Annotated in this window: 50 protein-coding genes and 5 tRNA genes (2 of these 55 cut by a window edge); 28 read left to right on the forward strand and 27 right to left on the reverse strand. The window is 36.6% G+C overall.

What is annotated here, in order from left to right; genetic code table 11:
* Positions 1-742, reverse strand: partial view of a cupin-like domain-containing protein gene (locus tag FN817_RS08195; protein ID WP_142717504.1) — the 5' portion only. It extends 140 nt beyond the left edge of the window; the window shows 742 of its 882 coding nt (coding positions 1-742); the start codon lies at positions 740-742; the stop codon falls past the left edge of the window.
* Positions 743-1306: 564 nt separating this feature from the next.
* Here FN817_RS08195 and FN817_RS08200 point away from each other — a divergent pair.
* A complete protein-coding gene (locus FN817_RS08200) occupies positions 1307-4009 on the forward strand; it encodes a Plug and carboxypeptidase regulatory-like domain-containing protein (RefSeq protein ID WP_142717505.1) in 2703 nt (900 codons plus the stop codon).
* A 56-nt stretch (positions 4010-4065) separates the two neighbouring features.
* Here the strand turns inward: FN817_RS08200 and FN817_RS08205 are convergent, their stop codons facing one another.
* Positions 4066-4563, reverse strand: coding sequence for a DinB family protein (locus FN817_RS08205; RefSeq protein ID WP_047421998.1), 498 nt, complete (start codon positions 4561-4563; stop codon positions 4066-4068).
* Positions 4564-4710: 147 nt separating this feature from the next.
* Here FN817_RS08205 and FN817_RS08210 point away from each other — a divergent pair, with 147 nt between their 5' ends.
* From FN817_RS08210 to FN817_RS08245, 8 genes are all read left to right on the forward strand, one after another.
* The gene (locus FN817_RS08210) at positions 4711-5610 is read left to right on the forward strand and encodes a GLPGLI family protein (RefSeq protein ID WP_142717506.1); all 900 of its coding nucleotides are present in this window, start codon (positions 4711-4713) and stop codon (positions 5608-5610) included.
* A 482-nt stretch (positions 5611-6092) separates the two neighbouring features.
* Entirely contained in the window at positions 6093-6347 is a 255-nt protein-coding gene (locus tag FN817_RS08215) for a FeoA family protein (RefSeq protein WP_047421995.1), read from the forward strand.
* Positions 6347-8380, forward strand: coding sequence for a ferrous iron transport protein B (gene feoB / locus FN817_RS08220; protein ID WP_142717507.1), 2034 nt, complete (start codon positions 6347-6349; stop codon positions 8378-8380). The genes FN817_RS08215 and feoB overlap by 1 nt, the downstream gene beginning before the upstream one ends.
* A gap of 217 nt (positions 8381-8597) precedes the next feature.
* Positions 8598-9614, forward strand: a complete 1017-nt coding sequence (locus FN817_RS08225; protein ID WP_142717508.1) for a DUF4421 family protein — start codon at positions 8598-8600, stop codon at positions 9612-9614.
* Positions 9615-9682: 68 nt separating this feature from the next.
* On the forward strand, positions 9683-11065 hold the full coding sequence (glmM, locus tag FN817_RS08230) for a phosphoglucosamine mutase (protein WP_142717509.1): 1383 nt from the start codon (positions 9683-9685) through the stop codon (positions 11063-11065).
* 46 nt (positions 11066-11111) lie between these two features.
* On the forward strand, positions 11112-11693 hold the full coding sequence (locus FN817_RS08235; protein ID WP_142717510.1) for a Crp/Fnr family transcriptional regulator: 582 nt from the start codon (positions 11112-11114) through the stop codon (positions 11691-11693).
* Positions 11694-12189: 496 nt separating this feature from the next.
* A complete protein-coding gene (locus FN817_RS08240) occupies positions 12190-13161 on the forward strand; it encodes a quinone oxidoreductase family protein (RefSeq protein WP_142717511.1) in 972 nt (323 codons plus the stop codon).
* Between the two features lie 207 nt (positions 13162-13368).
* Positions 13369-14751 (forward strand): tetratricopeptide repeat protein, encoded by a 1383-nt coding sequence (locus FN817_RS08245; protein ID WP_142717512.1) that lies wholly within the window; start codon positions 13369-13371, stop codon positions 14749-14751.
* A gap of 46 nt (positions 14752-14797) precedes the next feature.
* On the opposite strand, the gene FN817_RS08250 is transcribed toward FN817_RS08245, so the two are convergent.
* Genes FN817_RS08250 through FN817_RS08265 form a run of 4 tightly spaced genes read right to left on the reverse strand, consistent with a single transcriptional unit; the run spans position 14798 to position 17668 of the window.
* Positions 14798-15664 (reverse strand): hypothetical protein, encoded by an 867-nt coding sequence (locus FN817_RS08250; RefSeq protein ID WP_142717513.1) that lies wholly within the window; start codon positions 15662-15664, stop codon positions 14798-14800.
* Positions 15665-15711: 47 nt separating this feature from the next.
* Entirely contained in the window at positions 15712-16590 is an 879-nt protein-coding gene (locus FN817_RS08255) for a DMT family transporter (RefSeq protein WP_142717514.1), read from the reverse strand.
* Entirely contained in the window at positions 16577-17230 is a 654-nt protein-coding gene (gene aat, locus FN817_RS08260) for a leucyl/phenylalanyl-tRNA--protein transferase (RefSeq protein ID WP_142717515.1), read from the reverse strand. The genes FN817_RS08255 and aat overlap by 14 nt, the downstream gene beginning before the upstream one ends.
* Positions 17231-17290: 60 nt before the next feature.
* The gene (locus FN817_RS08265; protein WP_047380715.1) at positions 17291-17668 is read right to left on the reverse strand and encodes a DUF3127 domain-containing protein; all 378 of its coding nucleotides are present in this window, start codon (positions 17666-17668) and stop codon (positions 17291-17293) included.
* 179 nt (positions 17669-17847) lie between these two features.
* Between FN817_RS08265 and FN817_RS08270 the strand changes: the two genes are divergently transcribed.
* The 6 genes from FN817_RS08270 (at position 17848) to FN817_RS08295 (ending at position 19380) form a co-directional block, all read left to right on the forward strand.
* A tRNA-Leu gene (locus FN817_RS08270) sits at positions 17848-17929 on the forward strand.
* 4 nt (positions 17930-17933) lie between these two features.
* Positions 17934-18009, forward strand: a tRNA-Gly gene (locus FN817_RS08275).
* A gap of 6 nt (positions 18010-18015) precedes the next feature.
* Positions 18016-18099 (forward strand) — tRNA-Leu (locus tag FN817_RS08280).
* A 120-nt stretch (positions 18100-18219) separates the two neighbouring features.
* Positions 18220-18301, forward strand: a tRNA-Leu gene (locus FN817_RS08285).
* Between the two features lie 76 nt (positions 18302-18377).
* Positions 18378-18461: transfer RNA gene (locus tag FN817_RS08290), tRNA-Leu, on the forward strand.
* A gap of 214 nt (positions 18462-18675) precedes the next feature.
* Positions 18676-19380, forward strand: a complete 705-nt coding sequence (locus tag FN817_RS08295) for a hypothetical protein (RefSeq protein WP_142717516.1) — start codon at positions 18676-18678, stop codon at positions 19378-19380.
* A 72-nt stretch (positions 19381-19452) separates the two neighbouring features.
* Here the strand turns inward: FN817_RS08295 and FN817_RS08300 are convergent, their stop codons facing one another.
* Together FN817_RS08300 and FN817_RS23455 are read right to left on the reverse strand one after the other, a co-directional pair.
* A complete protein-coding gene (locus tag FN817_RS08300) occupies positions 19453-20073 on the reverse strand; it encodes a helix-turn-helix domain-containing protein (RefSeq protein ID WP_142717517.1) in 621 nt (206 codons plus the stop codon).
* A gap of 195 nt (positions 20074-20268) precedes the next feature.
* Entirely contained in the window at positions 20269-20391 is a 123-nt protein-coding gene (locus FN817_RS23455) for a hypothetical protein (RefSeq protein ID WP_262712099.1), read from the reverse strand.
* A gap of 26 nt (positions 20392-20417) precedes the next feature.
* On the opposite strand from FN817_RS23455, the gene FN817_RS08305 reads away from it, so the two are divergent.
* Genes FN817_RS08305 through FN817_RS08315 form a run of 3 tightly spaced genes read left to right on the forward strand, consistent with a single transcriptional unit; the run spans position 20418 to position 22742 of the window.
* On the forward strand, positions 20418-20786 hold the full coding sequence (locus FN817_RS08305; protein ID WP_142717518.1) for a hypothetical protein: 369 nt from the start codon (positions 20418-20420) through the stop codon (positions 20784-20786).
* A 41-nt stretch (positions 20787-20827) separates the two neighbouring features.
* Positions 20828-22243: an aminotransferase-like domain-containing protein gene (locus tag FN817_RS08310; RefSeq protein ID WP_142717519.1), complete on the forward strand. Its 1416-nt coding sequence runs from the start codon at positions 20828-20830 to the stop codon at positions 22241-22243.
* A gap of 13 nt (positions 22244-22256) precedes the next feature.
* Positions 22257-22742 carry a GNAT family N-acetyltransferase gene (locus FN817_RS08315; protein ID WP_142717520.1) on the forward strand — a complete coding sequence of 162 codons (486 nt, stop codon included), beginning with the start codon at positions 22257-22259 and terminating at the stop codon, positions 22740-22742.
* A gap of 73 nt (positions 22743-22815) precedes the next feature.
* Here FN817_RS08315 and FN817_RS08320 read toward each other — a convergent pair whose 3' ends face one another.
* The 6 genes from FN817_RS08320 to FN817_RS08345 form a co-directional block, all read right to left on the reverse strand.
* Entirely contained in the window at positions 22816-24669 is a 1854-nt protein-coding gene (locus tag FN817_RS08320) for an alkaline phosphatase family protein (RefSeq protein ID WP_142717521.1), read from the reverse strand.
* Positions 24670-25066: 397 nt separating this feature from the next.
* Positions 25067-25735 (reverse strand): HAD-IA family hydrolase, encoded by a 669-nt coding sequence (locus tag FN817_RS08325; protein ID WP_142717522.1) that lies wholly within the window; start codon positions 25733-25735, stop codon positions 25067-25069.
* A 7-nt stretch (positions 25736-25742) separates the two neighbouring features.
* Positions 25743-26897: a TIGR03364 family FAD-dependent oxidoreductase gene (locus tag FN817_RS08330; RefSeq protein WP_142717523.1), complete on the reverse strand. Its 1155-nt coding sequence runs from the start codon at positions 26895-26897 to the stop codon at positions 25743-25745.
* An 11-nt stretch (positions 26898-26908) separates the two neighbouring features.
* A complete protein-coding gene (locus tag FN817_RS08335) occupies positions 26909-28219 on the reverse strand; it encodes a DUF5690 family protein (protein ID WP_142717524.1) in 1311 nt (436 codons plus the stop codon).
* Between the two features lie 9 nt (positions 28220-28228).
* Entirely contained in the window at positions 28229-31054 is a 2826-nt protein-coding gene (locus FN817_RS08340; RefSeq protein WP_142717525.1) for a TonB-dependent receptor, read from the reverse strand.
* A gap of 596 nt (positions 31055-31650) precedes the next feature.
* Positions 31651-32220, reverse strand: coding sequence for a helix-turn-helix domain-containing protein (locus tag FN817_RS08345; protein WP_142717526.1), 570 nt, complete (start codon positions 32218-32220; stop codon positions 31651-31653).
* 193 nt (positions 32221-32413) lie between these two features.
* On the opposite strand from FN817_RS08345, the gene FN817_RS08350 reads away from it, so the two are divergent.
* From FN817_RS08350 to FN817_RS08395, 10 genes are all read left to right on the forward strand, one after another.
* A complete protein-coding gene (locus tag FN817_RS08350) occupies positions 32414-33121 on the forward strand; it encodes a response regulator transcription factor (protein WP_047377977.1) in 708 nt (235 codons plus the stop codon).
* A 3-nt stretch (positions 33122-33124) separates the two neighbouring features.
* A complete protein-coding gene (locus FN817_RS08355) occupies positions 33125-34543 on the forward strand; it encodes a sensor histidine kinase (RefSeq protein WP_047421967.1) in 1419 nt (472 codons plus the stop codon).
* A gap of 230 nt (positions 34544-34773) precedes the next feature.
* Entirely contained in the window at positions 34774-35268 is a 495-nt protein-coding gene (locus tag FN817_RS08360; protein WP_142717527.1) for a hypothetical protein, read from the forward strand.
* A gap of 27 nt (positions 35269-35295) precedes the next feature.
* Entirely contained in the window at positions 35296-36123 is an 828-nt protein-coding gene (locus FN817_RS08365) for a YoaK family protein (protein WP_142717528.1), read from the forward strand.
* 314 nt (positions 36124-36437) lie between these two features.
* Entirely contained in the window at positions 36438-38228 is a 1791-nt protein-coding gene (gene mutL, locus FN817_RS08370) for a DNA mismatch repair endonuclease MutL (RefSeq protein WP_142717529.1), read from the forward strand.
* Between the two features lie 5 nt (positions 38229-38233).
* Positions 38234-38962, forward strand: a complete 729-nt coding sequence (locus tag FN817_RS08375; protein ID WP_142717530.1) for a rhomboid family intramembrane serine protease — start codon at positions 38234-38236, stop codon at positions 38960-38962.
* A 9-nt stretch (positions 38963-38971) separates the two neighbouring features.
* On the forward strand, positions 38972-39961 hold the full coding sequence (locus FN817_RS08380) for an endonuclease/exonuclease/phosphatase family protein (RefSeq protein WP_167498828.1): 990 nt from the start codon (positions 38972-38974) through the stop codon (positions 39959-39961).
* A 73-nt stretch (positions 39962-40034) separates the two neighbouring features.
* Positions 40035-41006, forward strand: a complete 972-nt coding sequence (locus FN817_RS08385; RefSeq protein WP_167498829.1) for an endonuclease/exonuclease/phosphatase family protein — start codon at positions 40035-40037, stop codon at positions 41004-41006.
* Positions 41007-41010: 4 nt separating this feature from the next.
* Positions 41011-41373: a hypothetical protein gene (locus FN817_RS08390; RefSeq protein ID WP_142717532.1), complete on the forward strand. Its 363-nt coding sequence runs from the start codon at positions 41011-41013 to the stop codon at positions 41371-41373.
* Between the two features lie 28 nt (positions 41374-41401).
* Positions 41402-41812 carry a hypothetical protein gene (locus FN817_RS08395; RefSeq protein ID WP_142717533.1) on the forward strand — a complete coding sequence of 137 codons (411 nt, stop codon included), beginning with the start codon at positions 41402-41404 and terminating at the stop codon, positions 41810-41812.
* A 55-nt stretch (positions 41813-41867) separates the two neighbouring features.
* Here FN817_RS08395 and FN817_RS08400 read toward each other — a convergent pair whose 3' ends face one another.
* The 13 genes from FN817_RS08400 to FN817_RS08460 all read right to left on the reverse strand — a co-directional run.
* The gene (locus tag FN817_RS08400; RefSeq protein ID WP_142717534.1) at positions 41868-43385 is read right to left on the reverse strand and encodes a GH3 auxin-responsive promoter family protein; all 1518 of its coding nucleotides are present in this window, start codon (positions 43383-43385) and stop codon (positions 41868-41870) included.
* A gap of 105 nt (positions 43386-43490) precedes the next feature.
* Positions 43491-43901 carry a BrxA/BrxB family bacilliredoxin gene (locus FN817_RS08405; RefSeq protein WP_115929805.1) on the reverse strand — a complete coding sequence of 137 codons (411 nt, stop codon included), beginning with the start codon at positions 43899-43901 and terminating at the stop codon, positions 43491-43493.
* A gap of 459 nt (positions 43902-44360) precedes the next feature.
* On the reverse strand, positions 44361-44807 hold the full coding sequence (locus FN817_RS08410) for a GatB/YqeY domain-containing protein (RefSeq protein WP_047379989.1): 447 nt from the start codon (positions 44805-44807) through the stop codon (positions 44361-44363).
* An 87-nt stretch (positions 44808-44894) separates the two neighbouring features.
* A complete protein-coding gene (gene ftsZ, locus FN817_RS08415) occupies positions 44895-46808 on the reverse strand; it encodes a cell division protein FtsZ (RefSeq protein WP_142717535.1) in 1914 nt (637 codons plus the stop codon).
* Positions 46809-46898: 90 nt separating this feature from the next.
* Complete coding sequence (gene ftsA, locus FN817_RS08420; protein ID WP_142717536.1) at positions 46899-48284, reverse strand: cell division protein FtsA; 1386 nt, start codon at positions 48282-48284, stop codon at positions 46899-46901.
* Between the two features lie 87 nt (positions 48285-48371).
* Positions 48372-49337: a cell division protein FtsQ gene (locus tag FN817_RS08425; protein ID WP_185149902.1), complete on the reverse strand. Its 966-nt coding sequence runs from the start codon at positions 49335-49337 to the stop codon at positions 48372-48374.
* A gap of 65 nt (positions 49338-49402) precedes the next feature.
* Entirely contained in the window at positions 49403-50761 is a 1359-nt protein-coding gene (murC, locus tag FN817_RS08430; RefSeq protein WP_142717537.1) for a UDP-N-acetylmuramate--L-alanine ligase, read from the reverse strand.
* 141 nt (positions 50762-50902) lie between these two features.
* Entirely contained in the window at positions 50903-51076 is a 174-nt protein-coding gene (locus FN817_RS23585) for a GIY-YIG nuclease family protein (protein ID WP_394345037.1), read from the reverse strand.
* Positions 51077-51192: 116 nt separating this feature from the next.
* On the reverse strand, positions 51193-52287 hold the full coding sequence (gene murG, locus FN817_RS08440; protein ID WP_142717538.1) for an undecaprenyldiphospho-muramoylpentapeptide beta-N-acetylglucosaminyltransferase: 1095 nt from the start codon (positions 52285-52287) through the stop codon (positions 51193-51195).
* 1 nt (position 52288) lies between these two features.
* On the reverse strand, positions 52289-53527 hold the full coding sequence (locus FN817_RS08445) for an FtsW/RodA/SpoVE family cell cycle protein (protein ID WP_034694212.1): 1239 nt from the start codon (positions 53525-53527) through the stop codon (positions 52289-52291).
* A gap of 17 nt (positions 53528-53544) precedes the next feature.
* Positions 53545-54882: a UDP-N-acetylmuramoyl-L-alanine--D-glutamate ligase gene (gene murD / locus FN817_RS08450; protein ID WP_142717539.1), complete on the reverse strand. Its 1338-nt coding sequence runs from the start codon at positions 54880-54882 to the stop codon at positions 53545-53547.
* A gap of 60 nt (positions 54883-54942) precedes the next feature.
* On the reverse strand, positions 54943-56184 hold the full coding sequence (gene mraY / locus FN817_RS08455; RefSeq protein WP_034693896.1) for a phospho-N-acetylmuramoyl-pentapeptide-transferase: 1242 nt from the start codon (positions 56182-56184) through the stop codon (positions 54943-54945).
* 79 nt (positions 56185-56263) lie between these two features.
* Positions 56264-57671, reverse strand: the 3' portion of a protein-coding gene (locus tag FN817_RS08460; RefSeq protein WP_142717540.1) for a UDP-N-acetylmuramoyl-L-alanyl-D-glutamate--2,6-diaminopimelate ligase. 53 nt of this gene lie beyond the right edge of the window; 1408 of the gene's 1461 nt are visible here — the last part of the coding sequence; the start codon falls outside the window, past its right edge — the gene reads right to left on this strand; the stop codon is at positions 56264-56266.

Genomic DNA, 57671 nt, shown 5'->3' on the forward strand with positions numbered 1-57671 from the left:
GAGCTTTTACTGCCCATGATTTGTCCCAGGCTCTTAAAGAAATAGAGAAGCTTCCATCCAGATATTTCATCCAGTGCCACCATCCCGTAGGCATAAATAAAGTATCTCCGTGCTCAAGGTAACATTCAATTCCTTCTACACCATCCAGCGCCGGAAACTTTGTGAAGTCTGGATTTTCAATATCATAGTCTTCTAATGCATAGGTTGCGTAAGGAATCTGATAAAGTCTTTCTCTCCATTTATAATCGAAAAGAAGAATATGTTTTCTTCCGTTGAAATGAGTATGGAAAATATGCGCCATATCAATATCAAAATGAAGGAATGTTTCAGATCCTTTTCCACCGAAGAACATATTGGGATATTTATCAAGAAACCCTCCCATGAGTTCTTTGGGCGAAATATAATCTTCCAAAAGTTTTGGTGCGAATTTTATAGGGTCAAAAAGGAATATTCTGAGATCAGTAGGTTCCCGCTGAATGAGATCTATATAATCTCCGAATTTCATTTTTGCAGCAGAAGAATTGATGGGAGCTGAAGGATCTGCTTTTGAGCTGTCATATAAAGGAACCTCTACATCTCCTACTACCTCCTTCATGTATTCCATCGTCCATTTTTGGTAAGCAGGCCACTTTTTTGCCATATTTTTGATGACAACGGGCCTTCTTGGCTTCAGATATTTTTCGTAGAATTCCTCTTTGGAAATTTCATCTACAACATCTATAGGCTTTAAAATAATTCCCATTTTAGTAAATTTATGTGACAAAATTATTAAATAAATGTTAACGATCCTCCTGTTTAATTTTTTTTTAATCTATGATTCAAATCAGATTTTACTATTTGGAATAGTTAAAAATATTATTTTTTTAGTTAATTGATTAAATTGTTCTTTTTTATTGCCAAAATAGAGTCGATCTGACCTTATATTACATCAATGATCTAAAATAGGGCAAGGTTTGAATAACAATTTTATTATTGCTTAATATAGAATATTTATTTAATGTATTGTTTTTTTTAACAAATCATAAAATCGTAAATTTTAAAAAAGAAATTATGAAATAAATAAAAGTAATTTTTAATATAATTTATCTATAATGTTTTTATTTAAATACAAAGAAATCAAGGATTATTTTTGTTAATTATAGTTAATAATTTAAAAGAAACTACAATTAGTTTTTTGATAGTTGTAAAAAACAAAATTATAACTATGTTTGTAGTGATAAAAGATTTAACTTTTAGATATAAAAGCCATCTTTATAAAAGTGTAACAAAAAACTACAATGATTAACTAATTGAGCAAATAATAAGTATGAAAAAAAATATTTCCTTATTTCTGATGCTTTTCTTTACGGTGCTCACTTTTGCACAGAAGACCGTTTCGGGAAAGATTACTGATGATGACGGGGTAGCAATACCAAGTGCCAGTGTTACTGTAGAAGAACCAGGTAAAGATGCTATTTTGGCTTATGGAATTACCAATTCTAAAGGGGAATACAAGGTGACCTTCACTTCTGGTGAGGCCAATGTGGATCTAAAAGTAAAAGCATTCAATCAGAAACCTCTCACAAAGCAAATCAGTAACAGCGATCAGACGTTGAATTTTAAAATGCAGTCTGAAGCTACAGAAATTAAAGAAGTCCAGCTGAAAACAAAAATGATTACAGCCAGAGGCGATACCATTTCATATGACCTTAAAGCGTTCAATTCCAAAAATGATAGAACTCTTGCTGATGTTATGAAAAAAATTCCCGGAATTGAAGTAAACAATGATGGAACAATTCTATATCAGGGAAATGCTATTAATAAATTCTATGTCAACGGGAAAGACCTGATGGAAGGCGGTTATGGAACAATTAATAATTCCCTTCCCAAAGATGCTGTACAGAAAGTAGAAGTACTGGAAAATCACCAACCGGTAAAAATCCTGCAGGATAAAGTTCCTTCAGATCAGGCAGCCATCAATATTAAACTGAAAAACTCCGTAACCATGACAGGTAGAGGAGAAGTAGGAACCGGTTTCGGAGATTCCTGGCTTTGGAATGTAAAACTGACCCCTATGTTCTTTGGGCAGAAAAGCCAATGGGTAGTCAATTACAAAACCAATAACATGGGCGAGCAGGTGGAAAATGAGGGAAATATTCTGGCATTTGGAAATAGATTTGAAGGAAAAAGAATCAATGCCTCTCAAAATGACTGGCTGAATGTAGAAAATGCAAGCACACCTAATCTTCCGGTGAAAAGATATCTGATGAATAATGTCCATTATTTATCAGCCAACTACCTTACCAATATTGATAAGAAAAAAGAATGGGAACTTAAAGCTAACGCAAACTATACCAATAATGCTGTAGATAGAGAATCTTATAGCCAAACTGATTATTTTGCAACATCTAATCAGCCCGCTTCAAGAGTTACTCAGAATATTTTCAATAATTTTTATACTGATAAAGCAAAAGGGGAATTGATTTTCACTAAAAATGCAAAGAAAGGATTCTTTAAAAATACCACAAGCTTCTCTCAATATTGGAATGCAGATCGTGGTATTGTAGATAGAACAGATGGAAACAACAGCCGACATGGGGAGGAGGCTATAGAATCTCCCACTACTTCATTTCAGAACTCTTTGAGTACCATTATACCATGGAAAGAAAAAATGGTGAATGTTCAGTCTTATATTAATTATCAGACAGATAGACAGACATTGGAGGTTTCACCCGCTTCTTATTTGCAGATCCCTGGCTTCAATACAACAGTGGCAACAGATATTGTAAGACAAAATATGAGACTTAAAACTTTTGAAGCTAATCATTCTGCCAATTTAGGTTTTTCAGCTAAAGGATGGACTTTTACTCCAGAAGTAGGATTTAATTTTAAAACTACAGATTTGACAACAGACCTTTCAAATCTTCAGAATAGTAGTTTTCCAAGACCAAATGAAGCTTATAATAATGATTTGAAATACACTACGGCAACTCCATATGGAAGCTTAGGAGTAAATTATAAAAGTGAATCATGGATGATCTATGCCAATCTTCCAGTGAACTCAAACAATATTAAAGCCGAAGATCCATTAAGACTTGTTTCAAAATCAGTAAATAAGCTAACTTTTGAACCTAATATTTTTGCTCAATATTCATTTGCTTCATTCTGGAAAGCTTCATTAACAGGAAATATCAGTAATAATTTTGGGGAAGTAAACACGGCATATTCAGGATTTTTAATGACTTCACCTAATGGGATTAATGCAATGGATGCTTCTAACCCAATTCCTCAAAACAATACAAAATCTGGAGGAACACGAATAGAATATAGAAACCCCTTAAACAACTTGTTCTTTAATCTTAATTACAGATTATCTGATGTTAAAAGAAACCTTATTTCTTCTCCGATAAGAAATGAAGCAGGATATACAACAGTGAAATATCTGGAACAGGATAATCACACAAAAAATAATGGATTTAGTGGAGAAGTAGGAAAGTATTTCCCAAAATTTAAAACAAATGCTTCAGTAAGCTATAGTAACAATACTTCAACATCAGATGCTTATCAGAATGATAAATCTTATGAAAGCAAAAATAATTCTCAATCAGTAGGATTTAAATTCAATAATACTTATTTCAGTTGGATGAGTGTTGATTATAATTTTACTATTTCAAGAACAAAACAAACCAATACAAGTGCAACACCTGAATTGAATAATATAAACTCAAGAAATGGATTTAATCATAACTTAGGTGTATTTTTCTATCCATTGGAAAATCATACCATCGGATTCAATTGGGATCAGGTAAACAGTAGTGCCGGAACTCAGAAATATAATAATGGATTCTATGATTTGTCTTATCAGTTCACCTGGGCAAAGAAGAAGATAGATTTCGAATTAAAATGGATGAATATCGCGAACAAAAAAGTTTTTGAAACGTATGATATCAATGCACAAAGTATTTCTTACACAAGAATTCAGCTCCGTCCTAGCCAAGTCATGTTTACTGTAAAATTCAATTTTAAATAATAAGAAAACCAATCCGTCAGGATTGGTTTTTTTGTTGAGATATAATGATATTAAAATTAAAAGCTTTGCTGGTCAGCCGAAGGCCCATAGCTTCCCGGCAAAGGAATGTTGTTCAGTCTGTAATACACACCCAATTGTGCTCTGTGATGGGTAATCTGATTTAAAGCATGTCGGATCGCCCCATACTTACTCCAGCTTGCCAGTTCATGGCCGTCATTTTTAATAGTCCAGCTGGGATTCAGGTCATCTTCAGTACTGTTTTCCAATGCAGTTTTTGCTGACTGATAATCATCCTCCAGTTTTTTCATAAGATCTTCTTTTGTAGAAAGAACTGTCGGTTTGTAATCGCCTTTACCAAAATCCAGTTCAGAAGTTTTCAAAATAGTGTTCGGCCATTCAAAAACTTCTACGAGATGGGTGGCAAGAGGCATCATTTTCATGCTTTTTTCATGGGGAGCAAAATCATTTTTCCCTTCAGGAAACAATTCAATAAACTTTTTTGTGGTTTTAAATTCTCCTTCCAGTTCGGATTTTAATTGAGATAATGTGTCCATAATATTTTGTTTTTTAGAAACTTAAAGGTAAGCGTTTTAAAAATGAAACTGTTTTAAGAGAATCATAAATCTTTTCCTAAAAAATAAAATTCAAAAAAACTGTAACAAAAGAAGATATGTGATTACTAATTATATAAACTTGCTACAATGAAAAAGTTATTCTCCATATTTCTTATTGCTCTTTTTGCGTTTGCAGGAGCTCAGGAATCAAAGGAAACGGCTAACCGTTTCTTTTATGAACTGACTTTTAAACCGAAGAAAGATTCGGCAAAACTTGATAAGATTATTACCATTCTTGATATTACTCCAAAGAAATCTATCTATCAGGATTATACAATGCCAGCTCAGGATTCTATCATTAAAATTAAGATAGAAGAAATGGAGAAAACCAAGTCTTTCAAGGATATGACCAAACTGATAAAATGGCCTAAATTCTCCTATAAAATTATTAAAAGCTATCCGGACATGAAGGTTCAGTATGTAGACAGAATCAGCAGAAATCTGTTCTCATACGAAGACGAACCGAAACTGCAGTGGAGTATTTTACCTGATAAAGAAAAGGTAGGTGCATACAATGCCCAGAAAGCAACTACAGAATTCGGAGGAAGAAAATGGACGGCATGGTTCAGTTCAGACATCCCTTTTCAGGATGGACCGTATAAATTTAAAGGACTTCCTGGTCTGATTGTAAAGATTGAAGACGCGGATAAAAACTATTCATGGCAGTTGAGCGGAAATAAGAAAATCGAAAACTATGATGAATTATCATATGCAGATAAAATCAATGCTAAGATGGGAATGATGAGCAATACAATAACACCTACATCCAAAGATAAATTCTTGAAATCCTATGAAGGATATAAAGCAGATCCGTTTGCAGAATCAAGACCTTATATGACGGCAGAGAACATGAGCAGACCTATGCCGGGAACAGATGGAACAGTAGGAGACTTCATGAAAAGATTGGAAAAACAGGTGAAAGATTTTTTCGGATCCAATGATAACCCCATAGAAAAAGAACAAACTTCTGATAAGAAGAAAAAATAAGCATTCATATCAACTAAATTATATTTTGAATCAACCCAGATACAGCAATGTGTTTGGGTTGATTTCTTTTTGTTGAAAATGTTCTATGCTTTGTAGAAAATTATTGAAAATAAGCTCTATTTTGAACTGATACTTTAGAAAATATACTTGTTTTTAAAATTTAATAAACAAAAATTTGATTTTATTATTTTTCATTATATGTTTGTTTCACAACAAATTGAAATATTTTAATAATGAAAAAATCATTTTCATGTTGTTATTAACAAATCTGCAATGTCATTTGCAAAAGCTGAAGAACCAAAAGATAGGGTATTGCTTGGAGACATATTCTAGGTAAGTAAAAAAATAAGCATTCATATCAACTAATTTATATTTTGACCCACCCCAGATACAGCAATGTATTTGGGGTGGTTTCTTTTATGCCAAAACGTTATTTAGATTAAATTTAAATAGCGTATATTTGCAGGACTAAAAATTAGGCTTTGAAAGAGAAAGGATTACATAAATTAAGTGGATTCCCTAAAAACAAAATGGGGAAGATATTGGGGTATGATAATGACCATCTTAAAATGCCCAATAAGATCATTGAAATGGGGCTTCTTCCGGAAACCGCTTTCAGGATTTTGTATCAGGCTCCGTTCAATGGGCCCATGTATGTAGAATTTGGAGCAGAAAAAAGCCGGATTGCTCTTCGAGAGGAAGAAGGAGATTACATCATTGTTGAAGAATTGAATTAATGCAGGAAAACAAGAAAAAACAGATACTTTTAGTCGGAAACCCTAATGTAGGAAAGTCAACGGTTTTCAATACGCTTTGCAACAAAAAGCAGAAGACCGGAAACTATGCCGGCGTTACCGTTGCAAGCCATTCGGGGAACTATACCTATAAAGATCAGGATGTTGAGGTTATTGACCTTCCGGGTTCTTACAGTGTATATCCGAGTTCAGAGGATGAAGCTATTTTTTCCAAATATCTTATTGACGAGCAGAAAAACTATGCAGGAGTTGTTTATATTCTTGAAGCATTAAGTTTAAAAAGAGGGCTGCTTCTGTTTCAGCAGATTCAGGACCTTGGTATTCCAATGATTCTGATTGTCAATCAGATTGATCAGGCGGAAAGAAGAGGGATCACCATTGATATTCAAAAGTTTTCCGAAGCATTAGGCATTAAAATCATCCAGACCAATGCCAAAGAGCAGATTGGGATTGAGGAAGTAAGAGAAGCTGTTTATAACAATGAATTTGTAAAAACAGATAAGGTTTCTTTTGAAACACCGAAAGAGCATAGAGATTTTATTCAGAAACTGGCAGCACATAAAGGTTTCGATAATGAATATAAAGCTTGGATGAGCCTTTCACTGGGTACAGACCTGGGTAGAATAAGCTCCGTAATGGAACAGCTGAATGAGGCAGATACAAAAAGCCTGGTTCCAAAAAGATTACAGGTTCAGGAAACAGTAAGAAGATATCAGAATGTAGACAGAATACTGGAAGATGTAATTTCTAAAAAAGCTCAGTTCAAAGAATTATTAACCGAAAAACTGGATAAAGTTTTAGTACATAAATTCTGGGGTTATGTAGTCTTTTTAGCCATTTTGCTGATTATTTTCCAAAGCGTTTTCTTCCTGGCTGAATATCCGATGAACTGGATTGAAGAGACATTCTCGTGGCTGGCAGCATTTACAAGCGAACACCTTCCGGAAGGACCCGTTAATTCACTTGTTTCCAACGGAATTGTTCCCGGTATTGGAGGAATTGTTGTTTTTGCACCACAGATTGGAATTCTGCTGTATTTTCTTTATCTGCTGGAAGACTCAGGATATATGGCAAGAGTTGTATTTCTGATGGACAGATTGCTTCGCCCCTTCGGACTTAACGGAAAAAGTATTGTCCCTCTTGTATCAGGAACGGCCTGTGCTATTCCCGCAGTAATCTCTACCAGAAACATTGAAAACGTGAAAGAAAGATTGCTGACGATATTGGTAACACCATTTATGACCTGTTCTGCAAGACTTCCGGTGTATAGTATTATTATCGGACTGATTATCTCAGAAGGAACATTTTTAGGAATAAAATATAAGGCGCTGGTTCTGATGGGCATGTATCTTCTGGGGTTCCTGGTTGCTTTATTCTCAGCAGCAATCCTTAAAAGATTTATTAAAAGTAAAGGGAAAACATATCTGGTAATGGACCTTCCTGCCTATAAGAAACCCCTTTTCGGCTATGACTTTAAAATGGTTTTAGGAAAAGTATGGGATTTCATTACTGGAGCAGGAAAAATCATTTTCATTGTAAGTGTCATCATCTGGTTCCTGAGCTATTTCGGACCAAGCCAGAAAACAAATGAACTGGTCGCTACAGACGTTCATCTGGATCATTCTTACCTTGCCAAAATGGGTAAAGGAATAGAGCCTGTTATCGTTCCTCTGGGCTACGACTGGAAAATGGGAGTGGGAATTCTTACCAGTTTCGTGGCAAGAGAAGTGTTCGTGGGAACAATGTCTACACTTTACAGCCTGGAGGATGATGCTCCGGAAGTAAAAGTAATTGATAAAATGAGAAGAGATGTGAAACCAAACGGAGAAAAAGTCTTCAGTTTTGCAACCGGAATCTCGGTTCTTCTTTTCTATGCATTTGCAATGCAGTGTGTTTCTACACTTGCAGTAGTCTACAGAGAAACCAAAAGCTGGAAATGGACCGGCTTTCAGGTGGTTATGATGACAGGTTTGGCATATTTTGTGTCGATGATAGTATATCAGATTTTAAAGTAATGGACTCATCATTAATTTTTCAGTACGTACTTATCCTATTAATTGTAGCATTCGCCTGCTACTCTTTATTTAAAGTACTTAAAAAGAATTTTGCCCCTAAGAAATTCAGCTCCAAAAGAACAAACTGCGATAAAGATTGTGGCTGTTCTTAATATTAGGTTCATCAGACAATTGAAAAAAATGTAGTAAATTCATCTTTCTAATGTAAATTATTAATTTGAATTTCTTAAAAACAGGTTATCTAGTCTTATTTTCTTTATTCGGGGCTCAGGGTAAAGCACAATCCGATACCACAAATACCAAGTCCTATGCAGACCAGGTAATGATTCGTGTGAATCTTGATACCAATATCGAGAACTATGTTTTTTCATCAGGAGAAGGAAAGAGTGCCTTCAAAATGGACCTGTCAATCAACAATAAAACCAAAACATCATTTTCAGTTGATTATAGAATAATAAGTGCGACAGTATCATTTGCTCCCAGATTTTTAGACGGAAATAATGATGATGAAATGAAGGGAGAAAGTTCTTATACCGATTTTAGTTTCAGGTTTTTTCCCGGAAGATTTATCCAGAATGTTTATTATAAAAATGTAAGTGGTTTTTATGTGGAAAACATGAAAGACCTATCTCCGGAATGGCAGGAAGGAAGAGATCCTTATATTCAGTTTCCTGATTTAAGAGTACAAACCTTTGGAGGATCTACCTCTTATATTCTCAATAAAAACTTTTCAGCAAGAAGTATCTACACGCAGGGAGAATGGCAGTATAAAAGCAGCGGAAGCTGGGTTCCTTTTGTGGATTATGACCTTACTGTTTTCAGAAATAAAATTGATGGTGTAAAAAGCAAAGAGACGCAATATAATATCGGAGGGAATATCGGATATTTTTATAATTGGGTAATTGGCAGGAAGGTCAATATTTCGCCTTATCTGGCTGCTGGAATAGGAGGAAAATTCTCAAGTTACAGAGATCTTGATAACGGAGGATCCAAAGAAAATGCCCAGTATGCAACGATAAGAATACAGGGAGGGCTTCATATTGGTTATAATACAGACAGGTTTTTATTTGGAGGTAAAATGAATTTTAATACACATGCCTACGATCAGAAAAATAACCAGACGATAGAAAATAATAACCTTTATGGTTTGTTATACATAGGCTATCGTTTTGCACCACCGAAAGTTGTAAAAAATACCTATGATAAAATCCAAAAAAAGATTCCCGTTCTATAAGTTGAAAGGTCTTTTAAGTATCTTTGCGTTGGAAAATTTAGAAAGAACAAAATAAAAGTAAAAACATCATGTCATTAATAAAATCTATTTCCGGAATTCGCGGAACCATTGGCGGTAAAGTAAATGATAACTTAACACCGCTGGATGTAGTAAAATTCGCTTCCGCATTCGGAACCTGGCTTCAGAATAATAAAAATAAAAAAGATCTTACCCTTGTCATCGGAAGAGATGCCAGAATTTCTGGTCAGATGGTTTCCTCTTTGGTAACTGCTACATTGCAGGGATTGGGAATTAATGTGATAGACCTTGGACTTTCTACCACACCTACAGTAGAAATAATGGTTCCTGAACTTAATGCTGACGGAGGAATCATCCTTACCGCTTCCCACAACCCAAAACAGTGGAATGCACTTAAGTTATTAAACGAAAAAGGAGAATTCATCACCGGGGAAAACGGAGCTGAAGTACTGGCCTTGGCAGAGAGTGAAGACTTCAACTATGCGGAAGTGGATGATCTTGGAAAATATGAAACAAGAGACGATGCTTTCGATATCCATATCCAGCAGATCCTGGATTTACCAATGGTAGATGTGGAAGCAATCAAAGCTAAAAACTTTAAAGTAGCCCTGGATGCGGTAAACTCTACAGGAGGTATTGCTATTCCTATGCTTTTGGACAAATTAGGTTGTGAAACCATCAAATTATACTGTGAACCTACAGGTCACTTCCCGCACAATCCTGAACCTTTGAAAGAACATTTGGGAGACATCTGCGAATTGATGAAAAAAGAAAATGCAGACGTAGGAATTGTGGTAGATCCGGATGTAGACAGATTAGCCCTGATTGATGAAAAAGGTGAAATGTTTGGTGAAGAGTATACATTGGTTGCAGTTGCTGATTACTTATTGAAACACAAAAAAGGAGCGGCTATTTCCAATCTTTCTTCCAGCCGTGCTTTGAGAGATGTGGCGCGTTCGCATGACTCAGAATATTTTGCCAGTGCCGTGGGAGAAGTAAACGTTGTTACTTTGATGAAAGAGAAAAATGCAGTCATTGGAGGAGAAGGAAACGGAGGAATTATCTATCCTGATTTACATTACGGAAGAGACTCTTTAGTAGGAGTAGCTTTATTTTTGACTCATTTGGCCAAAGAAAACAAAACCGTTTCTGAGCTAAGAGCAAGATATCCAAGCTATTTTATGGGTAAAAAGAAAATAGAACTGACTCCGGAAATTGATGTAGACGCTATCTTAAGCAAAATGGAGCAGGAATATCAGAATGAAGACGTTTCTACTGTAGACGGCGTTAAAATAGACTTTGAAAACAACTGGGTTCACCTTAGAAAATCTAATACAGAACCGATTATCAGAATTTATACAGAAGCTCAGTCTCAGGAAGAAGCAGATCAGTTAGGTGATGATATCATTGCTAAAATTAAAAGTTTAATCTAAAACATAATAAGAACGGACATTTGTTCCGTTCTTTTTTATATCAGGTATGTTTGAGCATATTAAAAACAGGTTTCCTTTCCCTAAAGAAAAATGGAGAAAATTTCTGGGAAGCTTCGAACGTATGGAAGTTCCTGCCAAAACTCTGCTTCTAAAAGAAGATGAGGTTTCCTGCAATGCCTATTATATTGAAAAAGGAATGGTAAGAGCCTGGTATAATAATGACGGAAAAGATGTCACTTTCCAGTTTTTTCTTGAAAATACAATGTTTTCTTCCCTTGAAAGTTTCAAAAAAGGCTTGCCGAGTATGGTGTCATTCGAAACCATAGAACCCTGCGTCTTATACAAAATTAATAAACCCGATGTAGAGGCCTTCCTGGACGACGTCTATGAAAACCCTGAGCTCAGAAACCTGTTTATGGATGCTCTTTTTGAAAGGGTGTTCGATTATATGAAACATTTCTTTTCCTTTATTAAAGATACCCCCCGGCAGCGGTATATTAATCTGACCAAAACCAAACCGGAAATTATTAAAAGAGTTCCCCAGCATTATATTGCTTCCTATCTGGGAATTACAACGGTGCATCTCAGCAGGATCAAAAGCAAAATATTAAAGGAGAGGCTGGAATAGGGTGGAAGATGGAAGACAGAAGTTTAAAAAAGAAACTGTATAAAATCTGACTCATCTTAAACGCAACGTTCGCAAAGAATAATATGTATTGTTGAAAATGTTCGCAAAGGCGTTTCACTCAGCGAGGTTGATTGTTGTTTGCTGAACGAAGTGCCCTTGCGAACAAATAATAGCAATATTATGTTTTCCTAGCGTCCTCTGCGTTTCAATCTCTAAATGTCATATATTCTTTTTTAACGCGATGTTCGCAAAGATTAATATATATTGTTGAATACGATCGCAAAGGCGTTTCACTCAGGGAGGTTGATTGTTGTTGTTTGCTGAACGAAATGCCCTTGCGAACAAATAATAGCAATATTATGCTATCCTAGCGTCCTCTGCGTTTTTAATTCTATTATCAGGGTTATAAACTTTCTTTCCCAAAACCCAAATCTCATAACAAATGTTATCGTTCCACAGCATTCATCCTCAATAATTTTGTATAAAAATTAAAAGAATGAAAGCAGCAGTAGTATTTGAAAAAGGAAGTATTCCTCAATATGCAGATTTCCCGGAACCGGAAACAATACAGGAAAATGAAATTTTAGTATCTGTAAAAGCAGCGTCTATTAAAAATCTTGACAAAGCCAGGGCAGGGGGAAATCATTATTCAACAGAAAATAAGGAACATCAGCCTACAATTATAGGGACTGATGGAACAGGATATCTGGAGAATGGAAATAAAGTCTATTTTTTCAGTAAGAAAGGAACCGTAGCTGAAAAAGCGGTGGCTGATAAAAAAATGATTGTCTCAATTCCCGAAGAACTGGATTTTTCTATCGCAGCAGCATTACCCAACGCGGTTATGGGATCAGCAATGGCTTTAAAATTCAAGGCGGGATTACAGCCTGGAAATGTAGTATTGATCAATGGAGCAACAGGAATTACGGGAAGAATAGCCGTTCAGATAGCCAAATTATACGGCGCCCGAAAAGTCATCGTTACCGGGAGAAATGAAGAATCCTTGCAGGCTTTGCGTGAACTGGGAGCTGATGAGGTGGTTTCTCTCAAACAAGAGGATCATGACTTTAAAAAAAAAATAAAAGAAATTCACCAGCAAACTCCTATAGATGTTGTTTTGGATTATATCTGGGGCCATTCCGTAGAAATGATATTGTCAGCTTTCAAAGGAGACGGCACGTTTTCCCACAAAACAAAACTGGTAACAATAGGAGGAATGAGCGGTGATACCATTCAGCTGTCTTCACAGATTCTCAGAGGAACTGATATTCAGATTTCAGGATCAGGATTGGGCAGCTGGACGAAAGAAGAATCTGCACGACTTTTCACGGAAATCATTCCGGAAATGTACCAGGCAGCCGTAGAAGGAAAAATTAAAATGGATACAGAAGACGTTGATATTAAAAATATCGAAACCGTGTGGAATGCTGAGATACAAAGCGGAAAACGTCTGGTCATAAGAATTTAACCCCAATTTCCATTTTTTTATCCACAATCCTTTTATCGGTTTTCTTTTTTTACTATTTTTATAATAGAAATTTATGAACTGGAAAATTCAAAAAAAAGTTGCAACTTTGCATAAATATTTGAATATCAGTTTCAGATGTATTATTAACTAACCGTTTGCCGAGGTTTGTAAGCAAATTCAGACATCAGGCCGACAAAGAGGACACTATTGGAAGAGTATTTTGGAAATGAACTTGTAAAAAAGTTCGAGGAAATGATGGAAAACAATGACGAATTCTACTTTGATACAGAAGAGTTGGAAGACATTATTGTTTATTATTTGGAGCTTGGTGATTTTAATTACGCTGATATGGCGGTTAATTATGGACTTAAGCTTCATCCCAATTCATTGGATATCAAGATCAAAAGACTTGAGATCCTTTTGGAGTGGGAAGACTATAATATGGCGAAAGAACTTATCAATGAGCTGAAAGGTGCTTCTATGGAGAACACAGACTTTTTGGTTTGTTACGCCAAATATTATTCGAGCTTAGGAAATCCCAGAAAATCCATTGAAATTTGTAAAAAAGCTTTGACATTAGAGGAAGAAGAAAACTTTCTCCACAACTTTATTGCGGATGAATATGTGAATCTCGGAGATCCTTTTAACGCACTTAAACATTACAGAAAAGCACTGAAAGAAGATCCTACGGATGAATATTCGCTGGAAAACTGTATGGTGTGCTTCAGTGACCTGAATAAGAGCGAGGAGGCTATAGCCTTTCTTAATGAATATTTAGATGAATTCCCTTATTCTGAAACCGCCTGGTTTGAATACGGACAATTCTATTTCAACAGAAAAAATTATGATGAAGCCATAAGAGGCTATGATTATTTGTTGGCAATCAACTCAAACTCTGTAGGAGTATATGCCAATAAATCAGCCTGTTATGAAGCTATGGGACAATACCAGAAAGCTATCGAAACTTATGAGGAAATGCTGGAGCTGGAATACACCAAAGCATTTACTTTTTATAAGATCGGACTGTGCAATAAGGCATTAAAACAGCCTATTTTAGCTTTAAATGCATTCCAGAAATCATTGAGAGAAGACCCTCAGTTTTATCTTGCAATGATGGAGCAGTCTTATCTTTACGAAGAAATGGGCGGAATGTCTGAAGCATTGCATTATGCCAAAGAAGCTACCCAGCTGAATGAAAATAACCTTGACTACCAAAAAAGGCTAGCGTTTCTTTTCATCGACTCAGGGAAGTTTGAAGAAAGCCTTTCCTGTCTTAAAAAGCTGGTGGATGCAGAGCCTACAAGGTTTTACAACTGGTATGCCTACTCAGAAGTTTTGATGTTGGTAGGAGAGTACGAAGATGCAGTAACTGTTTTGAACAGTGCTATAAAAAAGCATCACAGAGCTGAGCTGTTTTATCAGTTGAGTAACTGTTTTTTCAATTTGAAAGATCAGGATAAAGGAACAGAATCACTTCAGAAAGCGTTAGATCTTGATCCGTCTTTAGTTAAGGATATGCAGAAAAAATATCCTTTCATTAAAGATGAAGTGAAAAAGGTTAAAGCTACCAAAGTGAGGAAAAAGAACTAGATTAATCTAAAAAATAATATGAAAACCTGCACTTCTGCAGGTTTTTTTATTGATAATTGTACTCATAGATGAATTTATCAGGAGTACTTGTATTGGGGTTCCCATTGGTGTCAAGAGATTGCCTGTCTTCTACAGACGGATAACCTGCGGTATTAAAAGTAGTGGTATATTTATGAGAAGTTGTTCCGGTTGCGGTTCCGCCGCCTGTTGTGGTACTGGTAAACTGTCCTTTATAAGTGCTTAAGCTGTTCTTTATATTTGAAAACAGCATGCTTACCCCATCGCTTTCATTTCCATTAAATATAATTTTATCAAAGCCTTTTACATTCTTAAAAGGATAGTTTTTATCCGTATAAGTGTAAGTTTCCGTTTCAGTATAGTTGACAGTGTTTCCATTCACGGTTCCCGTTCCTGAGCCTACGTTGCTTACCATATTTCCATTGCTGTATGTAAAAACACTGTTTATCACAGAAGATCCTGCAGCCCCGGAATTCGTTTGTTTTTTTACGTTAATTTCTGTAGTACTTGTGTAAGTATAAGTAAATGTAACCGTGTTTTGTACTGTACCGGTAAGAGAATATTCTTTGGTAATGGCAGAAGCCATACGGCCATTAGAATATCCGTATTCAACCGTACTTTCAAGAACGTTGTTTTCGTAATGTTTAATCCCGGTAATGTAGTCGTCTGTGTAAGTGAATTCAATTCTCTGCCCATGATTAATGTTGTTAATCATGCTGATGATTTTGGTTCCGTTGTAATTGATTTTCATTACAATACCGTCCATAGTCATTTTTGTAGGAAGAATTACGTTTTGAGTGGAAGGATCACTGTTGTCAAAAGGAGCATCATCACGCGAAGAAGAACACGAAAGTGTTAATAAGGCTATTGAGCCATAAAGTAGAATTTTTTTCATAGTTATAAGTTAAATCAGTCAAATATAATTTAATTTATAATATGATTTTATTTTTTTGGATTTGTTCTTAAAAATATAAGCCCTCCAATGATGATTCCGGCCCCAATAAATTGTAAATAAGTCAGCTTTTCACCATCTAAAATTCCCCAGATAATAGCAACAATTGGCATTATTAAGGTAACCGTGGAGGCAAAAAGGGGAGAAGAAACTTTCAGCAAACGATAATTCATTGTCATCGCCAGACCCGTTCCGAAGACAGATAAAAGACTTACAAACATAAGGCCGAGCAGATTGTCTTTGGAAAAGGTGAACTCCGAGAAGAATCCAGTGCTGGTTAATGCAATAATGGAAGGAAACAATAAAACAAATGAAAAAACAAAGGCAGATAAAATAGTGGAAGAAACTTCCATAAGCTTTGATTTGACAGTTGTTGTACTCATAGCATAACACAAAGTAGCCAATAGCAGCAGTAAAATCGGAATCATTTTCAATTCTCCGCTGTCACCCCCTCCGAATGCAAGAATACAAACTCCGGTAAAGCTTATCAATGTCCCTATGATCTGTTTCTTGGTTGTTTCAAACTTCCATACCAATGCTCCTACAATAATTACAAAAATAGGCATCATAGAGTTGATGATTCCAGCAATACTGCTGCTCACTTCGGTTTCCGCTATAGGGAAAAGGAACATAGGGATAAAATTTCCGGTAAAAGCTGCCAGAATCAACCATTTCAGATGTTTTTTAGGGAAAAGCTTATAATTGGAAATAGCAACCGGAAGTAAAATAATCCCGGCAATCAGAACTCTTAAAGATCCTACCTGAAAAGGATTAAAATGCTCCAGAGATTTTTTGATTAAAATAAAGGATGATCCCCAGATAATACTCAGGATAATCAGAAGAACCCATTTTTCTTTATCCGCGTTCATTATTTTCGTGTAAGATTTTTAGAAATTCTTTTTTAGGAATCATTTTAGCACCCAAGCTTTCGAGATGCTCTGTATGAGATTGACAGTCAATTAATTCAATAGTATTTTTATTACTTTCTACAAAATGGATGAATCCTGCTTTGGAAGCATTGCTCACTTTAGCAAACATGCTTTCTCCACAAAAAACGTTTCCAATCTGAAGCCCGTAAAAACCACCCACAAGCTCTTCATCCTGCCACACTTCAATACTTTTGGCCAGGCCATATTCATTAAGCTGGATAAAAGTATTCATCAGCTCATCAGAAAGCCATGTTCCGGACTGGCCTTTTCGGTTCGCCTTTTGACAATTCCTGATTACTTCCCTGAAGTTTTTATTCTCTGAAAAAGTAAAAACATTTTTATTTAATATCTTTCTCATTGATTTTGAGACTTTTAATTCTTCCGGAACAAGAACAAATCTCGGATCCGGACACCACCATAGAATTTCTTCTCCGGGGTTGTACCAGGGGAAGATTCCCAGCTGATAAGCAAACCAAATGCGCTCTACAGACAGGTCACCTCCAAAAGCAATCACTCCTTCATGACCGTCATACAGCTCAGGGTCAGGAAATGAAATCTCGTTTTCGTCTAATTGAACCATGCTTAGAAAAAAAATCCCACTTCAAAAAGCAGGATTTATATTTGATCTTATATTCTTTAATTAAAAAGGTAAATCATCATCATCATCTCCGGCAAACGGATTTTCGTTTGAAACTGGAGTTGCAGATTGTTGAGACATTGCCTGAGTAGGTTCTGAAGCATTTTCAGAAACTTTCTCTACTCTCCACCCTGTAATAGAGTTGAAGTATTTAGTTTCACCTTGAGGAGAAACCCATTCTCTACCTCTGATGTTGATTCCTACTTTTACGTTTTCTCCTTCTTTAAGGTTATCTAATAAACTGATTTTATCAGACAAAAATTCTATGTTTATCGGCTGTGGATACTGTTCTTGAGTTAAAATAACCATTTCTCTTTTTTGAAACCCGCTCGCAAATGTTTGAGCATCAAAAAGTTTCTTTACCGTTCCTTGTAATTCCATATCGTAAATATTAACGATGTAAAAGTAAGAAAATGAAATGTAATAAAAGGTGCCGTGAAAAAAAAATGTAGAAATTTTAATTTTTTTTCTTGAAAAGTTTGGTAGTAAAGGAAATTGCCCTATATTTGCACTCACAAAAACGAAGCAAGCTCTTTAAAACTTACAATATAAAAAAACCAGCGGATGTGGTGTAATTGGTAGCCACGCCAGACTTAGGATCTGGTGCCGTGAGGCGTGGGGGTTCGAGTCCCTTCATCCGCACTATGCGAAAATAGCTCAGCTGGTAGAGCACAACCTTGCCAAGGTTGGGGTCGCGGGTTCGAATCCCGTTTTTCGCTCCACACCATGCCCTGGTGGTGGAACTGGTAGACACGCAGGACTTAAAATCCTGTGTCCGCAAGGACGTACGGGTTCAAGTCCCGTCTGGGGTACAAGACCCTCTGTAATATCTTACGGAGGGTTTTTTGTTTTAATAGAGAGTGTTCTTTAAATAAAATTTTTATATTTGTAAGAAATATAGCCTGAATCTGTAAATTCAGATCAGCAAACCAGCGGATGTGGTGTAATTGGTAGCCACGCCAGACTTAGGATCTGGTGCCGTGAGGCGTGGGGGTTCGAGTCCCTTCATCCGCACTGTTCTAAAATATTTTTTAGAATCATTAAGAAGGTTGGAACCTCTGGTTCGGATCTTTTTTTTTGCCCACACCATGCCCTGGTGGTGGAACTGGTAGACACGCAGGACTTAAAATCCTGTGTCCGCAAGGACGTACGGGTTCAAGTCCCGTCTGGGGTACAAGTCCCTCTGTAATCTGATTACGGAGGGATTTTTTATGTCTAATAATCACTCTGTCATATTTTATATATTATAAGATATCTTTAACGGTTGTTTTCAGCTTTAAATATTTGTTAATGCCAAGGCGAAGATAGGTTTTGATCACAAATAATTTTTAAATAATTAAAAAATTGAGGCTGCTTTTGGTACATTTGTTTCAGAAATAAAAACAACCATGAAATTATTGAATACCGTTTTCGCTGTTACGATGATAACTGCTTCTCATCAATTATTCTCACAGACAACCAACGAGAAAAAAGCCAGGGAAATTATTGAAAAAGCCATTCAGGCCGAAGGAGGGAAAAAGCTTTTAAGCAGTATAAAAACACTTTATTCCAAATCAGAAACGGTAATGGACGGCCGTAAGGTAAACTGGATCACAAAAGAAATGGTGCCTAACAAAGGAAGTTTTGAAATTGAATATCAGGGAAGGATCGTATACAGATCCTGGTATGACGGAAAAACGGGATATGAATTGGTTAATGGTGAGAGAAAACTGGCTGATCCTGCTGAATTCAAAGATAAGGCTGACAGAAAATATATCATCAATGAATTAGCCTACATAGATCCTAAACTGTACAAAATTGAACTTATCGATGATAATCCTGATAAGGTATATTACAAAATAAAAGCCACCTATATAACAGGAAAGGTGACTTATCTGTATTACGATGTGAAATCATTCTTTCTAAGTAAAGAAGAAACTGTTGAAAATGGAGAAAAGAATACGTTTTCAACGGTTTTACAAAGTGATTACAAAAAGTTCGGTGATCTTTGGAATGCCACTAAATCTACTTTTGTTTCTGAAAGTGGAAATCAGGAAGCCAACCTTGTGGAATTGTATTATAATAAGGGTATTGAAGAAAACGACTTTAAGTAAAATATGATAGCTCATAAAAATCCCTACGCAGTCAGCTGCATAGGGATTTTTATTTCTTCTCTGATTGACAGGCTATCCTTTATTTTCTAGCTTTTCCAGTCTTTCAAAGATGCTTTCAAATATATTCTTTTCAGTAGTAGAAACATATCCTACGACCTTATAGTATTCCTGATTTTGTTTGTTTGTTAATTGATTATCAGTTGCATATTGAAGGGTTCCATTGATGTGAATTAATAGATTATCAATAGAATCTGTTATTAGATCAGCTTTATTCAGAAATAGAATATCTCCGTATTGATATTGCGGTAATAGAGGCTTTTCTGTAGTAAATTCATAGATCAAATCAACGGATGCTAATATTTTTTGCAAAATTAATGCATTAGGACTATTACTTTGTGCTATTACTTGTATTTCCTGATCATTCTGGATAGAAAATTCCGGGAAAAGCATAAGCTGGTCCGTATTCGAAACACTTTCCAATTCATCTGCCTGTAGAGTTTCTGTCAGAAATTTATCAAGATTAAGGTTGAAATGATTGGCAACTTTCAGTATGGTTTCGATTTTGGGTTCTGCACGTCCTTCCTCATAAGAGCTTATCACCCCTCTGTTTAAATCAAATAAGTCTGCAAAAGCCTTTTGGCTTAATCCCTTCACTTGCCTTATTTTCTTAATATTACTTCCAAAGAAGCTCATGTTGTCTAAAATTTTTTGCAAATATAGTGAATGCGGTATAAACGAGTGATAAAAATATTTGCATTTTAAATTATACTGTGAAACGAAAAATCATTAAGGCTATCTGAGATCACAATATTCCGGAATGCGCAATAAATAGCAACAGTCCAATCTTTTTAAGGATAGAAAAGGATAAAGAGGAGGTCCTTTATTATATCAATTTCTGCTCTGGTCGTGGAACCATTTCCTTTCGTTATTACAAATTCCAGTTGTTGCAACATGATCTGTACCCACAATATTGTATACTTCTGTATCTGTATCCCAACTTAAAGACTCCATAATTTTGTTAAGCAAGAAGAGTACTTATGGAAAAGATAAATCAACGTCAGGTACAGATTCAGTATGCCGAAGCTTATATTTCGGACATGCCGGAACTGAAAAAGATTTTCCTGCAAATGAAGGAAGCAAAGAAAGTAGATTCCAATTTCGGACTTCCTTTTATGTTGGCGAAAAAGAAAAATGAGACCATTGCATTTGCAAGTCTTATTGTGAATGAAAAGAATGAAATCTCTTTTAAAATATATGATAAAAACAAAATGTCAGAAGCTGAAAAGAGAAACTTCTTCTCCAATACTGAAAGATATTTTAAAAATAATGACACCCCTAATTTCAAAGATCCGGAACAACTGAAAAGCAGTATCAGCAGAATGATCAGCTGGCTGAATCTTGAATAAAGCCATGATAAAATTGTACATTTACTTAAAACCGCAATGCAATGCCGAAAGATGTTCTGTACCTTAAAATAGCCAACTCTGTCACAGAGCAGATCAAAAGTGAAACCCTGCAGTTTGGAGACAGGCTGCCTTCACTGAGAAGTGCCCAGAAATTATACAATGTAAGCCTGAATACTATAAAACAGGCTTATATGGAACTTGAAAGTCGCTCCCTTGTAGAATCCCGCCCCAAGTATGGATATTATGTCAGCCAAACCTTCCAGCGAAAGCTGGCGCTGCCTTCTGTTGCTCAGATGAAAGGTTCAGAAAAAAAGAATACACCACAGGATCTTATTGATAAAGTATTTGGAGTGATTGGAGGAACAGATATCACACAGTTTGGATTGGGAGTTCCGGGTAAAAGCCTTCTTCCGGTAGCCAAAATGAAAAAATGCATGATTGATGTGATTAAGAGGAAAGGAGACAGCGGAACAAACTATGAACCTGTACAGGGAAGTGAAATACTACGGCGGGAAATTGCCAAATGGTCTATAGTAATGGAAGGCAAAATCACAGAAGATGATCTGGTAATAACCTCCGGAGCAATGAATGCGGTTTACAACTGTTTAATGGCTGTTACAAAGCCGGGAGATTCGGTAGCAGTAGAGAGTCCTGTTTATTTCGGAATTCTTCAGGCCATTCATTTATTAGGATTGAAAGCTGTTGAAATTCCTACACATCCCATTACAGGAGTAGATCTGGATGCCTTAAAAAAGGTGCTCCCAAAGCTTTCTGCGTGTTGTTTTGTGGTCAATTATAATAATCCGTTAGGGTTTCAGATGCCCGATGAAAACAAAAAAGAGCTGGTAAAAATGCTTACGGAATATAATGTTCCTCTTGTTGAAGATGATGTTTATGGAAATATCTACTTCGGAGCGGGAAGGCCTAAGCCCTGTAAATTTTATGATGAAGCGGGAATCGTAATGTGGACCGGCTCAGTTTCGAAAACACTGGCTCCGGGTTTTAGAGTAGGATGGGTGGCTCCGGGAAAATTTAAAGAAAAAATTATCCGGCAGAAAATTGTTCAGACTGTTTCCGGACCGTCTTTATTTTCAGATGTTATTGCTGATTTTCTTGCCCACGGGCGGTATGATCATCATCTGAGAATGTTCAGGAAAAAACTCTACGCCAATTATCTTCAGATTCAGAAATCCGTGATTGAGTATTTTCCGGACAATACCAAAATTTCAGAACCAAAAGGCGGTTTTATGCTCTGGTTGGAACTGGACAAGAGAATCTGTACGGAAGATCTTTATGATGTGGCGTTTGAACAGAAAATAAACTTTGCACCCGGAAGAATGTTTTCACAATATAATCAGTATCAGAACTGCATGCGTTTGAACTATGCACTGGAATGGACAGACAGGGTGGAAAGTGATCTGGAAAAACTGGGAAAAATGATAAAAAACAGAATTTAATAATCTTATAGTGATGAATGATATTAAGAATGAAGTAAAAATTGTAACCTATGAACCTCAGTATAAAGAAGCTTTTAAAGCTTTGAATGAAGAATGGATCAAAACATTTTTTGTGATGGAAGCCGGTGATTATAAGCTGCTGGATAATCCGGAAGAACATATTTTAAATAAGGGAGGACATATTGTTTTTGCGCTGTTAAATAATGAAGCCGTGGGAACTTGTGCATTGGTGAAAAGAAAGGATAACCCTATTACTTTTGAGCTGTCAAAGATGGCGGTAAGTCCTAAAGCTCAGGGTAAAAAAATAGGGTATTTGCTGGGGGCAGCACTAGTAGATCTGGCAAAAAACCTGCATGCTGAAAAAATAGTCCTGGAAACAAATTCGGTTCTTGTTCCTGCAATAAAACTTTATGAAAAGCTGGGCTTTAAGTATATGCCTATTGTAGATGCAGGATATGACCGTGTAGATGTGCAGATGGAGCTGAATCTGAATATATAACAAAAAAATATTAGAACTCGGATAGAAATATCCTTGTTCTAATATCAAATTTAAATCTAATTGCTTTACAGTTTTATTTCTTGATGAAAGTCTTGGTCAGTGATTTTTTGCTTCCGCTGATTTTAATGAAATACACTCCTGCCGGAAGATTTCCGATATTGATTTTTTCATCGTAAAATCCTCTTGAAGACTGTAGAGACGTAGTAGAAACAATCGATCCCTTATTATCAATGATTTCTGCTTTAATTTCCTTATCTTCAGTTTTATACTGGATTCCGATGAAGGTTGAAACAGGATTCGGATAAATTTTAAAATCATCAGTCATTACCTTCGTCTCTTTTGATGTCAATACTTCTTTGGAGCATGCCGGAATTCTGTTCACTCCGTCAATTCCCCATGAAGATTGCACCGGAATACAAAGCCAGTTCAATACCGTTGGGAAATGATCTGTTTCTCTTGTTGTTGACGTATAATCATACACCTTAAAATTGTTCACTGTATTGGCATTATACGTTGGGGAACCAGTTACAGTCATATTATTAGTATTTGGACTTGCATCTGTCAATGTATTTCCTGAAGTCCCGTTACATTTCCAATTGGCTAATAGTTGAGAATAATAAGGATGCGAAGATGTAATATCCTGATTTGCCCAATTCACAATCACATCATTTGGAAGTGCAGATTTCCATATTCTTACATCTTTATAAGATGCCGCGAGATTAATTCCATAAGCATTCGTACCATCCTGATTTAAAGTTAAAGGAAGCCCGGAATCAATATTTCCAATGGTATTCATTTTAGCAAAAGTTACCGGAACACCGTCTTCATAGAGCGTTACAAGGCCATCTCTGTCAAAGCTTGCAGCAATATGTTTCCATTTATTGGTTTCTACTTTTCCGCCAACAAGATCAATTCTGTTCGTCCCGTCACCAATATTCATCTTGAAAGTCTTCCCGGAATATCCTGAGAAAACGAATCCTTTATTTTTTCCGTTAGCCCAGTTTTTATTACTGATCATCACCGGATCACTGGAATAAGATGCATTAGGCTTTACCCAAAATTCAATGGTAAAATCCTGATTCGCTCCAAAATTGAAAGGTGTCTGGTTAGATGGTTTTGCATACGTTCCTGCCGGGAAATTCAACTGGTTGAATGTTTTATTGGATTCCAGCACGGTTTTGCTGATCTGCTGTGGAGTAAATCCCGGATTGGAGTACACCGTAAAAATATTTCTTTCAGAAAGGTTTCCGCCACCATGAGAACTGTCTACCGCTCCATGATCTGTAGTCAAAACGACCAACCAATCTTCGTTGTTATAAGAAGGTCTGTTTTTCATAGCGGCAACAATTTCTCCTATATAAGTGTCGGTAGTTTTAATAGAGGAAACATATTGAGGAACACCTGATGAGAATCCGTAAGAATGTCCTGCGTGGTCTACATCGTCAAAATCTACAAAGAGAATATCCGGATTATCATTCTGCAAAGCCGTTACAGCAGCATTCTTTACTGCAAGATCTGTTGCCAGGTTAGTCTTTACATCCGCATTCTGTATGATTTTATCATTGATTGGTGCCCAGTGAGCTAGAGAAATGGTTCTCAGGCTCGGATTGTAAGTTTCCGCTCTTGTTATGAAATCGGGGTAATTGGCGTAGTTCGGGCTTGTAAAGTTATTGTCCTGAACATTATGTTTAGTGTGCCATACACCGGTAAGCATAGTACTCCATCCGTTTCCGCTCCAGGTGGTGGCGGCGCAAAGTCCGTCAACAGAATAGATTGACTGACTGATAAGATTTTGGATGTTTGGAGTAGGCGTAGACATCATTACGTCTGCACGACATCCGTCAATTCCGATAAAAAGTACTTTTTTTGTCTGGGCTCCAAGAAAGCAGCTCATTACAACAGCCATTGAGAATAGTTTTGTTTTCATAAGGAAAAAGAGTTTTTGAAAGTAGAAAAGTTTACAAATAGTAATTTATTTTTAACTATTGTAAAATTAGTTTACTATTTGTAAATAATTATGAACTGAAAGTTAATTAATTGATAATTAAAAAGTTCATAGGGAAAACTTAGAAACTAACCACAAAAGTCACAAAAGAAAGTGATTCTGTTTATTTTAAGTTTCAGGCTTTTTGATTAGAAGATCAAAAAAGGTTGCTGGAAATGTCGGTTATAACAAATACCTAATAATCCGTACATTCCCCTCCTCTGGAGGGGTGTCAAATCAGAGATTTGACGGGGTGGTAAAAAACACAAACATTCTCAATAGAAATATCCATGAAAATGTTTGTGCCAAGAAGTATTAAAAGTAGTTTGAAAAAGAGCTATTAAAGAAGATCTTCAGCCTCAGAAATGGTATTAAGAATATAATCCGGGGAAGCTTTTTCAAGTTCCGCCTTACTTTGAGCTCCTGACAGGACAGCAATCGTCAGCCCGCAGCCTGCATTTTTACCCTCTTCAACATCAATGACAGAATCTCCTGCCTTTAAAACCTTATGCGCTTCAGTGATATTGAATTTCTTCATTGCAAGAAGGATCATTTCAGGGCTTGGACGGCTTTCCGAAACATCGTCCGCAGTAATCAAAGCATCAAAATGAATGCTTTCTTTCCAGTTGAGTTTATTCAAAAGCTGATGAGCGATTTCAGAAGTATATCCGGTATTTAAAACGATTTTTTTGTTCTGAGACTTCATGCTCAGCAGGAAACCTTCCGTTCCGTTGATGGGTTTTACTTCAAGTTTTTTGTAAGATTCTTTAAGCTGATCTGAGAAATTTTCAAAAATAGCGGGAGCATCTTCTTCATTTCCGTTAATTTCCTTTAGAAGACTTGTAATGGCTTCCAGTTTTTCCATTCCGGCACAGCTGGATAATACTTTTTCAAGGCTTACAACATAGCCGTAATCATTCACAGCACTGGTAAGTGTTTTGTATACTACATTGTCCTCATCAATCGTTGTTCCGGCCATATCCAGAACTAATAATTCTATATTTTTCATTTAAATTTTATGCATAAATTTTTTCAATATTAAACCTGGAGAAGCCACCGCTTCCCGTCATTCCTTTTCCTCCGATACCTGTTACAATATGAATATTCGCAGATGGGCTGTGCTCGAAAATATCTTTGGATTTGCATTGGGAATAAATTCCGAACCACCTTCTCTGAATTTCATATGTGGGAAGATCAATAATTTTCTTAGCTTCAAGAATCATAAATTCATCAATCTCCATATTAAGATCATACCCAAGATCATCTGAATTTTTAGCATCTGCATATTCATGAGAATCTCCGATGATGACAGAACCGTCAAGTGCTTGTTTGAATAAAATATGAACCCCATATTTCTTTTCAAAAGAATTTGGATCTTCTAAAGCCTTGATTTTCTGGAAAGAAGGACATTCGCTGAATGATTCATATCTTCTCACAGAAAGCCCGGTAAGAATATTCCCCTGAAGGGAATAAATTCCTTGTGGTTTGGTCTGAAGCATCTGAAGTTTACTCACTTCCAGATCACTGTCATTGAATACTTTAGGATATAAAGTTTTGAACTCATGCCCGCCGCAGATAATGATTTTAGACGCGGTGAAAGCTGTTCCGTCTGCCGCTACAGCAGTACATTTCTGGTCATCTTCAAGGGTTTCAATAACTGTGGTGTTATAGAAAATCTGCAATCCCATCTTTTCCTGAAGCAGTTTATGAAGTTTTACGATCATATCTGCAGAATCTACAGAAAGTTCCTGTGGAAAAAACAGTCCTCCTTTGCAATAATCCGAACGGAGACCGTCATATTTCTTGATACAGTCGCTTTTTGATAATAAAACAGATTCATAATCATTGTTTCTGTTGATTTCATAAAGTTCTTCAATCAGCTGAAGTTCCTCGTCATTGGAAGCGATATATACAGATCCGTTTTGTCTGATGGTAAGGTGTGCCTGCGTGTGAAGTTCATGATAGATGGCAAGACTTTCTCTTCCGAAATTCTGCCATTTCAGATCCATTCCCGAGGGTACTACCTGTCCGAAATTCCTTACAGTAGCGCCCTGAGGAACAGAATTTCTTTCCAGTATAGCTACTTTAAGATTTTTCTTCAGCGCATGATAAGCATGGAATGTTCCTAAAATTCCACCTCCTACAACGAGTAAATCAAATTTTGTTGTCATTGTATTGTTATTTATAAAATTTTCGACGTATCGAAATTGATGAATTGATTAGAGTTTGAGTTTAAGTTTGATTTCGGCTTTGATTTGTTCCTGAAAGCCAGAAAAGCAATCACCGAAAGAATGAAAACCGTAACGGTGATGATATAATTTAAGCTGATATAAAAATGCAACCATGAAGTCTGGGCTGAACCAAAGTTTTTATACAGAAGAATCAGAACACTTCCCAGATACCCGAATGAATCTACAATATAGATCAGAAAACCTACATTTCCTTTGATCTCAAAAGCAGCAATCATCCGGTCAAAATAAATTCCATTAAAAGGAATATAGCAGATATACATTCCGAAACCGGAAACCGTCATCCATAAAACCGGAGATAATGAACCCTGCTGAAAAAGATAAGTAGAAAGCCCTACGGTAAGAATTCCTGCGAAAAGGATATAATGATAGTAAGCAAATGCTTTTTTATTGTTTTTCACTTTCACCATAAAACTTAAGATCAAAAGAACCATCACCGGAATCGGAATCTCTGTTAAGGTAAAAATAGAACTGTCGAAACTGAAATGCAGTCCGTCCCAGATTTCCCGGTTAAAATTATCCCTGAAGTCCCTTAAGACCGTTAAGCTGATATATAGAAATATAATACACACAATCGGAACAAAAAACTGCTTGATCAGTGCTTTTCTTTCCGAGCCATTCAATGGCTGTCTTTTGTTTTTAAGCAAAATATCTTCGTCCGAAGGTTGGGGAATTTTTTCAAGAAGCAGGCCAAAAAGAATCAATGGAATAATAAAGATAAGTCCGGCAGAAAACGGCATCCAGAATTCAGAAATTGAGAACGTGTCCATTAAAAATTTCCCTACAGATTTTGTAAATCCTGAAGAAATCACAAAGCTTGAACATAAAAATAAACCAATGATTTCTGTCGTTTTGCGCCCTTCGATATAAGAAAAAACAATTCCCCAGATCATTCCCAGCGGAATTCCGTTGATGAACATACATATAATATTGTAAGGAGCGGGAACGGCTGCAAATCCTAACAACGCAAGTTCTGCAATGGCAATGAAAATAAACAGATAAGTAAGTCTTTTCCGGGGTTTCAGTTCCGAAATAAATTTAATCCCAATGAATTTTGAAATAAAATAGCCTACTGCCTGTGCAATGATAATCAGAATCTTATAATCGACTCCGAAATAGGAAAGTCCCTCGAAAGAAGCTACCGTAAAAGGCTTTCTGAAGCCGTACATGCAGAAGTAAACACCAAAAGCAGCAAAAGCGGCTTTCAGTGTTACTAATGTTTTTTTATTGAGTGTTCTGGCCATGATCATGGTTTAGAAGTTCAGTTTTACTCCAAGATTGAATCGTACGCCGTAATATTCTACCTGCTCAGGACGGTCTTCATTTTTACCAAAGTGATAGATCAGAGGTTTGTTCAGAATATTGTTGACATCCGCGTATAAAGTCAGGTATTTTGTAAACTGATAAGAGCCTCCGAAATCAAGATTGCTGTATTTACCATAATAAGAATCATTGATGTCTTCCTCGGCATACTCTACAGCATATTTCCCTTTATAATTGTAAGCCAGCCTTGCATTGAATCCTTTTTTCTCAAAGAAAAGCTGCGCGTTATACAATTCCTTTGCCTGATAGGGAAGGGCAACGGTTCTTCCGCTTGGTTTTTCCATTTCAGAAGTCATGAATGTAGCATTCAGCTGCACTCCGAAATACTGTAAAAATCCCGGAAGAAAATCAAATCTCTTATTGATTCCCAGTTCAATACCTCCCAACCATGCTGCTTTTCCGTTATTTGGAGCGGTAAACTGTACTCCGTTGTTTCCATTATAATTTCCGATAAAAGAATCCTGGAAAATAGGATCTGTAATAGATTTATAGAAAACGCCACCACTTAAAATCCCTATGTTGGAGAAATAATATTCGCCCATCAGGTCAAAATTCAAAGAATAGGTAGGATTAAGATTCGGATTTCCTCCTTTAAATTCGTTATCTGCTTCAATATAAGTTCCTCCGGGAGTCAGATCTCCGAAATTCGGTCTTGAGAAAGTTCTTGTTGCTGCAAAACGAAGATTGGTTTTATCGTTCAGCGTATATTTTAAATGAATCATTGGAAGAACAGCCAGGTAGTTTTTGGTATTTTCTACAGGAGTCAGTACATCATCATTTACGCTGTATCCTCTTACTTTCGTATTGGTATTGGATAATCTGATTCCTCCTAAAATCGTAATCTTATCATTCAGTTTATAGGTTGCCATCCCGTAAGCATCTGCATGTTTTTCAAAAACATCAAAATTTCTTCCTAATGCTTTGTTGTATTCCAACGCTTCAGAATCAGCAGTATTAATTTTCAGATTTCCCTGATGATCATACCAGAACTGATTCATTCCATTGATGGAAAGTACCGGCCCGAAAGTATTCCCAATGTGGGCATTCATTTCACTTAAATATTTCGGTCCGTTCGGCTGTGTCGTGATATATTTCGAAAAATCAGACAGAAGCGGGGCCGTTCCGTTGCTCCAGTTGTAGAAAATATCAGAGAATTTTGCGTTACGCTCTTTATCTCTATATTTAAAACCATACTTTAAAGTCAGTTTATCAGAAGCATTGATCTCATGGTTGAAAGCTGCTACAATTTTATCCTTTTCCTCTACAAAAACTTTATAGAATTCAAGATCTGTAAATCTCATCTGGGAAGCATCCATCTTGAAGTTCGGATCACTGTAGAAACCAAACAAAGCATCCGGGTTTTTATAATCTAATTTTCCACCATCCGCTTTCCAGTAAGCTCTTGGGCCATTTCCATGATTGGAAATATAATCAGGATTGATGCCTACACCAGATTGGGTATATTTGATAACATAGTAAGAATTGTTCTGTTTGTCAGGGATATTTCCATACTTGAATTTGTTGTCGTAATAAGATAAATCCCAGTCGATTTTTCCTTTATTTAATTGATGAACCGCTCCCAAAGAAACAGAAGTAAGTTTTGTAATCAGTAAATTGTGAATGTTCTGAAGCTCAACTCTCGCTGTATTATTGGCGCTGCTGAACTTGTCAAACCGGATTCTGTGTTTGTAATGGGTTTCGTCATCCGACAATGTACCATACATTCCTTTTAAGTAGAAAGTGGTTTTCGGAGATAAAACATATTCAAAAGCCGTATTGATCCCTGTTGTCTTTCTTACCCCGTTATAATCACGGAGTTCCAGTCTGAAAACACCTTCGTCTCCGCTTCTTCTTGCCTCGAAATTATCTGTAGACCAGTTTCTTATGAAATGAGCAAAATTGAACAAATACCCGAATTTCTTATCTCTTGTTCTTCCTCCATACAAGAATCCAAGGTTATAAACACCTTTGTCAGCTTTTGCATTATATCCGCTTCCAATTGTTGCTTTGAATTCTGTTTTCATTGGAGGCGTTTTGGTGATAAAATTAACACCACCTCCAATTCCGTCTGCTTCCATATCCGGGGTAAAAGACTTGTTTACATGCACATATGAGATCAATTCCGTAGGAAAGAAGTCGAAAGCTGTAGCTCTGGAAGTTGTTTCTTCCTCAGCTGTTGGAAGTCTGTTTCCATTGATGGTTGTAGATGCCCAGAATGGCGGAAGTCCTCTCAGGGAAACAAATCTTCCTTCTCCCTGGTCTCTTTCAATAGAAACTCCCTGTACGCGCTGTACCGTCTCTGCTGCATTCCTGTCCGGGAGCTTTCCTATTCCGTCTGAAGCAATAACATTGGTAATGTTGATGGCATTTTTCTGAAGATTTAATGCTCTTGCTTCTGTATTTTTAAGTGTTCCCGTAACCACTACTTCATCGATGTTTTTTCGGGGCTGAGAAAGTTTGATGATTCCCAGATCAGCTATTTGTTCCGGTTTCAGATCTACATTGATGTCTGAAGATTCATAACCTATATAGCTTATTTGTAAAGTATATTGGCCCTCTTTGATATCATTGATGACAAATTTTCCTTCAATATCAGTTGTTATATTTCTGGATAAGCCTTTTATTTTGACTGTGGCCCCGGGGAGAGGCTGGCTGTCGTCAAGAACAGTTCCTATAATTAACTGTTTCTGCGCTGAAACACAAACGATGAGACAGACAAAAACAAGGGTAAGTAATTTCTCTAAATTTGTTTTCATTTTTACATATATTAAATTTTTCATGCAAATCACGCTAATAATTTTAATATATATAAATATTTTGTATTAAGTATTATTTAACAAATAGACCCTGTTTGTTACAGCTGTTTTACTTTGAAAAGCATTGAATCTGATCTTTGAAAACAGAGCGAAACAGAGATTGATGCTGTTCACATCATGTTTTTAGTAAATATTTCCTTATAATTATGCAATAGAAATTGAACCAAAACAGCGATTTTTTAGTTAATATTTCGTTCATTTTAGGACAGTCTGGAAAATTAAAAGTTGCATATTTGTAAACTTTTGTATTGTCTGGAAATTAGAAATTGAAGGATAATGAGTAAAATGATTATTATTTTAGACGCAAAATTTTAATGATTCAAACAGTATATTTATAAGGAAGCAAAGGGTGCGACCTTGTCGCTGATGAAGCTTTATCATAAGGTTATACCCTTGGAATGAATCTTCTCAAGAATTGTCATTCTGAATGAAATGAAATGTAATGAAGAATCTCATACTATTGAATGAAAATAGGATTCTTCCTTCGTCAGAATGACAAAGTCAAATCAAAAACTTTGCGTTAAAAAAATATGCTGTTATGCAGTATAAAAATAAAGGACAAGCATTACACAGCTTTCATCACTGATGCTTACAGGAACGTGAGGAAATTTTCCGTTGAAATACAAAGAATCTCCTTCTTTTAAGATGATTTCTTCATTATCAATCACATATTTTACTTCTCCTTTCAGAATATATTTGAATTCCCAGGCATCCGTAATGACCTTTTCCCTTTTAGAATTGGGCTCAAGAGTTAGTAGAACAGCTTCAAACCCTAGGGAATGAAGACTCTTGCTGAAGATATGCATGTATTTAAAACCTTCAGCTTCTACTTCTTTTTCTATGACTTGCTGGCTTTCTTTCGGAACATAGATGAATTTGGCGTTGGATTTTTTTTCAACTCCTTCAAAAAAATAGCTGGCATCAATCTCAAGAGATTGAATCAGATCTAATAAAACAGGAAGCGAAGGAATCGTTCTACCATTTTCAATCCTTGAAACAAGACCATTGCTTACATTTGCTCTGAAAGCCAGATCATTGATGGTTAAATTATTCTTTTTTCTAATATCCTTTAATCTCTTGCCGATACCTATTAAAAAATCGTTCATACGCTGTGCAATTTAACCTGAATTATTTTTTCATCATTCTATTAAAAGCAAAGGTAATATTATTCTATAGAGTTTAGGTACAGGAGGGAATCAATTCATTGAAAATTATTATTTGCTACTTGACTCTCTGATATTCTCCACTTTTTCTCCCCAAGAAAATTTCCCTATTTTTGTAAAACTCCTTATTTCATCTATGAAAAAAATTATTCTTATCGAAGACGAAACCAGTGTAGTATCTTTCATTAAAAAGGGACTTCAGGAAAATGGATATGAGATTTCTGTAGCTTTTGACGGGCGTACAGGAGTACAGCTGGTGCAGGCTAATGATTTTGATCTGGTAATTTTAGACATTATGCTTCCGGAAATGAATGGTCTGGATGTGTGTAAAGAAATAAGAAAAACCAATCAGAGTGTTCCTATTTTGTTTTTAACGGCATTGGGAACTTCGGAAAATATTGTTCTCGGACTGGAAAGCGGAGGAGATGATTATCTGGTGAAACCTTTCAAATTCATCGAACTGGTGGCACGTGTGAAATCTTTGCTAAGAAGAAGTAATAACAATGGTCCGCAGGAAATCGCTGAACCGGAGCCGGATAATGAACATGTTTTTCAGTTTTCGGATCTGATGGTGAATGACTATACAAAGAAAGTAACCCGCGCAGGAGAAGATATTTCTCTTACTTCCACAGAATATAAACTCCTGTTGTATTTCCTGAATAATCCTGAAAAAGTGATTTCCAGAGCAGAGATCCTGGATGCGGTCTGGGGAGTAAACTATGAGCTGGGGACCAATGTGGTAGATGTATATGTTAATTATTTAAGGAAAAAACTGGATAGCCAGGATGATAATAAGTTGATTCATACCGTGATAGGAATGGGGTATGTGTTGAAAAAAACATGATAGATGTTTAATAAAGTCATTACAAATCAGACCAAAACGATGGTGCTTTTGATGTTAGTTTTTACAGCCATCATATTGTTGTTCAGTGGTTTGGTGTACTTTTCTATCGTTAATTTTTCGCATCAGAGGTTTTATGAGCTGCTGAAGATCAGAACAGCTACCATTGTTCAGATTGAGAAAAGCAAAGACCATCTCGACCTTCCGGAAAACTATGTGCTTAACAGTTTGAATGATGAGGAACTTCCAATGGAAAAAGACTATGTTTTTGCCGTTCCTACCGATTCCAATTTTAAAAAAATATCCCAGGAAGTTCATATTCCGGATTATTTTTTTAAAAATATCATCAGAGAGGGGGAATCCAATTATAATGATGAAGAATTTTATTATATAGGACAAAGCTTCAGGTATGATGATAAAGATTATATCGCGATAGCTTCTGCCAAAAACCATTATGTGGTTTATTATCTCGGATTTTTAAAAAGAACACTGATTACGTGTATTGTACTTTCATTATTCTTTAGTATGATCTTCTCTTTTTATCTGTCCAAAACATTATTCAGGCCCATTTTAAAAATCACGGGAAAAGTAAAGGAAATCAGTTCTGAAAATCTTCATTTAAGACTGGAATCACAGCCTGATAATAAGGAGCTTAATGAATTGGTAGATACCTTCAATGATATGCTCAACCGTATTGAAACTTCTTTCGAAACCCAGAATCACCTGATCGGAAATGTTTCTCACGAATTGAGAACGCCTCTTACATCCATCATGGGAGAAGCCGATGTTGCCCTTTCCATCAGCAGAACTGCCGACGAATACAAAGAAACTCTGGGAATTATTCTGGATGAAGCTGAAAAACTGGATAAAAAGATCAAAGCATTATTAATGATTGCCCAAACCGGATTCGACGGAAAGATCCAGAAAATGGATAAGGTGAGAATTGATCAGCTTCTTTGGGATGTTATCGAAACGCTGAGAAGAATCGATTCCCGAAACAATATCTATCTGGATATCAGCATGCTTCCCGATAATCCGAAAAAACTGAAAGTTCAGGGGAACGAGCAGTTATTACATCTCGCGGTAGCGAATATCATCAGTAATGGCTGTAAATATTCTAATTTCCAGCAGGTGAAAGTCTCTCTGGGAGCCACTAATACAGATGTCTATATTATTGTAAAAGATAATGGTATCGGAATTCCGGAAGTGGAAATGAATAAAATCTACGATCCCTTCTTCAGAGCCTCTAACACCAATAATTATGAAGGCTATGGAATTGGACTTCCTTTAGCAAGAAATATTGTAAGAATGCATCACGGTGAACTGATCGTGAGTTCACACGAGAATCAGGGAACAACCGTACAGATGAAGTTCCCGAATTTCTATAGTACAATGAAAGGAGAAGAAATAAATAAGAACCTCTAATCTGAATTTTTCACTTGTTATTAGTTTGTTTTGATAATCAGTGCTTTGTGTTGCTTGTTTTATTCTTTTTCAATTTTTTTCTAGAACCATATGAACTTCCGTTAACAATTTTCTAATCTCATTTTAATCTCTTTAATCACATTTTAATTCCATTCCAAAGATCTTCTAATTTGGTCGTTCTAGTTTTGTATCATCAAAAAAGATAAACACAATACAAAATAATAAAGAACATGGCTAAAACAATTTTAATTGCAACAGATTACTCTCTTGAGTCATTGAATATATTGAAAAAAGTACTTAAGGAGAAAGATGCCTCAGAAGATCAGAACCAATACAATATCCTTCTGACTTCCGGATATGATGCCGGAGATTCTATCAGAGACCTTTTATTCACGACCAAAACATCGGTTTTCAATAAAATCAGACCTGCAGAATTCTGTGATGCTTTTGGAATTATCAGTAATAAATATCCTCATCTGGTTAACAAAATCATCTGTGATGTCTTTACAGGAAGTTTCCAAAGAACATTCAATCAATATGTAAAAGCAGAAAATATTGAAGAGGCTTATTATTCTCCATCTATCAAAAGTAAGGGAAAAGGCAAGTTTGATCTGATTCCTTACATCAAAAAATGCAAAGAGCTGCAATCCCATGAAATTACCGTTGAAGTAAGAGAAAGACTTCCGGAAAGAGGAAGACTGGCAGAGATCTTTGTAGAGGTCTAAATAAAACACAATTTAAAAAAATAAAAAATGTTAAGAAATTATAGTAACAGCAGGACACTGGGAGACAATATCAGGTTGGGGACGCTGACTGCCTTTACGGCGGGTACTATAAACATTGCTTCCCTATTGATATTTCTCTCCTTTACATCGAACGTAACGGGACACTACGCTATTTTAGCTGCAGAAATAAGTAAAGGAAACTGGACACAGGTAGCTGTGGTGGGCGGATGGATCTTTTTATTCTTCTTCGGAAGCTTCCTGTCTAACTTTATTGTCATCAATTTTAATAAGAAAAGTAAATATTTTGCCCATTCTATGCCCATTGTGCTGGAAATTATATGTCTTCTGTTTGTAGGAGTGTACGGGCAGTTTTATTACCAGAAAACATTAGAAGAAACAGAATATCTGGTGGCATTGATGCTTTTCGCTACCGGATTGCAAAATGGTCTTACGGCAAGTATTTCCAACTTCTCTGTGAAAACGACCCATCTTACCGGAACAACCACCGATTTAGGAATCCTGGTGTCTATGTTTACACAGAAAAAATACAGAAAAAACGGAGAGCTGATTGGCAGAGCAAAACTTCTGATGAGCATTATGCTTGCTTACGTAATGGGAGCGGTATTCTCGGGGTTAACATATTATTACCTGGAATTCAGGGTGTTCTATGTAATCAGTATATGTTTGTTGATCGTAATCGGGTATGATGCCTATAAAATTCATATTCGACATTTTAATACAAAATACAGATACAGCAGGATTTATAAAAAACCGAATCTTTTTGCTTACCTGTACGATAAAATCCATGGAATTCCTAAAAGAGAGAAGAAAAGAAAGCTTGTCTTTGAGGATTAAAATATAAAACACACTATTAATTTTTTGTATAAACTAGCTGTAAGTGCCCTTATTTTATTATGGAATAGGGGCATTTTTCCTTAAAAATTAACTTAAATATCTCTGAATGTCTTGTTTTTGTCGTGTTTTTCATAGTTGTTGAAATGAAATTTTCGGATTGAAGCAATTAACTTGCTAACGCCCTTCATTACAAACATTAAAAAAATTGATTGGGGATAAACAGGCAAAAATGTTGATAATTAAATATTAAATCACGATTTTGGTATTTTAATTCCCGTTTCCATTGACTATTTTTGTAAGTTGATTTACGTTTTATGTCAGATATTATTCAGCTTTTACCGGATCATGTAGCCAACCAAATTGCAGCGGGAGAGGTGGTGCAGCGGCCTGCATCCATCGTGAAAGAACTTTTGGAAAATGCTATTGATGCAGATGCAACGAAAATTGAACTGATCATCAGGGATGCCGGTAAAAACCTTATTCAGGTGGTAGACGACGGAAAAGGAATGTCCGAAACAGATGCCCGTATGGCATTTGAAAGACATGCTACCTCCAAAATCAAAGGAACAGAAGATATCTTTAAAATTGCTACAAAAGGGTTCCGGGGTGAAGCGCTGGCTTCTATTGCAGCGGTTTCTCAGGTGGAGCTCAGAACGAAACAGAAAGACACATCTATCGGCACCAACATTTATATTGAAGGTGGAGTTTTCCAGTTTCAGGACCCGGTTCAGACAGCAGACGGATCAAATTTTTTAGTAAAAAATCTTTTTTATAACGTTCCTGCAAGAAGGAAGTTTTTAAAAAATAATAATATTGAATTCAGACACGTAATTGATGAATTTCAGCGTGTTGCTTTAGCTCATGAGAATCTGGAGTTTTCCCTTTTCCATGATGATGAAGCTGTTTTCAGATTGAGAAAAGGAAGTCAGATGCAGCGTATTGTGGATGTTTTCGGAAGAAAGCTTCAGCCGCTTTTGATTCCTATCAAAGAAGATATTATCTGGTGTAAACTTCATGGGTTTGTTGCCAAGCCTGAAGGAGCCAAGAAAGCAAGGGGAGAGCAGTTTCTTTTTGTGAACGGAAGGTATTTCAGAAGCCCCTACTTCAATAAAGCAGTACAGGAAGCTTTTGAAGGCCTGCTTCAGCCGGGATATGTACCTTCATTTTTTCTTTTTCTGGAGCTCGATCCGGAGAAAATAGATGTCAATATTCATCCACAGAAAACCGAAGTGAAATTTGAAGATGAACATCTTATTTTTGCTTTGCTGCGCTCAACCATTAAAAGATCTTTAGGAATTTATAATGTTTCTCCAAGTCTTGATTTCGACAGAGACCCTGAATTGGATGAAATGATGAATAAACCCATTCCCAGCAAAGGAAATGGGGGAGGAAGTGGTTTTGTAAAAATGCCGGAAATCATTGTAGATAAAGATTATAACCCGTTCCTTGAAGAAAAAAATGTGGTGCATCCGGAAGAAATTCAGAACCTTACGGAAATGTATCATCAGAATATTACCGCTGAGCCTTCAAAGATCAATTTATTTGAAGATGAAGATTTTGACGAAGATCTGATGAGGCTTCCGAACGGCTACTGGCTTTTCAATAAAGGAGATGTGACATTGATGCTGGATCTCGGAAGAATGCACAGGCTATTGGTTTCTGAAGGAAATAAATCTACCAGAAAATCAAACACAAACAGCCATGCCCTTCTTTTCTCTTTGGAATATCATATGAACGAGATCGAGAAGACAAAATACAATTCGATCAAAAAATATCTTCCGGAATTAGGGTTTGACATGAAAATTGCTCATGAAAGTGTACTTCGAATAGATTCTCTTCCTGAAGGCTTGAAAGAAACCCAGGCCATGCAATTCCTGGAAAACCTTTTTGAAATCCTGGAATACAAGACAGAAGAAGAATTTTTGCAGTATTACCATAATCAGTGGAGCAAAATGCAGTCGAAGTCAAGATTTGACTTTATTTATAAAAAAGATGCGGAACAGTTGATTAAAGACTTTACAGCATTAGGCTTCCCGGAATTTTTACCGGATGGCAAAAGATGCTATTATGAAGTTCCGTTTAATGATTTTAAAAACAAATTTTAAAAATTATGTTTAACAATATACCGCCCATTACAAGGAATATTATTATAATCAATATTATAGTATTTATTGTTACTTATTTTATGGGTAACCAGATGATTGGTTATCTCGCGGGCTTCTATCCGTTTTCACCTTTTTTCCATTCATGGCAGGTTATTACCCATATGTTCATGCACGGAAGTATCATGCATATTTTATTTAACATGATGACACTCTTTAGCTTTGGACCAATTCTGGAGCAGACATTAGGAGATAAAAAGTATTTGATTTTATATTTTGCAAGTGGTTTAGGGGCATTTTTTCTTTTCAATTTGTGGAATTTTGTTGAAGTTCAGCAGCTTTCCCACGAGTTAGAGCAGCTTGGATTTAATGTAAATGCATATTTGTCTGGTGCCAGTGTTGAGTTTACTGGGAATACAGATTCCATTCTTAAACAAAAAGAATTACTGGAAAGTTTCAAAGGTATTGTAGCCACGCCTATGGTAGGTGCTTCCGGTGCTATTTTCGGTGTCGTAGCAGCATTTGCAACATTATATCCGGACTCTAAAATTGGAATCATGTTTATTCCGGTCCCTATAAAAGTAAAATACCTTCTACCTATTATTGTTGTTGTTTCCGTATATCTTGGGCTTTCCGGGAATGGAGGAGGAATTGCACATCTTGCCCACGTAGGTGGAGCTTTAGTAGGTTGGCTGTTGGCACTCAGCTGGAAAAAACATTTGTACCGTTTCAATTAAAATAATATTGTGAAGGTTTTCCGACTCATACTCTTCGTTCTGCATCTGGGAATTCTATTCTTGCTGCTGGGCACATTATTGAACGCCTATGTTCCGCCAAAGGTTTTTCCATGGTTTAACCTGCTTTCTTTAGGTTTTCCACTGCTTATGATCTGCTATATCATTCTGACGATATTCTGGGTTTTCAGCTGGAAAAAAAGAGCGTTTGTATTTATTTTTGCGGGTCTTGCTTTTATTAATCCTGTAAAACGATGGGTTAACTACTCTGATAAAAAAGAAAATCCTGGGATAAAAGTAGTTTCTTTCAATACCAGGGCTGGCGGTAGAGGAAGCACAGAGATTGGCCCTTATCTGAAATCTCTGGATGCTGATGTTCTTCTTTTACAGGAGGATGCTGGTATAGTATACAAATTTGATGGTTATCAGAAAGCAAACCCCGGTGGAGGGCTAACGATTTTGACAAAGCATAAAATCATTAAGCAGCAGATCATAGATCCACAAGATGAAAATTTAAGAATTCCTGGATTGCAGGTTGATATAGAAATTAATGGTAAAATATATAGATTCATTGATGTTTATCTTAACCCTTTCCGGTTCGAAAAAGATATGGTGAAACTTAACGGAAATACCGACACCAATGAACAAAAAATAAAAGATGTTGTTAAAAGGCTCATTCCTACCTTTAAAAAACATCAGGAACAGGTTGGTTTGATTCATAAAGTAATTGAAAATTCACCTTATCCGGTCATCCTTGCCGGAGATTTTAATTCTGTACCGAATTCTTACGAATATTACCATTTATCAGATGGGCTTGAAGATGCGTTTTTAACGGCAGGAAGGGGCAGCGCAACCAGTTTTCACGACTATAAATTTCCAATCAGAATCGACTATGTCTTTTCTTCAAAATCAGTAAAGGCAATATCTTACGAAGTTGACCGTTCTGTAAGTATTTCAGATCATTATCCTGTCATCGTGAAATTTTCCGCGGAGAACAAATAATCATAAAAAGAGTTAAAATTGTCTGCTTGGTAGGATTTTTGTTGAAAGAAAACCGTACCAAGACCGTTTTTTCATGAAGTCGAATCAGATATTACTATTTATACATATCGTTATTGCTGTTTTGCTGTTAAGCACATTAGGGAATGCGTGGATTCCGCCTAACCTTTTGGGCTATCTTAATCTTCTCTCGCTTGGTTTTCCCTATCTGATGTTGGCGCATGTAATTCTTACCCTGATCTGGATTTTTAAGAAACAAAAAATAGCAATCGCTTTTGCATTAGGAACCCTTATTTTCTATAACCCGATCAGACGATGGATCAACTTTTCTCCAAAAACAGAAAATGTGAAAACAATACGGGATATTAAAGTATTGACATTTAATGTAAAATATGGGGAATACGGTTGGGATAAAGTAAAAAATTATATCAAAGAGCAGGATGCAGACATAATTCTTGTGCAGGAAAAAGATACCAATCGCGCTATCAAACGGGATCTTATAAAATATCCGTCAGTTATTCTTAAAACGAAACATAAGATTGTAAGACAGGCAGAACTGATTGATGAAAAAGCAAGAGGAAATTCATTTTATGCTGATATAGATATTAATGGAAAAGTAATCAGAATTATTAATGTATATCTTGAACCTTTCAGACTTAATAAATCTATGTTTACGAAGCTGGACGGCTTAGGTTTTGGAAATGTTTCCCAACTCCTTTCACATATGACGCCTACATTTCAGGCTCATGAAGATCAGGTGAAAAGAATCAGAAAAATGGTAGATTTATCTCCTTACCCCGTTATTTTAGCCGGAGATTTTAATTCTGTTCCCAATTCTTATGAATATTATAATTTAGGAAAAGACCTTCAGGATGCGTTTTTAATGGCTGGTAAGGGAAGTGCAAGCAGTTTTCATGACTATAAAGTCCCTTTGAGAATTGATTATATTTTCAGTTCAAAATCTATTATTCCTTTAAGCTATAAAGTAGACCAGTCTGTGAAATTATCGGATCACTATCCTGTAATTGCAGAATTTCTGCTAAATTAGTTCCATGAAAAATATACTGTCTGCGATTTTTATTTTCACAATCCTTTTCACTGCATGTTCCAAGAAAGAAACCCCGGGATTTGCTGCTGAACAGGAAATTAAGATGAATTATGATACGGTTGCTGTTGATTCCTTTTCCACGGGAGCTGTTTCAGTAGATATTGCCCGCAAGATAAGAATGTCTTCCCCTCAATATCTGGACTCTGTAAAACAGGCTAAAAAACTTCAGGAAGAAGAGAATAAGCTAAAAGCAGAACTTGAAAAAGAAAATAAAGCAAAACAGGAAGAGGAAAAGAAAAAGGCAGATGCAGAAAAGAAACAGAAGCCTGCAGAGACTCCTTCAACTCCAGACACTAAAACACAATAAAGCAATATCATTTAAAAAAATATATAATATGAAAAAACAAATCTTAGCAGCAATAGTGATCTCAGTATTCACTGTAGCATGTACAAAATCAACAACGAAAAAAGAACAAGTAGAAAACGCTGACGGATCAGTTACCACAACCACCACAACCGTTACAGAAACTCCAAACACTGTTGATACTGCAAAGATCAACAATGCAAAAGAAGATGTAAAAGCAAAAGTGGATGCAGCCGGAAATAAGATTGATGATGCGGCTCAAAAGGCTAAAGATAAAATTGATGCAACAGCCGATAAAACGAAACAGGATCTTCACAAAGCCGGACAGGACATCAAAACGGAAGCAAATAAAGTAGGACAGGATGCTAAAGAAGCCGCCAAAAAAGGAGCTTCAAAAGTAGAGGAAGCTGCGAAAAAAGTGAAAGAAGACTTAAGTAAATAAAAATGAAAGCCGTAATTCAATTACGGCTTTTTTTTATTAACTGAAAAGAAAATTTTTAGTTTTTATTCATTTCCAGCAGAGGCTCAATATATTCTCTGTCGTTGCTCAGTCTAGGAACTTTATTTTGACCGCCAAGTTTTCCTTTAGCTTCCAGCCAGTGATAGAAAAGATTGGTTTTAGCAATGTGTACTATAGGCCTTTTAAGGGTTATATTGTTGTATCTCTTGGCTTCATAATCAGAATTAATAGTTTTTAAATGCTTGTCAAATGCATCAATAAAGCTGTCCAGATCATCCGGATGCTGGCTGAATTCAAAGATCCATTCATGGGCACCTCCTTCGTTTCCTTTCATAAAGACAGGAGCTCCCGTAAAATCCGTAATCTGTGCTCCTGTAGCTTCACAGGCCTTTGAAAGGGCAGATTCCACATTGGTAATCATAAGCTCTTCACCAAAAGCATTGATATAATGTTTTGTTCTTCCTGTTATTTTAATTCTGAATGGGTTGGTTGATGTAAAGACAACGGTATCACCAATCAGATATCTCCATAGACCGCCGTTGGTTGTAATTACCATTGCATAATTTTTACCCACTTCCACGTCTTCCAGGTTTACCACTTTCGGATTTGAAAAATGGAACTGATCCATAGGAATGAATTCGTAAAATATACCATAATCCAGCATCAGCAGCATTTCGTCACTGTCTGATCTGTCCTGTATCCCGAAGAAGCCTTCAGAAGCATTGTAAATTTCGTAGTAATTGATTTTTTTTCCGATGATCTGCCGGAATTGCTCCCTGTAGGGCTTAAAACTGATTCCGCCGTGAAAAAACACCTCCAGATTCGGCCATAGCTCTGAAATACTTCCGATATTGGTTTCCTTTAATACTTTTTGAAGAAGAACCATCATCCAGCTTGGTACCCCAAGAATACTTCCCACATCTTCATTTTTTACTTCAGAGGTGATCGCCTTCAGTTTGCTTTCCCATTCTCCCATCAAAGAGACTTTCTTGCTTGGAGTGGTGGTAATTTCTACCCAAAAAGGAAGATTATCAATTAAAATAGCAGATAAATCGCCAAATTTTGTGTTAAAGTCAGCATACAATTCAGAACTTCCCCCTAACCGTAAATTTTTATAGTTAAAAAGCTGGTTTTCGGGGTGATTATTGGCATAAATGGACACCATGTCTTTTCCTGCCTTCATGTGGCAGTATTCAAGGCTTTCGGCAGAAATAGGGATGAATTTGCTCTTGGCATTGGTGGTTCCCGACGATTTGGCAAAATGTTTAATGAACCCGGGCCAGCTTACATCTTTTTGTCCCTGTCTTGCTTTTTCGATATAGGGCTCCATTTCTTCATAGGTAACAATCGGAACTTTGTTTTTAAAATCCTGATAACTTGATATAGAGTTAAATCCGTATAGTTTACCGTATTCCGTATCCTCTGCATGAAACAGCTGAGAAAAGAGTATGCCTTTCTGGGTCTCAATGGGATGGTCCATGAAATTCTGTATCTGATCTATCCTTTGACGGATGAACCAGTTGACTACGGTATTAAAAAGTGCTTTGGTTGCCATTCCAACAAATATAATGATATTTGAATTTTCTGAAAATTTTTTACAGAATTAAATAAAAAAACCGTTACAAAATATGTAACGGTTTGATATTTAGATTATTGTTTCTTAGCAATACTCATCATATGCAGCCTGAAGGTTGGCAGCGATAGCACCTGCAGGGTTCCCTTCGATGTGGTGTCTTTCCAGCATGTGAACCAATTCACCATCTTTGAAAAGGGCTACACATGGAGAACTTGGAGGGAATGGAGCAAGGTGTTTTCTTGCTTCTGTTACAGCCTCAGTATCAAATCCTGCAAATACAGTGGTTAAATGATCAGGTTTCTTATCTCCTGTCAGAGAGTATACAACTCCTGGTCTTGCAGCACCTGCAGCACAACCACATACGGAGTTAATAACCAATAATGTAGTTCCGGACTGCTTCAGCGCATCTTCTACCTGAGCTGGAGTTGTCAAATCCTGGAAACCTTTATCTGTAAGCTCTGCCTTCATAGGCATTACTAAATCTGTTGGGTACATATATTTTGTTTTTATCTGCACAAAGTTAAGCATTTCTTTGCGTTTGTTCAATATATAAAAACTATCAATGGATTAGTCATATAAAATTAATCAAATATTAATATTGTAATAATATTCAAAAAAAAGTGAATTAAGACTAGGAATAATGGAAAATTATTGTTAATTTTGAAATGATTCTGAAAAACAAACGACCATGAAAAAAACATTTAAGGCTTTCCCTCAAGCAATCAACCACTTAAATACTCTATGAAATATGGTAGTATCTTAATTCTTTTTGCAGTTTAGAATCAAAACTGATTAACAAACTTTAATATCCAAAGAAAAGTGAAGCCCGGAACTGAAAAGTTCCGGGCTTCTTAATCAAATCGATATGCAAAGGTTGTATATCCTAATATAAATAGTTGATAGGAAATAATAAGTTGAAGGGTTATGGATTTGCCATCAACGGTTAGCTTTCAACTAAGACAGCAGCTTTTTAGCCATCTCGGAAATACTTTTTCCGTCTGATTTTCCGGCTAATGCTTTTGATGCTGCTCCCATTACCTTCCCTAAATCTTTAATAGATTCAGCGCCGGTTTCAGAAATAATATTTTTAATTTCTGTTTCAAGTTCTTCTGCAGAAAGCTGTTTAGGTAAAAACTTTTCAATTACTTTCATCTGAGCTTCCTCTACTTCTGCAAGGTCCTGTCTCCCTTGAGCAGAAAACTGCTCAAAAGAATCTTTACGCTGCTTGATCATTCTCTGAAGAATAGCAATTTCCTGCTCTGCAGAAACTTCAGCGCCTCTTGCTTCTGTTTGTAAAAGAAGAATCTGAGATTTTACAGCACGAAGAGAGTCCAGAGCGACTCTGTCTTTTTCTCTCATGGCTGTTTTTATAGCTTCGCTTATTATATTTTCTAAACTCATGTTTATATGCTTTTGGCTTCTGGCAGTTGGCTAATAGCTTTCATAAGGCCCGGGAGCCATTTGCTAATAACCAATTGCCAATAGCATTTAATCTACGTCTTTATTTAAAAATCTGTTTTCTCTGATCTGCATAGAGCCATTGTTGTCAGACAGATAGGTGTTGATGTTCTGATCTGAAGCATTGGTTCCGTCGATCGAAATATTTTTTCTTTTGAAAGCAGGAATAGATTCAAATTCACTCGTGCTGTCAAAGCTTTGGTAGCGGGAATTGAATTCTTTTAATTTATTTCTTCTTTCAATCACTCTGTCCTGGTCAATCGTTTTATTCACAAAAGTGAATTCTGATTCTTCCGTTTTCGGAGTTTCAATTTCTGTTTTGTTTTCAAAAGCAGTTCTTGTTTCAGCTTTTGGTTCTTCCTGTTTCTGGTAGAAGGTTTCAATCTTCTGAGCCGGTTCAGCTACAGCAGCATTGCTTGGGTTGCTAAACTCTGCTTTTGGCTGTCCGAAATCAGTATTAGGCTCATTTCTGACAGGTTCGTTAACAAAGAAACTGAATTCAACAGGCTTTTCTTCTGCAAAAGAGCTATTGAAAGTACTTCCTGATTGGGGCTCATCTTTTTTATTTTCGAAATCAAATGAGAAAGACTGAATTTCCAGGTCATTTGGATCTTCATTCTCTTCGTCAATAGAAAATAAGCTGTATTCCTGCTCACTTTCTTCTTCGTTTTTCCAAGCCTGTTCAGGAGTATTTATGATATTTTCTTCTTTATCAGTGAATTTGATTTCGGGTTTCACTGGCTCTTCTTCAAGAATCATTTTTTTTTCAATAGATGTTACCTTGAACTGTGTGCTGTGGTCTTCATCATCTAATCTGAAATGATTGGCTCTGCTTGAATCATAGGCTGTCTCTGGTGCAGACTCTCTTTCTTCTCTTGTTTTGAAGGGCGAGTTTTTCGGAGCATCAAAGCTGTCGTTAAGACTGATTCTGATTTTCTCTGTAGGTCCTGCAAATTTCTTGTTCTCGTTAGAGAATCCTGTTGCGATAACAAGAACGCTTACTGCATCTCCCAATTCTTCATCAGCCCCAACCCCGAAGATAATATCCGCTGTGTTTCCTGCTTCTTTCTGGATGTGGTCCATGATGATACCAATCTCATCCATGGTTACTTCTTCAGCACCACTTCTGATCAATAACAGAACGTTTTTGGCACCTGTAATCTTATTATCATTCAATAATGGAGAATCAAGGGCTTTTCTTACCGCTTCTTCGGCTTTATTTTCACCTGAAGCAGTTCCTGTAGACATCAACGCGGTACCTGAATTCTGAAGTACAGATTTAGCATCTCTAAAGTCAATGTTTACATCAAAGTAACCTGTAATAACTTCTGCCATCCCTTTGGCTGCATTAGCTAAAACTTCATCGGCTTTTGAGAATCCCTGCTTGAATCCAAGGTTTCCGAACTGCTGTCTCAGTTTATCATTGTTGATGACAATTAATGAATCAACATTATTTTTTAGTTTATCAAGACCGTTTTCAGCCTGATCTAATCTTCTTTTACCTTCAAAGCTGAAAGGAACGGTAACAATACCTACTGTTAGAATTCCCATGTCTTTTGCTACTTTAGCAATGACAGGAGCGGCTCCGGTACCGGTACCACCACCCATTCCGGCAGTGATAAACACCATTTTGGTGTTTTGGCCCATAGCAGCTTTAATATCTTCAATACTTTCGATTGCAGATTTCTCTCCAACCTCAGGGTCTGCACCAGCTCCAAGACCTTCTGTAATTGTGGTTCCTAACTGAACTTTATTAGCAACCGGGTTATTATCAAGAGTCTGAGCATCTGTATTACAAATCACGAAATCAACGCCGTGAATTCCTTTCTCGTACATGTGTTTCAGAGCGTTGTTTCCACCGCCCCCTACACCGATTACTTTTATGATGGATGAATTTCCTTTTGGCAAATCAAATGAAAATCCTTGTGTACCTATATTTTCCATAACTATATTTTTAATAATTATAATTGATAACTGATCAATGATAATTGATAAGGAAAAGATCGTTTATCGCTTATCATCATCATTTATAATTTACTCTACTTCTTCAAAGAATTTTTTTACTTTTTCCATAAGCGACTGCCCGAAGGTCAATTTCGCCTTTCTGTTCTCCTGTCTTTCATTCTCAAAAGACGGGTGCTCCTGAACAGGTGCTGCCTGCTGAACCGGCTGAACAGTTTCTGTCTGTACTGAAGCGGTTTCCTGCTTTGGCTGTTCTGCAGCAACTTCTATGATTTCATCAGCATTCTGCTTTTTGTCTCTGATCTTTAAACTCTCCATCAGTAACCCGATAGACGTAGCAAATTCAGGGCCTTTCAGGTACTGATTTTTATCATTGGCGATATATTCATTCGCAAAACCGATTCTGCTGTCAAAACCTGTGGTATAATTGGCCAGCTGACGAAGATGTTTTAAGTTTGAACCACCGCCTGTAAGAACGATTCCGGCAATAAGCTTTTTCTTTTGTTCAAAAGCACCATACGCTTTCAGTTCTGTATTAACCATTTCCAAAACTTCTTCTACTCTTGCATTGATGATCTGTGCCAGAGTTTTTAAAGAAATTTCTTTGTCCGGTCTGCCGTGAAGCCCCGGAATGGTTACAAAAGTACTGTCTTTTTCTAATTCGGGAACAGCCGAACCAAACTTTACTTTAAGTTGTTCTGCATGTTTCTCTATAATGGAACAACCTTCTTTGATATCTTCGGTAATAATTCCGCCTCCGTATGGAATCACACAGGTATGACGGATGATATTATCCTTAAATATCGCAATATCTGTTGTACCACCACCAATGTCAACAATCGCTACACCGGCTTCTTTTTCTTCTTTTGTAAGAACAGCTTCTGAAGAGGCCAATGGTTCTAAAGTAAGGGCTTCCATTTCTAATCCGGCTTCACGAACGCATCTTGCAATATTTCTGATGCTGCCCATTTGACCTACTACAACGTGGAAGTTAGCTTCTAAACGCTTTCCATGCATACCAACGGGCTCCTGAATTTCACCCTCGGAATCCACTTTATATTCTTGAGGAAGTACGTGGATAATTTCTTCTCCAGGAAGCATAACCAGCTTTTTCACCTGATCTTTTAATGCTTCAATGTCATCGTCTGTAATAAATTTGTCAGGATGTTCACGCATAATATAATCGGAGTGCTGCAGAGAACGAATGTGTTTTCCTGCAATACCTACCGTAACTTTGCGGATAGGAACGCCGGCACTGGATTGTGCTTCGGATACTGCAGCCTTGATTGAATTAATAGTCTGTGAAATATTATTCACAATACCTTTATGAACACCAAGACTTTTAGCTTTTCCTACACCGAGAACTTCTATTTTCCCGTGTGCATTCCTTCTTCCGACAATCGCGACTATCTTTGTTGTCCCGATGTCCAGACCTACTGAATACTCTTGATTTTCCATTTTTATATCGATTTGATTTTTTCTACTTTTTCCTTTTTTTTCTCTAAGAATGATCTCCTGTTTGTGTATTGAATGTCCCGGAAGGACTTATTCTATTTTTACTTTTGCCTTTGGCTTGGACAAGGCCTTAGCGCTTGATTTTTTCTCTGGTTTTTTCACTTCTTTTGTATGTGTTTTTGTGCTTTCTTTTGTTTTTACAGGTGAGGGGCTTGTCTTTTTTGATTCCGTTATCTTTAGCTTAGCCTCTGTCTTCTTTACTGTTGACATTGGAGTAGGAGCTTTTGCCAGTTCCATTTTTCCAGCTTTTAAAATACTGTCATTTTCTTTAAAATAAGGGTTTAAAGTAGTAACAATCTGATTCTGGTATTTTACTGAAACCATGCTGTACTTCTGTGGATCCTGATACACAAGATATTTTTCCACAAAGGTTTTAAATCCTTTTACTTTAAAATCAATATTATCCAGATCTCCAATTTCTACCCGGTAATTTCCTTCACTTGTCAGAAGACTGTAGCTGTCTTTGCTTTTTGAAATCCCGATAAAATATTTCTTACTGAAATCATCTTTATCTATCTTTCCTACCAGCTCTGCCAGCTTTTCATATTCATCCGGCTGTACATTTCCGGTTACCAGCATACATGGGTGAGAATAGGTTCTTGAAATTGGAAATTCAACTCCTTTTTCATCTACATAAAAGTCTTTTCCATCCTTATTAAGCCTGAAAACAGGAACTCTCTGCTTGATATCCAGATTCAGTTTTCCATTCAGGTTCAGATAAACATTGGCACTATCGACCGCTGGAAGTGCATTGATTCTTTTTTCCAAGGACGGAATATTAAGATCACCTACTTTTCCGGAAGGATTTTCTTTTTTTACAATCTCCCTGATATCTTTTTCATCTACAAAATAAACCGGAGTTTTTTCACTCATTTTTACAGAAATCTTATTGTCTGTAATCTGTTGGTGGCTGAATCTCTTCAACGAGAAACTCAGTAACAATCCAAGGATGATTACAGTGACAGCAATTTTTAATATTCTGTATTTATTTTTCATACATTTTTTGTATTCATGTATTTATGTAAAGTGTATTCATGAATACTTAAATACATTATTACTTTTTACAATTTACTTATCCATTCACAGATAGGATCATACAGGGTGTCTATATTTCCTGCACCTACGGTAAGAAGGATGTCAAAATCTTTTTCTTTTATTTTTTCAAAAGCATCTGATAATGTTGATACTTCTTTTTTATCTAATGTTACTTTGTCCAGCAGCCAGCTTGAAGTAATTCCTTCAAAGTTTTCCTGAAGTTCTCTTGCAGGATAAATATCAAGCAGAATAAGTTCATCTGCTTTGCTTAAACTTTCTGCAAACCCGTCTGCGAAATCTCTGGTTCTGCTGAAAAGGTGGGGCTGGAAGGCTACCAATAGTTTTTTATCAGGATAAAATGTTTTGATTGAGCCCATTACAGCATTGATTTCTGTAGGGTGGTGGGCATAATCATCAATGTAAATTTTACCATTCTGATAAATATGTTTCGTGTATCTTCTTTTAATTCCTTTAAAATTGGCAATAGCTTTTTTCAGCGTATCAAAATCTGCGCCTAAATTATGCAGAATAGCCAGTGCTACCGTAGCATTTTCCACATTATGGATTCCCGGAATTTCCCAAACGAAATCCTTTATTGTTTCAACAGGAGTATGGAAGTCAAAATAAATTTTATCATGCTCCATACGCAGGTTGTCTGAATAATAATCTGCTGGTTCATTGACTGCATAAGTCTGGTGTCCTCTGCCGATTTCCAGTCCTTTTCTTACAAAAAGCTGGCTGTCCTGAGGCACTAAAGCTGCAAACTGTCTGAATCCTTCTTCGATATGGCTCTTATCTCCATAAATATCCAGGTGATCTGCATCTGTAGAGGTTACTACTGCCCAATCCGGGGAAAGGTTCAGGAAGCTTCTGTCATATTCATCCGCCTCTACTACAGAATATTTGGAGCCGTTGTACAGAAAGTTGGATTTAAAGTTTTCAGAAATTCCTCCTAAAAAGCATGAGAAAGGAAGATCTGCTTCTTTGCATAAATGAGCCACAAGAGTAGACGTTGTTGTCTTTCCATGGGTTCCTGCTACAGCAATACAGTCTGTATTTTCAGTAATTAATCCTAAAACCTTAGCTCGTTTCAATACTTCAAACTGATTTTCATTGAAATAATCTAATATTCCAAGCGTTTTGATGGCTGGAGTATAGATCACCAATGTGTCTTCTTTCTGAAGTGAAGTGATCCTTTCATCAATAAGGTCTTCAAAAACGATATCAATCCCTTCATTCATCAGATTCTGAGTCAATTTTGTATTGGTCTTGTCGTAACCCAATACTTTTTTTCCGGATGCATTGAAATAGCGCGCTAATGCACTCATTCCGATACCTCCGATTCCAACGAAGTAAAAAGTCTGATATGTTTGTAAAATGTTCATTTATATTTTAATCTTTAAACTCTTGAACCAGTTCAGAGTTCTATTACTATATTTTATATTATAAGGCTTTAGTCAACTAATATCAATGACTCGTTAATAAATTAAGTTTTAACAATGTCAGGCTGAGCTTGTCGAAGCCTCCTAATCTTTCATCCTATTTCTTGATAACAAGGGTAATAAATCCCAGTTATTATTTATTATTGCTTCCTTCTTTTTCCTACTCCAACCTTTAACTTGTTTTTCAAAGCTTATCGCTTGATTAACATCATTAAACTCATGGTAGAAAACAAGTTTTACGGGTTTTCTTGTATACATAATATATTTTCATTCATTTGTGTTTGCTTACTGGCCCTTCGACAAGCTCAGGGTGACAGCTCTAATACTAACTTTTTTTATTTTACTAATGTCAAGCTGAGCCTGTCGAAGCCTTTCTATTTTATCACATTAAATATCTCGTCTACAATCTCTTTTGCGGCATTTGGCTTGGCAAAATATTTCAGATTGTCGGACATTTCTTTTCTTACACTTTCATTTTCGCAGATCTCTGATAATGTATTCCAGAATTTTTCCTGCATTTCAGAGTCTTTTACCATTCTTGCTGCATTTTTTTCAACCAGATTCATGGCATTTTTAGTTTGGTGGTCTTCCGCTGCAAAAGGAAAAGGAACCAAAAGGACCGGTTTTTGTGCTACTGCCAGCTCTGAAATGGCAATGGCTCCGGCTCTGGAAACGATGATATCAGCTGCAGAATAAGCCAGTTCCATATCTTTGATAAATTCTTTCAAATGAATGGAAGCTGGAAGCTTGAGGCTGGAAGACAATTCGTTGTAATCCAACTTTCCTGTTTGCCAAATTAACTGATACCCTTTTTCTTTAAGATTTTCAAGGTTTTCTTTCCATGCATTATTCAATGTTCTGGAGCCTAAAGAACCCCCTACAGAGAGAATCGTAAGTTTGTCTTTATTCAATCCCATTTTTTCTTTTGCCTGAGCGGTTTCCTGCATTCCTGAAACAATGTTCTCACGAATCGGATTTCCCAGGAATTTTATTTTTTCTGCGGGAAAACCTTCTACTTTTGGATAAGCTGTGAAAACGGCTTTCGCTTTCTTGCTTAAAATTTTATTGGTTACTCCGGCGTGAGCATTCTGTTCCTGTATGAAAATAGGAATTCCCATTTTGCTGGCTTCATAAAGAGCGGGTCCGCTGGCAAATCCTCCGGTTCCTACTGCAAAATCGGGAGCGAAGTTTTTGATAATCCTCTTGGATTTTGATAAACTTTTCAGAATCTTGAAAGGAAGTCCGAGATTGGATAACAGGTTTCCTCTGTCTATTCCTGCGATATCAATTCCTTCTATTTTATAGCCTGCCTGAGGAACTTTTTCCATTTCCATCTTCCCGTTGGCACCAATGAACAAAAATTCTGCATCAGGAAATCTCTTTCTGATCTCATCAGCAATGGCGATAGCCGGGAAGATATGTCCTCCTGTTCCTCCGCCGGATAATACTATTTTTAATTTTTTGTCCATTTTAAGCAATATCGTTTATTTCTGCTATACTTTGTTTTTTGCCCATTCCTTCTTCATCATAAATCTGAATCCTTGAGCTTATATTTAAAATAATACCTAACTGTAAATAGGTGACCAGCATTGAGGTTCCTCCGTAACTGATCAAAGGCAGCGGCTGTCCTGTAACCGGAATCAGATTCACTGCAACAGCGATATTTACTGAAAGCTGAATGAAGATCATCACTCCAAGGCTTAGCACGAGCAGCGATCCGAAAAATGCCGGCATCTTACTGGCAATCATTACGATCCTGATCATCATAATCAGATATAAACTGATCAAAAAAGCAGCTCCAATTACTCCATATTCCTCTACAATGACAGCAAAAATAAAGTCAGAGGCAGATTGTGGAAGCATCTGTTTCAATGCGCTTTTTCCCGGCCCCATTCCGGTAATCCCACCATGTACGATGGCTGCTTTGGCCTGCATTACCTGATAGTTTTTCGCTTTTACACTCTCGTCATCCACATCGGCTGATTTTGCTTTGCTGGAAGTAAATGTTTCTACACGGCTCATCCATGTGTGAACACGGTTACCACCGATCATGTTTGTATTCAGCGCTATTAATAAAAATAGAACAATGGCTACAAATGAGGCAGAAATAAATCCTGCAATGTATTTCCAGTGAAGCTGTCCTATGATGAGAACCACTACGGAAACCATTAGAATCATTAATGCCGTAGAACCGTTATCTTTTGCTACCAATACAAAAACAAGCAGGATAGGTCCGAAAATATACATGATATTCTCTATCGGAAGCCTTTCTCTGGTGATCTTTTTGGTTAAATATCTGCACAGATAGATAATCAGCATTAAAAAGGCAAATGATGAAGGCTGGAAGGAAATGGGTGTTCCCGGTATTTTCAGCCATCTGGAAGCACTGGCTCCGTCAATGGTCTGTCCCGTAAACATAGTGACAATCAGCAGAACAATCATAAGACCAAGCAGAATACTGCTGAGCTTTCCGATGTATTCATATTTTATGGTTCCTACCAGTCTCATAATGGCTAATCCTAAGACTACAAAGAACATATGTTTGATAACGTGACCCGTTGTAGTCCCGTTATTAACAATGTATTCGAGATTTGAACTTGCAGAGTATACCGGGAAAATAGAGAAAATGGAGATCACAAGGATGACCATCCAAAGTACTTTATCGCCCTTTAGAAATTCAAATCTGCTTTCTGTGTTCTGTTCGTCCATATGTAATGCTATTCTGGCTATTGGCCATTGGCTTTTAATACCTGTTGTTTAAACTGGCGTCCTCTGTCTTCATAGCTTTTGAACAAGTCAAAGCTTGCGCAGCATGGAGATAGTAAAACAGTATCACCCTTTTTAGCCAGTGATTTTGAAATTCTCACGGCTTCTTCCATGCTTGAAGTATCATAAATAACTTCTTTTTTGTCTTTAAAAAAATCTATGATCTTCTTGTTATCTACTCCAAGGCAAACGATTGCCTTTACTTTTCTTTTGACTAAATCTTCAATTTCGGTATAGTCGTTTCCTTTATCTAATCCACCAACGATCCATACGGTTGGTGTTTTCATACTTTCCAAAGCATAGTAAGTGGCATTCACATTGGTTGCCTTACTGTCATTGATGTATTTTACACTGTCAATTTCAGTCACCAATTCCAATCTGTGTTCTACAGCCTGGAAAGTCATCAGTGAATGTCTGATGCTTTCATTATTGATTTTTAATATCTTACCGGCAATAGATGCTGCCAAACTATTCGCTACATTATGATTTCCCAATAGAGACAATTCATCAACTTTCATTGAGAACTCGTCTTTCATTTTTACCACAATCTCATCTTCATTCACAAAACCTCCTTCAGGTAACTTCTCTTTTGTGGAGAAAGGAATCATTTTGGCCTTTATTTCAAGTTTTTCAAGAAGATTTTTGCTCATTTCATCATCCTTGTTATAGATGAAGAAATTATCATTTTCCTGATTTTCAGTGATTCTGAATTTTGCAAGCGCATATTCTTCATAGTTGTAGTTGTACTGATCCAGGTGATCTTTAGACAGATTCAACAATAAAGAAATATAAGGTCTGAAATTCTGAATATCATCCAACTGGAAAGAGCTTACCTCCAGTACATAATATTCATGATTTTCGTCTGCAACCTGCTTGGCAAAGCTATAGCCGATATTTCCACCCAAACCTACATTCAATCCGTCATTTTTCAGAATATAATAGATCAGGGAAGTAGTGGTTGTTTTTCCGTTGCTTCCGGTAATGGCGATGATCTTTGCATCTGTAAATTCAGAAGCAAATTCAATTTCGGAGGAAAGCCTGATTCCTTTTTCATGAATCTTGTGAATGATCTCTGCTTTTTTCGGAATTCCCGGGCTTTTTACAATCCAGTCAGCATTTAAAATCCTTTCTTCATCGTGGTTTCCTTCTTCAAATTCAATTTCATTATCGGCAAGAAACTGCTTATAGTTATCCTTAATGGCTCCTTTATCTGAAAGAAATACTTCCAGACCTTTCTTTTTAGCCAAATAAGCAGCGCCGCATCCGCTTTCTCCACCTCCTAAAACAACTATTCTCATATTATAAAAGCTTTATGCTATAGGCTTTAAGCTTTAAGCTTATTGCTACAGCTTTTAATTTTATCTCATTTTTAATGTGATCAGACATACAATAGCCAGTATTACACCGATGATAATCATTCTGTTCACGATTTTACTTTCGTGAAACCCTTCTTTCTGATAATGGTGGTGTAATGGTGACATTTTGAATAGTCTATTGTTTTGGGCATATTCCAGCCCGTATTTTCTTTTTCTGTATTTAAAAACAACTACCTGAAGCATTACAGACAGGTTTTCAATCAGGAAGATTCCGCATAATACAGGAATCAATAATTCTTTTCTTAAAATGATTGCAAGAACGGCAATTACTCCTCCCAGCATCAAACTTCCGGTATCTCCCATGAAAACCTGTGCAGGATAGGTATTGTACCAGAAGAATCCAATTACTGCACCTACCATTGCCACGGCAAAAATGGTGGTCTCTCCCATATTGGGAAGGAACATGATATTAAGGTAGTCTGCAAAGATGATATTCCCGGAAAGGTAAGCGAAAAGGGCCAGCGTGAGCAGTATAATGGCACTTGTTCCTGCTGCGAGGCCGTCAATTCCATCTGTGATATTGGCGCCGTTTGAAACTGCTGTTACAATGAAGATGACAATAGGAATAAAGACAATCCATGCCCACTCATGGGCATCTTTATCATTCATCCAAAACAAAATTCCGCTATAATCAAACTCATTGTTCTTTGCAAAGGGAACGGTAGAAACAGTAATTTTTTCTGTAGGCATAAAATTCTGTTCTACATTATTTCTGTTCACCACTTTAGCATCGGCATATTTTCTTTTAACGGTAATATCCGGGTGGAAATACATTGTAATTCCAACGATTAGCCCTAAACCAACCTGTCCTACAATTTTGAATTTACCACTTAATCCGTCTTTATTTTTTTTGATTTTCTTTAAATAATCATCAAGGAAACCAATGGCTCCCATCCAAAACATTGAAACCAGCAACAGTACAATATACACATTGGTAATTCTTGTAAACAGCAATACGGGAATGATGGTTGCCAAAATGATGATGAGTCCTCCCATGGTAGGAGTTCCTTCTTTTTGCTTTTGGCCATCCAATCCAAGATCACGTACCAATTCTCCCATTTGTTTTGTTCTCAGATAATTGATTACTCTTTTTCCGTAGACAAGAGCAATAATCAGAGAGAATAATACAGCCATTCCGGCACGGAAGGAAATGTATTTCAACAATCCTAATCCCGGAACGTGAATTCCATGGTTGGTTAGATATTCGTATAGATAGTATAGCATAGTTTCAATTGTTAATAAATAATCATTGATAATTGATGAATGATAAACTTGTTATTATGTATCAATTATCGTTTGTAATTTACTTGCTCATTAATTTCCAGAGCTCATTAATTACTTCTTTGTCATCAAAATGATGTTTTACACCATTGATCTCCTGATAGGTTTCGTGGCCTTTTCCGGCAACCAAAACAATATCTTTAGGTTCTGCAAATTTTATCGCCATCTTTATGGCTTCTCTTCTGTCCGGAATTGAAGTGTACTTGCTGAAGTTCTGAGGTTCAACGCCTGCTTCAATTTCTTTGATGATCTGTGCAGGATCTTCTGTTCTCGGATTATCTGAAGTGATGATTGCCAATGTTGATTTTTTAGAGGCAATATTTCCCATTTCAGGTCTTTTGGAGTGATCTCTGTCTCCTCCGCAACCGAATACGGTGATTAATCTTTCGTTTTTGGTTCTTATGTCATTGATGCTGTCCAGAATGTTTTCCAATGCATCCGGAGTGTGGGCATAATCTACGATAAAGAAGATTCCACCATCAGATTTGAAGGTTTCAAATCTTCCGGAAACTCTTTTTAATTTGCTGACTGCCTGAAGAATTTCATCCTGCTCAAAACCAAGTTCAGCAGCAATCCCGAATACAAGCAGCAAGTTGTATACATTGAATTTCCCAGTCAGTGTTGTCCAGAATTCTTTTCCGTTAAAGTTTAACAGCATTCCGTTGAAATCTACTTCCAATAATTTACCGTGATAGTCTGCCATGGTTTTCAAAGCATAAGACTTCTTTGCAGCCTTAGTATTCTGAAGCATGACATTCCCGTTTTTGTCATCTACATTGGTGATAGCAATGGCTGTATCTTCTAATTGGTCAAAGAATCTTTTCTTTGTTTTTAAATATTCTTCGAAAGTTTTATGATAATCTAAATGATCATGAGTAAGGTTGGTAAAGCCCGCTATTTTGAAGTGTAATCCTTCAATTCTGTTTTGGGCGATTCCGTGTGAGCTTACTTCCATGAAAGCAAATTCACATCCTTTTTCTACCGCTTCTGCCAAAATCCTGTTAATGGTAATCACATCAGGAGTGGTATGGGTAGCGGGAATAATTTCTTCACCGATTCTGATTTCAACAGTGGAAAGCAATGCAGATTCATAGCCCAGGTTTTTGAAAACATCAAAAAGAAGGGTAGAAACAGATGTTTTTCCATTAGTTCCCGTAACGCCTATCAGCTTTAGTTTCTGTGAAGGGTTTCCGTAGAAATTGGAAGCAAGGTGGCCCAGAGCTTTAGATGCATCTTTTACCTGAATATAGGTTACATTTTCAACCAATGTTTCTGGAAATTCTTCGCAAACGATTGCTGCAGCACCTTTTTCAATAGCAGATGCAATGAATGAATGCCCATCCACTACAGTACCTTTCATCGCAATATAAAGAGCGTTTTCCGTAACCTTTCTGCTGTCGATCACCAATTCTGTAACCTCACGGTTGCTA

This window comes from Chryseobacterium rhizoplanae, from assembly GCF_900182655.1.
Classification (GTDB): domain Bacteria; phylum Bacteroidota; class Bacteroidia; order Flavobacteriales; family Weeksellaceae; genus Chryseobacterium; species Chryseobacterium rhizoplanae.

Coding starts and splice junctions, on each gene's coding strand:
- FN817_RS08200 (WP_142717505.1), top strand. CDS start 1,307: ATGAAAAAAAATATTTCCTTATTTCTGATGCTTTTCTTTACGGTGCTC.
- FN817_RS08205 (WP_047421998.1), bottom strand. CDS start 4,563: ATGGACACATTATCTCAATTAAAATCCGAACTGGAAGGAGAATTTAAA.
- FN817_RS08210 (WP_142717506.1), top strand. CDS start 4,711: ATGAAAAAGTTATTCTCCATATTTCTTATTGCTCTTTTTGCGTTTGCA.
- feoB (WP_142717507.1), top strand. CDS start 6,347: ATGCAGGAAAACAAGAAAAAACAGATACTTTTAGTCGGAAACCCTAAT.
- glmM (WP_142717509.1), top strand. CDS start 9,683: ATGTCATTAATAAAATCTATTTCCGGAATTCGCGGAACCATTGGCGGT.
- FN817_RS08235 (WP_142717510.1), top strand. CDS start 11,112: ATGTTTGAGCATATTAAAAACAGGTTTCCTTTCCCTAAAGAAAAATGG.
- FN817_RS08240 (WP_142717511.1), top strand. CDS start 12,190: ATGAAAGCAGCAGTAGTATTTGAAAAAGGAAGTATTCCTCAATATGCA.
- FN817_RS08250 (WP_142717513.1), bottom strand. CDS start 15,664: ATGAAAAAAATTCTACTTTATGGCTCAATAGCCTTATTAACACTTTCG.
- FN817_RS08255 (WP_142717514.1), bottom strand. CDS start 16,590: ATGAACGCGGATAAAGAAAAATGGGTTCTTCTGATTATCCTGAGTATT.
- aat (WP_142717515.1), bottom strand. CDS start 17,230: ATGGTTCAATTAGACGAAAACGAGATTTCATTTCCTGACCCTGAGCTG.
- FN817_RS08265 (WP_047380715.1), bottom strand. CDS start 17,668: ATGGAATTACAAGGAACGGTAAAGAAACTTTTTGATGCTCAAACATTT.
- FN817_RS08295 (WP_142717516.1), top strand. CDS start 18,676: ATGAAATTATTGAATACCGTTTTCGCTGTTACGATGATAACTGCTTCT.
- FN817_RS08300 (WP_142717517.1), bottom strand. CDS start 20,073: ATGAGCTTCTTTGGAAGTAATATTAAGAAAATAAGGCAAGTGAAGGGA.
- FN817_RS23455 (WP_262712099.1), bottom strand. CDS start 20,391: ATGGAGTCTTTAAGTTGGGATACAGATACAGAAGTATACAATATTGTG.
- FN817_RS08305 (WP_142717518.1), top strand. CDS start 20,418: ATGGAAAAGATAAATCAACGTCAGGTACAGATTCAGTATGCCGAAGCT.
- FN817_RS08310 (WP_142717519.1), top strand. CDS start 20,828: ATGCCGAAAGATGTTCTGTACCTTAAAATAGCCAACTCTGTCACAGAG.
- FN817_RS08315 (WP_142717520.1), top strand. CDS start 22,257: ATGAATGATATTAAGAATGAAGTAAAAATTGTAACCTATGAACCTCAG.
- FN817_RS08320 (WP_142717521.1), bottom strand. CDS start 24,669: ATGAAAACAAAACTATTCTCAATGGCTGTTGTAATGAGCTGCTTTCTT.
- FN817_RS08325 (WP_142717522.1), bottom strand. CDS start 25,735: ATGAAAAATATAGAATTATTAGTTCTGGATATGGCCGGAACAACGATT.
- FN817_RS08330 (WP_142717523.1), bottom strand. CDS start 26,897: ATGACAACAAAATTTGATTTACTCGTTGTAGGAGGTGGAATTTTAGGA.
- FN817_RS08335 (WP_142717524.1), bottom strand. CDS start 28,219: ATGGCCAGAACACTCAATAAAAAAACATTAGTAACACTGAAAGCCGCT.
- FN817_RS08340 (WP_142717525.1), bottom strand. CDS start 31,054: ATGAAAACAAATTTAGAGAAATTACTTACCCTTGTTTTTGTCTGTCTC.
- FN817_RS08345 (WP_142717526.1), bottom strand. CDS start 32,220: ATGAACGATTTTTTAATAGGTATCGGCAAGAGATTAAAGGATATTAGA.
- FN817_RS08350 (WP_047377977.1), top strand. CDS start 32,414: ATGAAAAAAATTATTCTTATCGAAGACGAAACCAGTGTAGTATCTTTC.
- FN817_RS08355 (WP_047421967.1), top strand. CDS start 33,125: ATGTTTAATAAAGTCATTACAAATCAGACCAAAACGATGGTGCTTTTG.
- FN817_RS08360 (WP_142717527.1), top strand. CDS start 34,774: ATGGCTAAAACAATTTTAATTGCAACAGATTACTCTCTTGAGTCATTG.
- FN817_RS08365 (WP_142717528.1), top strand. CDS start 35,296: ATGTTAAGAAATTATAGTAACAGCAGGACACTGGGAGACAATATCAGG.
- mutL (WP_142717529.1), top strand. CDS start 36,438: ATGTCAGATATTATTCAGCTTTTACCGGATCATGTAGCCAACCAAATT.
- FN817_RS08375 (WP_142717530.1), top strand. CDS start 38,234: ATGTTTAACAATATACCGCCCATTACAAGGAATATTATTATAATCAAT.
- FN817_RS08385 (WP_167498829.1), top strand. CDS start 40,035: ATGAAGTCGAATCAGATATTACTATTTATACATATCGTTATTGCTGTT.
- FN817_RS08390 (WP_142717532.1), top strand. CDS start 41,011: ATGAAAAATATACTGTCTGCGATTTTTATTTTCACAATCCTTTTCACT.
- FN817_RS08395 (WP_142717533.1), top strand. CDS start 41,402: ATGAAAAAACAAATCTTAGCAGCAATAGTGATCTCAGTATTCACTGTA.
- FN817_RS08400 (WP_142717534.1), bottom strand. CDS start 43,385: ATGGCAACCAAAGCACTTTTTAATACCGTAGTCAACTGGTTCATCCGT.
- FN817_RS08405 (WP_115929805.1), bottom strand. CDS start 43,901: ATGTACCCAACAGATTTAGTAATGCCTATGAAGGCAGAGCTTACAGAT.
- FN817_RS08410 (WP_047379989.1), bottom strand. CDS start 44,807: ATGAGTTTAGAAAATATAATAAGCGAAGCTATAAAAACAGCCATGAGA.
- ftsZ (WP_142717535.1), bottom strand. CDS start 46,808: ATGGAAAATATAGGTACACAAGGATTTTCATTTGATTTGCCAAAAGGA.
- ftsA (WP_142717536.1), bottom strand. CDS start 48,284: ATGGAAAATCAAGAGTATTCAGTAGGTCTGGACATCGGGACAACAAAG.
- FN817_RS08425 (WP_185149902.1), bottom strand. CDS start 49,337: ATGAAAAATAAATACAGAATATTAAAAATTGCTGTCACTGTAATCATC.
- murC (WP_142717537.1), bottom strand. CDS start 50,761: ATGAACATTTTACAAACATATCAGACTTTTTACTTCGTTGGAATCGGA.
- FN817_RS23585 (WP_394345037.1), bottom strand. CDS start 51,076: ATGTATACAAGAAAACCCGTAAAACTTGTTTTCTACCATGAGTTTAAT.
- murG (WP_142717538.1), bottom strand. CDS start 52,287: ATGGACAAAAAATTAAAAATAGTATTATCCGGCGGAGGAACAGGAGGA.
- FN817_RS08445 (WP_034694212.1), bottom strand. CDS start 53,527: ATGGACGAACAGAACACAGAAAGCAGATTTGAATTTCTAAAGGGCGAT.
- murD (WP_142717539.1), bottom strand. CDS start 54,882: ATGAGAATAGTTGTTTTAGGAGGTGGAGAAAGCGGATGCGGCGCTGCT.
- mraY (WP_034693896.1), bottom strand. CDS start 56,184: ATGCTATACTATCTATACGAATATCTAACCAACCATGGAATTCACGTT.